Annotated in this window: 51 protein-coding genes (1 of these 51 cut by a window edge); 18 read left to right on the top strand and 33 right to left on the bottom strand. The window is 48.1% G+C overall.

Annotated features, from left to right (window positions below; genetic code table 11):
* On the top strand, window positions 1-876 hold the 3' portion of the coding sequence (gene pepT / locus L6472_RS09365; RefSeq protein ID WP_237804449.1) for a peptidase T. Its footprint begins 348 nt before the window's first position; the window shows 876 of its 1,224 coding nt (coding positions 349-1,224); the start codon falls outside the window, past its left edge; it ends in the stop codon at window positions 874-876.
* The gene (locus L6472_RS09370; RefSeq protein ID WP_237804451.1) at window positions 869-3,142 is read left to right on the top strand and encodes a cation:proton antiporter; all 2,274 of its coding nucleotides are present in this window, start codon (window positions 869-871) and stop codon (window positions 3,140-3,142) included. Before pepT ends, L6472_RS09370 begins: the two co-directional genes overlap by 8 nt.
* A gap of 122 nt (window positions 3,143-3,264) precedes the next feature.
* On the opposite strand, the gene L6472_RS09375 is transcribed toward L6472_RS09370, so the two are convergent.
* The 3 genes from L6472_RS09375 to L6472_RS09385 all read right to left on the bottom strand — a co-directional run bounded on the left by L6472_RS09375 (window position 3,265) and on the right by L6472_RS09385 (window position 8,488).
* The gene (locus tag L6472_RS09375; protein ID WP_370640840.1) at window positions 3,265-6,048 is read right to left on the bottom strand and encodes a putative LPS assembly protein LptD; all 2,784 of its coding nucleotides are present in this window, start codon (window positions 6,046-6,048) and stop codon (window positions 3,265-3,267) included.
* A 164-nt stretch (window positions 6,049-6,212) separates the two neighbouring features.
* Complete coding sequence (locus L6472_RS09380; RefSeq protein WP_237804455.1) at window positions 6,213-6,707, bottom strand: HDIG domain-containing metalloprotein; 495 nt, start codon at window positions 6,705-6,707, stop codon at window positions 6,213-6,215.
* A 2-nt stretch (window positions 6,708-6,709) separates the two neighbouring features.
* Complete coding sequence (locus L6472_RS09385) at window positions 6,710-8,488, bottom strand: biotin/lipoyl-binding protein (protein ID WP_237804457.1); 1,779 nt, start codon at window positions 8,486-8,488, stop codon at window positions 6,710-6,712.
* Window positions 8,489-8,702: 214 nt separating this feature from the next.
* On the opposite strand from L6472_RS09385, the gene L6472_RS09390 reads away from it, so the two are divergent.
* Window positions 8,703-9,464 (top strand): hypothetical protein, encoded by a 762-nt coding sequence (locus L6472_RS09390; protein WP_237804459.1) that lies wholly within the window; start codon window positions 8,703-8,705, stop codon window positions 9,462-9,464.
* Window positions 9,465-9,524: 60 nt separating this feature from the next.
* On the opposite strand, the gene queF is transcribed toward L6472_RS09390, so the two are convergent.
* The 6 genes from queF to L6472_RS09420 all read right to left on the bottom strand — a co-directional run bounded on the left by queF (window position 9,525) and on the right by L6472_RS09420 (window position 13,513).
* Window positions 9,525-9,989, bottom strand: a complete 465-nt coding sequence (gene queF / locus L6472_RS09395; RefSeq protein ID WP_237804461.1) for a preQ(1) synthase — start codon at window positions 9,987-9,989, stop codon at window positions 9,525-9,527.
* 2 nt (window positions 9,990-9,991) lie between these two features.
* Window positions 9,992-10,681 carry a queuosine precursor transporter gene (locus tag L6472_RS09400; protein ID WP_237804463.1) on the bottom strand — a complete coding sequence of 230 codons (690 nt, stop codon included), beginning with the start codon at window positions 10,679-10,681 and terminating at the stop codon, window positions 9,992-9,994.
* Between the two features lie 67 nt (window positions 10,682-10,748).
* Window positions 10,749-11,834 carry a hypothetical protein gene (locus L6472_RS09405; RefSeq protein WP_237804465.1) on the bottom strand — a complete coding sequence of 362 codons (1,086 nt, stop codon included), beginning with the start codon at window positions 11,832-11,834 and terminating at the stop codon, window positions 10,749-10,751.
* A gap of 31 nt (window positions 11,835-11,865) precedes the next feature.
* On the bottom strand, window positions 11,866-12,303 hold the full coding sequence (locus L6472_RS09410) for an RNA-binding S4 domain-containing protein (protein WP_237804467.1): 438 nt from the start codon (window positions 12,301-12,303) through the stop codon (window positions 11,866-11,868).
* Between the two features lie 11 nt (window positions 12,304-12,314).
* Entirely contained in the window at window positions 12,315-12,905 is a 591-nt protein-coding gene (pth, locus tag L6472_RS09415; RefSeq protein WP_237804469.1) for an aminoacyl-tRNA hydrolase, read from the bottom strand.
* An 11-nt stretch (window positions 12,906-12,916) separates the two neighbouring features.
* Entirely contained in the window at window positions 12,917-13,513 is a 597-nt protein-coding gene (locus L6472_RS09420) for a 50S ribosomal protein L25/general stress protein Ctc (protein ID WP_237804472.1), read from the bottom strand.
* A gap of 207 nt (window positions 13,514-13,720) precedes the next feature.
* On the opposite strand from L6472_RS09420, the gene nusB reads away from it, so the two are divergent.
* The 5 genes from nusB to L6472_RS09445 all read left to right on the top strand — a co-directional run bounded on the left by nusB (window position 13,721) and on the right by L6472_RS09445 (window position 17,006).
* Window positions 13,721-14,671, top strand: a complete 951-nt coding sequence (gene nusB, locus L6472_RS09425) for a transcription antitermination factor NusB (protein ID WP_237804474.1) — start codon at window positions 13,721-13,723, stop codon at window positions 14,669-14,671.
* A gap of 26 nt (window positions 14,672-14,697) precedes the next feature.
* Complete coding sequence (gene yajC, locus L6472_RS09430; RefSeq protein ID WP_237804476.1) at window positions 14,698-15,021, top strand: preprotein translocase subunit YajC; 324 nt, start codon at window positions 14,698-14,700, stop codon at window positions 15,019-15,021.
* A 124-nt stretch (window positions 15,022-15,145) separates the two neighbouring features.
* Window positions 15,146-16,009, top strand: coding sequence for a YbbR-like domain-containing protein (locus L6472_RS09435; RefSeq protein WP_237804478.1), 864 nt, complete (start codon window positions 15,146-15,148; stop codon window positions 16,007-16,009).
* Complete coding sequence (coaE, locus tag L6472_RS09440; RefSeq protein ID WP_237804480.1) at window positions 16,006-16,554, top strand: dephospho-CoA kinase; 549 nt, start codon at window positions 16,006-16,008, stop codon at window positions 16,552-16,554. Before L6472_RS09435 ends, coaE begins: the two co-directional genes overlap by 4 nt.
* Before the next feature lie 11 nt (window positions 16,555-16,565).
* Window positions 16,566-17,006, top strand: coding sequence for a DUF5606 domain-containing protein (locus L6472_RS09445; RefSeq protein WP_237804482.1), 441 nt, complete (start codon window positions 16,566-16,568; stop codon window positions 17,004-17,006).
* A gap of 122 nt (window positions 17,007-17,128) precedes the next feature.
* Here the strand turns inward: L6472_RS09445 and L6472_RS09450 are convergent, their stop codons facing one another.
* Window positions 17,129-20,167, bottom strand: a complete 3,039-nt coding sequence (locus L6472_RS09450) for an outer membrane beta-barrel protein (protein WP_237804484.1) — start codon at window positions 20,165-20,167, stop codon at window positions 17,129-17,131.
* Between the two features lie 117 nt (window positions 20,168-20,284).
* Between L6472_RS09450 and aroB the strand changes: the two genes are divergently transcribed.
* A complete protein-coding gene (gene aroB, locus L6472_RS09455; protein WP_237804486.1) occupies window positions 20,285-21,331 on the top strand; it encodes a 3-dehydroquinate synthase in 1,047 nt (348 codons plus the stop codon).
* Here the strand turns inward: aroB and L6472_RS09460 are convergent.
* The 8 genes from L6472_RS09460 to L6472_RS09495 form a co-directional block, all read right to left on the bottom strand.
* Window positions 21,305-22,273: an AMP-binding protein gene (locus L6472_RS09460; RefSeq protein WP_237808011.1), complete on the bottom strand. Its 969-nt coding sequence runs from the start codon at window positions 22,271-22,273 to the stop codon at window positions 21,305-21,307. The genes aroB and L6472_RS09460 overlap by 27 nt on opposite strands.
* A gap of 30 nt (window positions 22,274-22,303) precedes the next feature.
* Window positions 22,304-23,329: an o-succinylbenzoate synthase gene (gene menC, locus L6472_RS09465; protein ID WP_237804488.1), complete on the bottom strand. Its 1,026-nt coding sequence runs from the start codon at window positions 23,327-23,329 to the stop codon at window positions 22,304-22,306.
* Window positions 23,330-23,503: 174 nt separating this feature from the next.
* Window positions 23,504-23,890: a GxxExxY protein gene (locus L6472_RS09470; protein ID WP_027455751.1), complete on the bottom strand. Its 387-nt coding sequence runs from the start codon at window positions 23,888-23,890 to the stop codon at window positions 23,504-23,506.
* A gap of 169 nt (window positions 23,891-24,059) precedes the next feature.
* The gene (gene menB, locus L6472_RS09475) at window positions 24,060-24,917 is read right to left on the bottom strand and encodes a 1,4-dihydroxy-2-naphthoyl-CoA synthase (protein ID WP_237804490.1); all 858 of its coding nucleotides are present in this window, start codon (window positions 24,915-24,917) and stop codon (window positions 24,060-24,062) included.
* 91 nt (window positions 24,918-25,008) lie between these two features.
* Entirely contained in the window at window positions 25,009-25,596 is a 588-nt protein-coding gene (locus L6472_RS09480) for a superoxide dismutase (protein WP_237804492.1), read from the bottom strand.
* 119 nt (window positions 25,597-25,715) lie between these two features.
* Window positions 25,716-26,186, bottom strand: a complete 471-nt coding sequence (locus tag L6472_RS09485) for a hypothetical protein (RefSeq protein ID WP_237804494.1) — start codon at window positions 26,184-26,186, stop codon at window positions 25,716-25,718.
* A 21-nt stretch (window positions 26,187-26,207) separates the two neighbouring features.
* Window positions 26,208-26,882 (bottom strand): hypothetical protein, encoded by a 675-nt coding sequence (locus tag L6472_RS09490; protein WP_237804496.1) that lies wholly within the window; start codon window positions 26,880-26,882, stop codon window positions 26,208-26,210.
* 205 nt (window positions 26,883-27,087) lie between these two features.
* The gene (locus L6472_RS09495; RefSeq protein ID WP_237804498.1) at window positions 27,088-27,597 is read right to left on the bottom strand and encodes an STM3941 family protein; all 510 of its coding nucleotides are present in this window, start codon (window positions 27,595-27,597) and stop codon (window positions 27,088-27,090) included.
* A gap of 871 nt (window positions 27,598-28,468) precedes the next feature.
* Here L6472_RS09495 and L6472_RS09500 point away from each other — a divergent pair.
* On the top strand, window positions 28,469-29,920 hold the full coding sequence (locus tag L6472_RS09500) for an RNA-binding domain-containing protein (protein WP_237804500.1): 1,452 nt from the start codon (window positions 28,469-28,471) through the stop codon (window positions 29,918-29,920).
* A gap of 386 nt (window positions 29,921-30,306) precedes the next feature.
* Window positions 30,307-31,992: a nucleoside kinase gene (locus L6472_RS09505; protein ID WP_237804502.1), complete on the top strand. Its 1,686-nt coding sequence runs from the start codon at window positions 30,307-30,309 to the stop codon at window positions 31,990-31,992.
* A 19-nt stretch (window positions 31,993-32,011) separates the two neighbouring features.
* Here L6472_RS09505 and menD read toward each other — a convergent pair whose 3' ends face one another.
* Genes menD through L6472_RS09525 form a run of 4 tightly spaced genes read right to left on the bottom strand, consistent with a single transcriptional unit; the run spans window position 32,012 to window position 35,986 of the window.
* The gene (gene menD / locus L6472_RS09510; protein WP_237804504.1) at window positions 32,012-33,517 is read right to left on the bottom strand and encodes a 2-succinyl-5-enolpyruvyl-6-hydroxy-3-cyclohexene-1-carboxylate synthase; all 1,506 of its coding nucleotides are present in this window, start codon (window positions 33,515-33,517) and stop codon (window positions 32,012-32,014) included.
* Window positions 33,493-34,590 carry an isochorismate synthase gene (locus tag L6472_RS09515; protein ID WP_237804506.1) on the bottom strand — a complete coding sequence of 366 codons (1,098 nt, stop codon included), beginning with the start codon at window positions 34,588-34,590 and terminating at the stop codon, window positions 33,493-33,495. The genes menD and L6472_RS09515 overlap by 25 nt, the downstream gene beginning before the upstream one ends.
* Window positions 34,587-34,997, bottom strand: a complete 411-nt coding sequence (locus tag L6472_RS09520) for a PaaI family thioesterase (protein WP_237804508.1) — start codon at window positions 34,995-34,997, stop codon at window positions 34,587-34,589. The genes L6472_RS09515 and L6472_RS09520 overlap by 4 nt, the downstream gene beginning before the upstream one ends.
* A 5-nt stretch (window positions 34,998-35,002) precedes the next feature.
* Complete coding sequence (locus L6472_RS09525; protein WP_237804510.1) at window positions 35,003-35,986, bottom strand: ROK family protein; 984 nt, start codon at window positions 35,984-35,986, stop codon at window positions 35,003-35,005.
* Window positions 35,987-36,139: 153 nt separating this feature from the next.
* Between L6472_RS09525 and L6472_RS09530 the strand changes: the two genes are divergently transcribed.
* The 3 genes from L6472_RS09530 to L6472_RS09540 are packed head-to-tail and all read left to right on the top strand — an operon-like array spanning window position 36,140 to window position 39,062.
* Window positions 36,140-36,760, top strand: a complete 621-nt coding sequence (locus L6472_RS09530; RefSeq protein WP_237804512.1) for a hypothetical protein — start codon at window positions 36,140-36,142, stop codon at window positions 36,758-36,760.
* Window positions 36,761-36,775: 15 nt separating this feature from the next.
* The gene (locus L6472_RS09535; RefSeq protein WP_237804514.1) at window positions 36,776-37,768 is read left to right on the top strand and encodes a carbohydrate-binding domain-containing protein; all 993 of its coding nucleotides are present in this window, start codon (window positions 36,776-36,778) and stop codon (window positions 37,766-37,768) included.
* 31 nt (window positions 37,769-37,799) lie between these two features.
* Window positions 37,800-39,062 carry a serine dehydratase subunit alpha family protein gene (locus L6472_RS09540; RefSeq protein ID WP_237804516.1) on the top strand — a complete coding sequence of 421 codons (1,263 nt, stop codon included), beginning with the start codon at window positions 37,800-37,802 and terminating at the stop codon, window positions 39,060-39,062.
* A 10-nt stretch (window positions 39,063-39,072) separates the two neighbouring features.
* Here L6472_RS09540 and L6472_RS09545 read toward each other — a convergent pair whose 3' ends face one another.
* From L6472_RS09545 to L6472_RS09575, 7 genes are all read right to left on the bottom strand, one after another.
* Window positions 39,073-41,940, bottom strand: a complete 2,868-nt coding sequence (locus L6472_RS09545; protein ID WP_237804518.1) for a sugar-binding domain-containing protein — start codon at window positions 41,938-41,940, stop codon at window positions 39,073-39,075.
* A gap of 116 nt (window positions 41,941-42,056) precedes the next feature.
* The gene (locus L6472_RS09550) at window positions 42,057-42,485 is read right to left on the bottom strand and encodes a thioesterase family protein (protein WP_237804520.1); all 429 of its coding nucleotides are present in this window, start codon (window positions 42,483-42,485) and stop codon (window positions 42,057-42,059) included.
* A gap of 118 nt (window positions 42,486-42,603) precedes the next feature.
* Entirely contained in the window at window positions 42,604-44,646 is a 2,043-nt protein-coding gene (locus L6472_RS09555; protein WP_237804522.1) for a beta-galactosidase, read from the bottom strand.
* An 8-nt stretch (window positions 44,647-44,654) separates the two neighbouring features.
* Window positions 44,655-45,404: an exodeoxyribonuclease III gene (locus tag L6472_RS09560; protein ID WP_237804525.1), complete on the bottom strand. Its 750-nt coding sequence runs from the start codon at window positions 45,402-45,404 to the stop codon at window positions 44,655-44,657.
* Between the two features lie 30 nt (window positions 45,405-45,434).
* On the bottom strand, window positions 45,435-46,247 hold the full coding sequence (locus L6472_RS09565) for an outer membrane beta-barrel protein (RefSeq protein ID WP_237804527.1): 813 nt from the start codon (window positions 46,245-46,247) through the stop codon (window positions 45,435-45,437).
* Between the two features lie 138 nt (window positions 46,248-46,385).
* Window positions 46,386-46,862, bottom strand: coding sequence for a 6,7-dimethyl-8-ribityllumazine synthase (gene ribH / locus L6472_RS09570; RefSeq protein WP_237804529.1), 477 nt, complete (start codon window positions 46,860-46,862; stop codon window positions 46,386-46,388).
* Between the two features lie 24 nt (window positions 46,863-46,886).
* Window positions 46,887-47,579: a tetratricopeptide repeat protein gene (locus L6472_RS09575; RefSeq protein WP_237804531.1), complete on the bottom strand. Its 693-nt coding sequence runs from the start codon at window positions 47,577-47,579 to the stop codon at window positions 46,887-46,889.
* Window positions 47,580-47,725: 146 nt separating this feature from the next.
* Here L6472_RS09575 and L6472_RS09580 point away from each other — a divergent pair, with 146 nt between their 5' ends.
* Both L6472_RS09580 and L6472_RS09585 read left to right on the top strand, forming a co-directional pair.
* Window positions 47,726-48,814, top strand: a complete 1,089-nt coding sequence (locus L6472_RS09580) for a DNA replication/repair protein RecF (protein WP_237804533.1) — start codon at window positions 47,726-47,728, stop codon at window positions 48,812-48,814.
* A gap of 12 nt (window positions 48,815-48,826) precedes the next feature.
* Complete coding sequence (locus L6472_RS09585; protein WP_237804535.1) at window positions 48,827-49,117, top strand: DciA family protein; 291 nt, start codon at window positions 48,827-48,829, stop codon at window positions 49,115-49,117.
* Window positions 49,118-49,143: 26 nt separating this feature from the next.
* On the opposite strand, the gene L6472_RS09590 is transcribed toward L6472_RS09585, so the two are convergent.
* The 4 genes from L6472_RS09590 to L6472_RS09605 form a co-directional block, all read right to left on the bottom strand.
* Entirely contained in the window at window positions 49,144-51,504 is a 2,361-nt protein-coding gene (locus tag L6472_RS09590) for a hypothetical protein (RefSeq protein ID WP_237804537.1), read from the bottom strand.
* A gap of 110 nt (window positions 51,505-51,614) precedes the next feature.
* Window positions 51,615-53,231: a S41 family peptidase gene (locus L6472_RS09595; protein ID WP_237804539.1), complete on the bottom strand. Its 1,617-nt coding sequence runs from the start codon at window positions 53,229-53,231 to the stop codon at window positions 51,615-51,617.
* A 13-nt stretch (window positions 53,232-53,244) separates the two neighbouring features.
* Window positions 53,245-53,670, bottom strand: a complete 426-nt coding sequence (locus tag L6472_RS09600) for a dCMP deaminase family protein (RefSeq protein ID WP_237804541.1) — start codon at window positions 53,668-53,670, stop codon at window positions 53,245-53,247.
* Window positions 53,645-55,744 (bottom strand): M3 family metallopeptidase, encoded by a 2,100-nt coding sequence (locus L6472_RS09605; protein WP_237804543.1) that lies wholly within the window; start codon window positions 55,742-55,744, stop codon window positions 53,645-53,647. Before L6472_RS09605 ends, L6472_RS09600 begins: the two co-directional genes overlap by 26 nt.
* 772 nt (window positions 55,745-56,516) lie before the next feature.
* On the opposite strand from L6472_RS09605, the gene L6472_RS09610 reads away from it, so the two are divergent.
* Window positions 56,517-56,963: an HU family DNA-binding protein gene (locus L6472_RS09610; RefSeq protein WP_237804545.1), complete on the top strand. Its 447-nt coding sequence runs from the start codon at window positions 56,517-56,519 to the stop codon at window positions 56,961-56,963.
* 376 nt (window positions 56,964-57,339) lie between these two features.
* Window positions 57,340-57,438 carry a smalltalk protein gene (locus L6472_RS09615; protein WP_155808313.1) on the top strand — a complete coding sequence of 33 codons (99 nt, stop codon included), beginning with the start codon at window positions 57,340-57,342 and terminating at the stop codon, window positions 57,436-57,438.
* Window positions 57,439-57,671 lie beyond the last annotated feature (233 nt).

A 57,671-nucleotide genomic window follows, 5' to 3' on the forward strand; every position in this document is an offset into this window, starting at 1 on the left:
GAACTGCTGGCACACGTGGGCGAAGACCTGATCGTGACCGACGGCACCACCCTGCTGGGTGCCGACGACAAGGCCGGCATTGCTGAGATCGTGCAGGCCATGGTGTGGCTGAAGGCGCATCCGGAGGTGAAGCACGGCAAGATTCGCATAGCGTTCAACCCCGACGAGGAAATTGGCATGGGCGCCCACCACTTCGACGTAGAGAAGTTTGGCTGCGAATGGGCCTACACCATGGACGGCGGTGAAGTGGGCGAACTGGAGTTTGAGAACTTCAATGCTGCCAGCGCCAAGATTCTTTTTAGGGGGCGCAGCGTGCATCCGGGCTATGCCAAAGGCAAGATGGTGAACGCCAGTCTGCTGGCTGCGGAGTTCATTGGGATGATGCCTGCCGACGAGCGCCCCGAGACCACCGAGGGCTATCAGGGCTTCTTCCACCTGACGGGCATGCAAGGACAGACCGAGCAGGCCAAGCTGAGCTATATCATCCGCGACCATGACCGCAGTCGCTTCGAGGATCGCAAGCGACTGATGGTGCGCACGGCCGAGCAGATGAATGAGAAGTATGGCGAAGGCACTGTCAGCATAGAACTGACAGACCAATACTATAACATGAAAGAGAAGATTGACCCACAGATGCACGTGACAGACCTGGTGCTGAAGGCGATGCAGGAAGCAGGGGTGGCTCCGAAGGTGAAACCCATACGTGGGGGTACCGACGGTGCGCAACTGTCGTTCATGGGACTGCCCTGTCCTAACATCTTTGCCGGTGGCATCAACTTCCACGGTCCCTATGAGTTTGTGCCCATCCAGTCGATGGAGAAGGCTCAGAACGTGATTATCAAAATATGTGAGTTAGTAGGCGAATATAATGGCTGAGATACCTGCAATGATACAAGACCTGGCACTGATACTCATGGTGGCAGGCATCGTGACACTGGTGTTCAAGAAGCTGAAGCAACCACTGGTGCTGGGCTATATCGTGGCGGGCTTTTTGGTGTCGCCCCACATGCCATACACCGCCTCGGTGGTGGACATGTCTAACATCCACCTGTGGGCAGACATCGGTGTGATGTTCCTTTTGTTCTCGCTGGGTCTGGACTTCTCGTTCAAGAAGATACTGAAGATGGGCGCCTCGCCCATCATCTCGACCATCAGCATCATATTCTCTATGTCGCTGTTGGGTGTCGTCGCAGGCCATCTGTTCCACTGGTCGCGCATGGACTGTATTTTCCTGGGAGGTATGTTGGCCATGAGTTCGACCACCATTATATATAAGGCCTTCGATGATCTGGGGCTGAGGCAGCAGCAGTTTGCAGGCATGGTGATGTCGGTGCTGATATTGGAGGACATACTGGCCATTGTGATGATGGTGATGCTGAGCGCCATTGCCAGCGGCAACAATCCCGACAGCAGCGAGATGCTGAACTCGATCATGAAGATTGTGTTCTTCTTGGTGCTATGGCTGGTGGTGGGCATCTTTGCAGTACCACTGTTTCTACGCAAGGTGCGACGGCTGATCAACAGCGAGGTGCTGCTCATCGTGTCACTGGGACTGTGTTGCGGCATGGCCGTATTCTCGTCGAAGGTAGGCTTTTCGTCGGCCTTCGGTGCTTTCATCATGGGTAGCATCCTGGCCGAGACCATCGAGGCAGAACGCATCGAGAAACTGGTGGACCCAGTGAAAAACCTCTTTGGTGCCATTTTCTTTGTGTCGGTAGGCATGCTGGTGGACCCAAGAATACTGGTGGAATATGCCGTACCGATAGTCTGTCTGGTGCTGACCATCATCGTGGGACAGGCGGTGTTTGGCTCGTTAGCATTCCTATTGGGCGGCGAGAGTCTGAAGGCGGCTATGCGTTGCGGATTCTCTATGGCGCAGATTGGTGAGTTCTCTTTCATCATTGCCTCGCTTGGCTTGTCGCTCGGCGTGATTGGAGACTTTCTCTATCCTGTTGTAGTGGCAGTGAGCGTCATCACGACCTTCCTGACTCCCTACATGATCAGACTGGCTTTGCCCTCATACAACGTGCTGGAGAGGCATCTGCCTAAACGTCTCATCCGCATGATGAACCATCTGTCGATGAACCAGACAACCAGCAACAGCCCTAACAAATGGAAAAAGCTGTTGCTGCAGATGGCGATGAACGTGGTCATCTACTCGATACTCTCAATAGCAGTCATCATCATGATGTTCATGTTCTTCCAACCGCTGATGATGGAACTGCTGAACCCGAGATATGCCAACGTGGCAACGGGACTGATTACCATCCTACTCATAGCGCCTTTCCTGAGGGCCATGGTGATGAAAAAGAACAGAAGCGAGGAGTTTAAAGCGCTGTGGAAAGAGAGCAACCGCAACCGCCTGCCACTGCTATTCACCATCCTGTTCAGGATGATGATAGCTCTGGTGTTTGTGTTCAACATCTTACAGCACGTATCAACCTTCGGTCCTGCCATCATGCTCACCGTCGGCATGGTGGTTGTGATGGCCATCATCACCTCGCGCAGCATCAAGCGACGCAGCATCTTGCTGGAGCGACTGTTCGTCAACAATCTGCGCTCGCGCGACATCGAGGCACAGGTTCACGGCAAGAAGAAGCCCCTGTATGAGGGTAAACTGCTGGACCGCGACATCCACATTGCCGACTTCGACGTGCCCTATAACTCGTTGTGGATGGGGCACACGCTGAAACAGCTGAACTTGGGACGTAAGTTTGGTGTTCACATCAGTAGTATTCTGCGCGGTGGTCACCGTCTGAACATCCCCGATGGCGACTACATCATCTTCCCTGGCGACCGTCTGCAGGCCATCGGTAGCGACGAACAGCTGACGAAATTCGGGGCAGCAATAGAAAGTGAACTGCTGGGCGAAGACATGGAGATGGAGAAACGCGAGATGAAACTGCGCCAAATCGTCATCGGTGCCGACAGTCCTTTCATAGGAAAGACGCTACAGGAAAGTGGCATACGCAATCGCTACAGCTGCATGGTGGTGGGCATGGAAGAGGGAAAGGAGAACTTGACGCCCATGAGTCCGCAACGCAAATTCACGGAAGGTGACATCATCTGGATTGTAGGCGAAGAAGAGTCGTTGGAACAACTGCTGAAAGGCGGTGCGCCTTTGGCGCAAGATGAGAGATGAGAGATGAGAGATGAGAGTTGAGAAGTCTCCCCTCGGGGAGATTTAGAGGGGGTTGGTTTGCGCCAAATGCACACTACCTCTCACTTCTCAGTTCTCAGTTCTCAACTTGTGCCGAAGGCACACTAATACCACTGAACGCTATTGCTATAGCTGCTGCGCTTATCATACTTCAGCGCATCGGTAAGCGTTGAGGCATTACAACGGAAGGAGAAGTTATAGCTGGTATAAGGTGCCAAAACCACAGAGCATGACATGTTGAAACAGTGAAGATCGCGACTGAGCGAAGCTGTGGTCATGGATATCTTCTTGTTCTCGAAATCGTAACCCGACGAGAAACTGATGTTCCATCCCTCCGACAGGCGAACATTGCCGCTGACGTTGAGGTTCTGCGTGAACTTGTAAGGATAGCGCATGGTGTTGTAGTTGAACTTGCTGACATCGGTATTCTCACGCATGGTGACACCATAACCAAAACTGAGCGACCAAGGCAGCGAGAACTTCATATAGCCATCCTCGTCGGTCTCAGCCATATTGTCAGACCCTTTTGCGCCACGCTTGCCTTTCTCAAGGTCGCGATCGAGGTTAGTTTCAACTTCGTTCTCTTCGTCAGGTTCTTCTTCATCGTCTTCACGATTCTTCGACTTCTTATCTACACGCTCGCCACGCAACCACTTGAAGAGGTTGGCCACCTTATTATTATCAATGGTGTAAGACAGATTCTGAGACATGCCTTGGAAACGCCCCAGCTTACCTTTCTGCCAATAGGTGGTGTGTTCGCTGACACGAGGTGCACCACTTGTTGAATCAACTTCATAGACATAGCTGGCAAAAACTGCATTCATGTTGAGGGTGTAGCTCTTCGTAAGCTTCAATCGCAGACGAACAGAGAGGTCGCTCAACGGACGAACATCGGCTGCCATATTGTAAGACATGGCTGCCCCCAACTCGTCAATGAGACTTATCTTCTTGAAACCAGTGGTGTCGGCATCTGACTTGATCTTCATCTCTACATTGTTGGACATATCAAAGGAGAGACTACCGGTCTTACCTTTGCCCGGAACGCCATAGAGCGAACCCTGATAGGGAGAATACTCAACCATAGACACATTGCCATTGGCATCGGTCTTCATGTAGGTGTCGTAATAGCCATAGCGCGAAGCACTGAAGTCGGGCGCATAACTGAAGCTGACAGAAGGGGTCAGGACGTGGCGCACGGCCTGAATCTTATCGCCAAAGAGCTTGCGCGAGGGTACATAGAAACCATAGAGTTTCGTCGAGGCAGAAAGCGACAGGTTCCAGTTATAGACATTATAGAATCCATAAGTGGTGTCGCGAAGCTCCGTTTGGGCATCACTATCCCACGAACGCTTCACCTTGTTGGTATAGGTTCGGTCGGTGAAGTTGAACGAGGGGTTGATATTGATATAGTTGAACAGCGTGAAATTGGCAGAAACAGGGATGTTGTGCTGCATGCCATTGCGCCAGTCTTTCACCAAGCTGGAGTGCAGCAATTTGTCTTCCTTCGTAGAGATAGAGTTAGAGAGACGACCCGTATAGCTCAATGCAATCTTCTCGTACCAACGCTCCTTACCCACCAGATGCTTGCGCTTGAAGGGATAGAAACGCGACACGGAGATGTTCAGATCGGGCAGTGTCATAGCGATAGAAGAGTCGCGCATGTTCTGACTGAGGTTCATGGTGGTGCTCAGGCTGAGACCCAAACTGGAGAAGCCTGTGCTATAGGAAACGGAAGATGTGCGGGTGGACTGTGTCAGAGCCTGGGGATTATACATCGACGTCAGGTTGTTGCGCTCGTAACTACTGGTGGCAAAGTTGACACTGGCAGAGAGATTAGAATAAGGATTTGCCTTGGCATCCTGACGATGCGACCACTGAATCTTGAAGCTGGTCTGCTTGGCGTAGTCGGGCATGTTCTTCTCACCAGTAATCGTATTCTGGTAACTGGCAAAGAACGAGCCACTATACCTATAGCGACGACGGTAATTGCTGGCAGCGCTGATGCCCCATGAACCCTTGGTGTAGATCTCGCCAAGGAGTTTCAGGTCCATCTTATCGCTGAGGGCGAAGTAGTAGCCGCCATCACGCAGATAGAAACCACGCGAGGTCTCGTCGCCATAGGTAGGCATGATGAATCCGCTGGAATAGCTTTTCGTAAAAGGGAAGAAACCATAGGGAATGGCTAACGGCAGAGGAACATCGGCCACCACCAGATAGGCGGGACCAAAGACTACATCCTTGCCGGGACGAACCTTGGCACGCGACAGCGCCAAATAGAAATCTGGATGAGGTTCATCGCAAGTGGTATAGCGACCATGACGCAGATAGAGTTCTCCATTGGCACCACGCTTCGACAACTCGCTGGTCAGGAAACCGTCTTCTTGCTGGGTGTAAACCTGCTGGATAAGTCCTTTCTTGGTCTTGAAGTTAAACGCCATCGTGTCGCTCTCGTAGGTGTCGCTGCCCATCTTGAACACGGGTGTTCCCAGCATCTCGCCAAGACTGTCGCGGGCACCTGTGGCATGAACCAACGAGGAGTCGAGACAGAGATAGATTTTCTCACTGGTGAGGTCCATGTTTTGATAGGCAACATGGGACGAACCATAGAGATGAGCCATACCTGCACCTGCCTCATAGACCAACGAGTCTTCGGCAGAGAATTTCACTGGAGAATCGATACCGTTCTTCTTCTTGCGATTGATGCTGTCTAGAGCCAACGAGTCATCAATGGCCTTGTTGTGCTTATAGATTGCCAATTGAAGGGAGTCCATGTGAGAGGTATCACGCTTCAACGCTGCGGCTGCAGGCTTGGCATCGGGCGAAATAAAAGTGTCGTGAGGAAGTGTATCGACCAACAACGAGTCGTCCATCACCCTGGTTCGAATCATATTCTGAAGGGGTGATGAAGGTATTTCCGCCAACACAAAAATGAAAGCGGAAAGCAAAACAAATATCGCATATTTGCGTTTCACGGGTGCAAAGATACGAAAAAGTTGAGAGTTAAAGGGTAAGAGTTAGGAGATTTTTGCCGCACGACCAATTATTTTACGCTTTATTCAAACATTTTTGCCCAGGCAAGAAACTTTTCGACACCTTCATGACCAAAGCGCTCCAGGCTCTGAGCGGCCTGATCGACGGTGAGCACACGTTCGGGATGTGATTTTGAATAAAACTTATCGGCATAGCACACCAGCTGTTCTTCTAAGGTCTCAGGCTCAAAACCTGGCAGTCCGGTGCCGGTATGCCGCTCGCAGACACGGGCATGGCGTTCGAAGCCCATCTGGCGCAACAAGCGACCGCCAATCTGTCCATGCTCGATATAGGGAGATTCACCCATACAGAAGATGGAGGGGGCATGGCACCAACGGATGCCGATATCGTGGAGCATGGCTGCCTCTTCGACAAATTGCTGATCGAGCGGCAACTCTGGATGCTGGCGACAGATAGCCAGGCTGCGGTCGGCAACCTGACGGGAATGAAAAAGCAGAAGACGACGCAACTGGTCATCTTCTGCATAATACTGATCTATAATGGATTGATAGTTCACGATTACTTTGCATCACGCTCTATCCAAGCCAGCACATCGCCCTTGCGGACCTTGGCACCCTGCTTGACACCAACCTCTACGAGCTTACCGCCAAGGGCTGCGGGAATGGGGACAATCTCGCCCCACTTCTCAACAAGGTAACAGAAGGTCTGACCTTCCTCGTACTTCTGACCGATGAATGGTTCCAGACAAGGTGCACACTCGCCCTCGCCATTGAACTCGTAGAAGATCTGACCAGCTGAAGGACTTACCAATGCGTCGGCCTTGGCATGCTTGAAGGCAGCCAGTTCTTCGACACTCAGCTTAGAACCGAGTTTTGCATCCTTGGCTTTCTGGAGGTCTGCCAGGAACTGTTTCTTGGCCTGACCGCTCTTGAAGGCACGGTACTGCTCGGGGTGCATAGCCAACTCGAAAAGTTCTTCGTTGTCCTTACCGTAGTCCCAACCGTTCTCGTCCATTTCCTTCTTGAAGCCATCGAGAGCGTTCTCGAGCAAGGTGTGTGGATCGACATCGGTAAACTCACGCTTCTGCTGCTTGGCAAGCTCAACAAGCTCAGGATCAATCGTGCCAGGAATCTTACCACTCTTACCGAGAATCATGCCCCACATAGCGTCGTCCATCATCACGAAGCGACCCTTGCCCTGCTCGATGGTGAGAAGATTCATCAAGGCAATGTTCTTGGTGTATTGAGAGAAAGGTGTCACCAATGGGGGATAACCGACACGAGGCCATACATACTCTACCTCGTTGAAGAGCTTCACAAGCATGTCGTCCATGGTCAGTTCGGGCTCGCCCTTCTGGGCACGCAACTTGTTGATCATGGTCTGGATGCCTCCAAGGTCGGCCATCATCGAACCCATCATGCCGCCAGGCAGTCCGCAACCCAAGAGGAGAGAAGACATGTGCTTGTTGGCAGGATTGATGAAGTAGCCCAGCCACTCGTCGATGAACTCCTGAGTAAGCGTACGGGCCTGCATATAGGCATTCATGTTGATTTCGGGAACATCGAAGCCCTCGTTCTTCAGCATAGACTGAACAGAGATGATATCGGGATGAACCTTACCCCATGACAGAGGCTCGATAGCTGTATCGATGATGTCTGCACCATTGTTACATACCTCAAGGATAGATGCCATAGACAGACCAGGACCAGAATGGCCATGATACTGAATGATGATATCAGGATGCTTGGTCTTGATAGCCTTGGTCAAAGCGCCCAGCATGGCGGGCTGGCCAATACCGGCCATATCCTTCAGACAGATTTCCTCGGCACCGGCAGCAATCACTTCGTCGGCAATATTTGAATAGTACTCAACGGTGTGGACTGGTGAATTGGTGATACAAAGGGTGGCCTGAGGAATCATGCCTGCAGCCTTGGCCCATTTGATAGAAGGAATGATATTACGTGTGTCGTTCAGACCACAGAAAATACGGGGGATGTCAACACCCTGAGCCTTCTTAACCTTATACATCAACTCGCGAACATCGTCGGGCACAGGATACATGCGCAACGCATTCAAACCACGATCCAACATGTGGGTCTGAATGCCTGCCTCGTTGAAAGGCTTACAGAAGGCACGTACGGCATCATTAGGATTCTCACCTGCCATGAGGTTCACCTGTTCGAAAGCACCACCATTGGTCTCAACACGAGCAAAACACCCCATCTCGATAATGACGGGAGCGATGCGCTCCAACTGATCCTTGCGTGGCTGGAACTTACCAGATGACTGCCACATGTCACGGTAAACAAGACTGAACTTGATTTTCTTTTTTCCCATAGATTTATCAAATAGATTTTATCAAAAATTTCTCTACTAAAAACAAAATTGCTGCAAAGGTACTAAAGAGTTGGGAGTTAAGGACCACGCAGATGAAGTAATTTGAACCATTTAACGTTTTTTTAATGAAAACATCGCAAAAAATATCATCAGACCTAGTCTGTAACTCCCAACTTTTCATTAACTTTGCCAGCAAAACAAGAATCAATAAATAATGAAACAGAAAGCCCTATTATTCGCATTACTGCTGACCATCGGATGTTTCGTGGCCTGCAACACTAGTAAAGAGGTAAAGGACAACGAGGAAGAAAACGTGGTGTTCAACAGAATAGAAGGCGACTCAACCATCTATGGCATGGCATGCGATGGGTGTAACGACACCATCATCGTATATCTTAAAACACCCTATTCAGGAACGGATCCTGACACACTGAATATTCTGCAGGCCTCGAGACTGCATAAGATATTTGGAAAACCACGTATTGGTGATAAACTTGCCATCGTTCGCAATGCCGTTGATACGACTAAAGCAGACATGGTGATCGTTACAGAGGACCTTCAAGGCGACTGGTGCTACAAAGTACTCCCTACCCTGCGCATGCGTGCAGACATGGAAGGGCACACCATTAAGCAGAAGATAAACAAGCTGCCTGACTCTATTGCAGACTTGCTGAAAGTGGAACGTGAGTATGGCATCAGCATCAAAGCCGAGAATGTGGCATTCCCCATCGGCATGAACAGACAGAGGGCCACTAGCGACGAGGAGTCGCCTGTGGAGTATCCCAAGCTGAAGTTCTACAACGAGTGGTTTATCTATAATGGCAAGATCGTGTTGCGCAGCGTCAGACCAGACTCTTTGGGACAGCAGCAGGTTTTGCTGAGCGACACGGCCGATTTGGAGATGCTGACACCCGACACCTTGGTATTCCGCTTCGCCGAGGGTTCGAGAGGTTATTACAGGAAGACTGAGAAATAAAAGCTAAACAAGAAGTATAAAAAAGCGTGGCTTTCTGATGAAGTCACGCTTTTTTATGTATTAAATGCACTGATGCTGCATGAGACGCTGCTCTGCCAACTTTTCATACTTCGTACCGGGTTTGCCGTAGTTAGCATACGGATAGATACTGATGCCACCACGAGGGGTAAACAGTCCAATAACCTCTATATATTTAGGTTCCATCAACTTCACTAAATCCTTCATAATGACATTCACGCAGTCTTCATGAAAATCACCATGATTACGAAAAGAGAAGAGATAGAGTTTCAAGCTCTTTGACTCTACCATTCTTTCTGCAGGGATATACATAATCTTGATTTCAGCGAAGTCAGGCTGACCGGTTATAGGACACAAAGATGTAAACTCCGGGCAGTTAAACTGAACCCAATAGTCGTTGACGGGATGCTTGTTTACAAAGGTCTCAAGCACCTCGGGTGCATAGTCGCTGCGATATTCGGTCTTTTTGCCAAGAGCATGAAGACCTTCTGACTCTCTTGTTGCCATGCTTATTCTTTTATTTTAAAGATGTTGTAATTGATATCACGATCGAAGACATCCTCATGATCGTGAAGCTTTGTAAATCGAACCACACGGATAGTCACAGGAAGAACAAGAATCTCGTAAACAGTCTTCAATGACACCTGGGTGATGACAAGTGAGGGCATCTCTTCCCATGGAATAACGCCTCCCAATGCTAACGGGAAAAAGATGATGGAATCGGTCAACTCACCAAACACCGTACTGAGGACAGCACGAGCTGAAAAGTTTTTCCCATTAGACGATAGTTTCATGCGGCTCATCACATAAGCATTAACAAACGAGCCACAGAGGAATGCCAAGAAAGAAGCTGCAGCAATGCGAGGTGCTAAACCAAAAACCTGATGGAAGCCCTCCTGACCTTCCCAATATGGAGCTCCAGGAATCCAATCGGCAATAGCACCAAAGAGCACAAAGAGGAAGTTCATGGCGAAACCCATCCATATGAGCAGACGCGTACGACCATATCCCCAAACTTCACACACGACATCATTGATAATATAACTGACAGGGAATACAATAAGTCCTGCCGTCATATTCATCGGACCAAACGATATCTGCTTGGTCTCCAAGACGTTTGCCGTTATCAGGCAAACGCAGAACAGTATGCCATAGAACATAAACAGCACACTGATTCGCTGATTCTTATTATTTTCCATAATCTTGTTTTGTTTGTCGCGAGCCAAAGCTCAGCGAAAGGGGGTTGAGCAAGTACCCCTATATAAATTAATATTCGAAGTCGTAAACAATCGTGTCGCCACCAGTGGTGCTCACCGTCATTCGACTGATGCTCTTATCGGCGTTCAGCTGTACCTCGACGGTCTGATGACGCTTGCCCGAAGTAAGCTCGCTGAGAACACTCGTATGACGAGCATAGCGGAAGAGCGACATCAGCAAATAAGGGTCGCAATGGTCGATACCATCCACCAACTGGTTGACATCTACCGTCTGGCAGCGGTTGTCCACATTGCTATATTTAGGCATCACCTTTTCAATAATCTCACCATTAGCATACTGATATACGCTGTCGGCCACATGCATGCTGTCGGCAGCAAGCGAACGTCCGTTGAGGTAGTATGTAGCAGCACTGGCCACCTTGCCACCCTTGTGGTGTTCATAGCTGAAGGCGATGATTTTTATTGGAGGATAATAATTGTTCAGAACCATATTATAATAGCCGATAGTATCCGTAGATGACTTCAGCGAATAGGGCTGATAATCGGGCGAATAGGTACACATATACTTCTCATCGCCATCATAAACCACCAGCGAACTGTCTCTGTCGTTATAGATCAGCGCCAGGCTACGAAGCGATGTGCCGTTCTTTGACATCGTGAGATTAACCGGACGAAAGATGTTGTCGTAGCTGAACTCAAAGAGGCTGCCATCACTACCCGTAATTTTCTTCACAGCAGGTGCGTTTCCCAAAGAGCCATCACCACGTGTGGCATGCTGAATATAGTAGAATATGTTGGCCACATCAGGATGCTCTACGTCGTAGAAACGAACCATACACTGGCGACTCTTACCTGTGGTATTCTGATCAAAGGATACGGGAATGCGATATATCACGTTGCCCTTTCCCTCCGTCAGTCCCAGACGAGTCCAACTGCCATCAGAAAGTGAGACGTTCCATTTACCATAACTAAACATCACCACTGAGTCAACAGTAGTGTTGGCATAGACGCCATTATCCAGATAACAAGGACGATAAAAGTAGATGCCCGCACTATACGGATCTTTGTCATCGAAACACGAAGTCATCGTCATCAAGATGACCATTGCTCCAAGAATTAGCTTTTCTATTTTCATTGTTTTAATGATTAATTAATTGGTAAATTTATCAGACTTCATCATCATCTTCATCGTCCCAACTGTCGAAGTCGAAGGCGCCATAGCCCTCGAGCGATGGAGTTACAAAAGCATCCATAGCACGACGATCCTTCTTTGTTGGGCGTCCAGTACCACGAGCTCTGTCAACGAAACCACTGATGCGGTTCATCTCCAGCAGTTCATATTGGTCTTGCGGTGTAATATTCTCGTATATACCAGGTATAAGTTTAGCTCCGACACGCTGTTCGATGGTCTTTAAGATTCTGAAAGAATAGGTAACAGGAGGCTTACGCACACTGATCACATCACCCTCTTTCACCATTCTGGAGGGCTTAACCAGTACATTATTAACCCCAACACGCCCATTCTTGCAGGCATCTGCAGCTATACTTCTCGTCTTAAAGATACGTGCAGCCCAAAGCCATTTATCAATTCTTGCCTCCCCCATGTATTGACAAATTATTCACGTTTTGTTTTTGTTCTCTTTCCCAGTTTGTTATACTGGTTCATGGTGATATCAATACCAGCTAAAACAAAGCTCTTGATAATGTCCACAGCAATGTCGATGCTGGGCTGAAGTTCCTTCTGTTCTTCCTCCGAATAGCGACCCAACACCCAGTCAATCTGTCCGCCACGGGCATACTCGTTGCCAATACCCATACGCAGGCGAGCGTAGTTTTGACCAATGAGCTGCTGAATATGTCCCAATCCATTGTGACCACCGTTAGAACCGCTTCCCTTCAAACGGAAGTCGCCCAAAGGCAAAGCCACATCATCACTGATCACGAGCAGACGCTTTTGGTCAATGTTCTCCTTAGTAAGCCAATAGCGAACGGCATTACCACTGAGATTCATATATGTGGAAGGTTTCAGAAGAATCACCTTACGCCCCTTGAGAGTTGTCTCTGCTATGAAACCATAGCGTTTGTCTTCAAAACAGATATTGGATGCTTTCGCAAAAGCATCCAATACCATAAAGCCAGTATTGTGGCGGGTCTGGTCGTATTCATCACCGACATTACCCAAGCCAACAATTAAGTACTTGTCCATTTCTCCTGATTTTATTCAGCAGCAGCGGCAGCAGCAGCCTTAGAAGCACGAGTCTCCTTCACTGAGCATACAACCACCTGTGCAGGAGTAGCCAACTTGAGACCGTCGAAGCTCAGCTCGCCAACCTTGATTGCCTTACCCAAGCCGAGGTTTGTAACGTCAACATTGAGAATCTCAGGAATCTGCTTATAAGGAGCGGTTACGTCAATCTTACGGATGCTGAGGTTCAGCTTACCACCGTCACGTACACCCTGAGCCAGTCCGTTCAGCTTAACAGGAATACCAACAGTGATATCCTTCTGGTCGTTAACCTCGTAGAAGTCGGCATGCAGAAGAGCGTCTGTTGTGGGGTGGAACTGCAACTCCTTAATGATTGCCTTGCGCTCCTTACCATCGATGTTGATGTTTACAACATAAACGTGAGGAGTGTAAACAACCTTACGAAGCTCAGACATGGGAGCTGTGAAAGACAGTGCTACGGGCTGACCATTCTCACCCTTTGTTTCACCGTAGAGATTGCAGGGAACGAGACCCTCCTTGCGCAACATCTTTGAGGCTTTCTTGCCTAAGGCCTCGCGCACCTGGCCATTGATTGAAATTTCTTTCATAACAATAAATGTGTTACTCTAAATTAAGTTGTTAAATAAAAATTAATAATACCTAATTCGCCATCACACGAAAAAAGCGGTGCAAAGGTACAAATAAATTATGAAATACAATTCAACGTGCATGTTTTTTTTCAAAAAAAGCCTGTTTTACTTGTATAATAGAGGAAAAATATCTAAATTTGCATCCGATAAAATGACAATATAAAGATGATTAACAGAGAAATCATACGTATTAAGATTGTTCAGTTAACCTACGCGTACTATCAAAACGGTAACAAGAACATTGACAGTGCAGAAAAAGAACTATTCTTCAGTCTTTCGAAGGCCTATGATTTATATAACCATTTGCTGTCGCTGATGGTGGCCATCACGAAGGAGTCACGTCGCCGACTGGAGATCTTACAAGCCAAAGCAGAGCGAGAAGGAACAGAGGCTCCTTCACAGAAGTTCGCCTACAACCGTTTTGCCATTCAACTGGAAAACAACCATCAGCTGAACGAATTTCAGGAAACGCAGAAGCACACATGGGCTGATTACCCAGAATTTATTGGAAAAATGTACGAGAAGATAGAGCAGAGCCAAATCTATCAGGAGTACATGGAAAGCACAGAAGACAGCTATGCCGCCGACCGTGAGTTATGGCGTCGCCTGTATCGTGCCTTGATTGAAGACAATGAAGATTTGGATGCCATTTTCGAAGAGCAGAGTCTCTACTGGAACGACGACAAGAACGTTGTTGATACCTTTGTACTGAAGACCATCAAACGCTTCGATGAGAAAAATGGCGATGCCCAAGACCTACTGCCCGAGTACGATTCGGAAGAAGAGAAAGATTATGCACGGAAATTGTTCCGCGCCACAATACTGAACGCCGACGAATATCAGCGTTTCATGAGCGAGGCATCACGCAATTGGGATTTCTCTCGATTAGCGTATATGGACGTTATCATCATGCAGATAGCTATTGCCGAGATGATAACATTCCCCAGCATTCCCATATCCGTCACCATCAATGAGTATGTAGAGTTGGCCAAGTTCTACTCTACCCCACGCAGTGCTGGCTACATCAACGGCATGCTAGACGCCATTGCACATCATCTGGTGAGCACAGGTCGCATGATGAAGCCCATCGAGAAGAGAGAGCCGAACAATGACTAACCATTTTTTATTATTACCATAAGATTATGACCAATATCATTTTAGTTGCACAAGCCGGTGCACAGCAGGGGGGCATGATGATGCCTATCCTGATGATTGTGGCTATGTTTGCCATCATGTACTTCTTCATGTTCCGTCCTCAGCAGAAGAGACAGAAAGAGATTCAGAAGTTCCAAAACGAGCTGACCGAAGGAACGGCCGTTGTGACTGGTGGTGGTATCTACGGCACAGTGAAGAGCATTGACCTGGCAAAAAACACTGTTGAGGTTAAAATTGCGCGCGACGTTGTTATCACAGTCGATAAGAGCCTCGTGTTCAAAGATATGGCAAACCTGCCTTTGCAGAAGTAAAACAAGCACATTGAGCCTGACTCGTTTTTTCCGTACAGCCAGTCATTTCCTGTTCAGCAAGGCCAACAGGGAATTTCTGGTTTTTCTTGCTTTCTTTGCGTTAGCAGGTATATTTTGGTTGCTCATGACGCTCGATGTTCAGTACGAGCAGGAGATTAAGATACCTGTTCGCTATGTGAACGTGCCCCAAAATGCCGTTATTACCTCCAACGAGGTTGACACCTTGAGGGTTGTCGTGGGCGACAAGGGCATCACACTGCTTGGACTCCTTTATGGCAACAGCAACAATAGTATCGATATAGACTTCGAGAATTTTGCCCGAAGCAATGGTACTGGCGTCATTTCCAACATCGACCTTCAGAAACTCATTGGCAAGACGCTCCCCGCTTCTTCAAGGATTGTCAGTGTGAAACCCGAGAAGCTGGTTTTCTATTATAATTATGGTGAGAAGAAGAAGGTGCCAGTCCGCATCCAAGGACAAGTAATCCCAGAGCCACTTTATTTTATTTCCGAGACTAAGTACCTGCCAGACTCAGTCACCATCTATGCATCCAGGAAGAAATTGGAGAATATCTCTGTGGTTTATACCGAAGAACTGCATTACGAGAACTTCCACGACACGCTCACAATCGAAACGAATCTGGCTCGACTGTCGGGCGTAAAGATGGTGCCCAATAAGGTTTCTGTCTGCTTTATCACCGATGTCCTGACTGAAGAAAGCATCGATAACATTCCCATCGTAGGCATAAACATGCCCGAAGGCAAAGTGTTGCGCACCTTTCCTGCAAAGGTCTCGATTACATTTGTGACCGGTATGAAGGAGTTTCAATCGTTGACTCCCGACGATTTCCTTGTGGTGGCCGACTACGAGGAGTTCAGTCATAGCGAATCAACCAAGTGTAACATTTACCTAAAGAAGGTGCCAACAGCTATCCAACAGGCCAAGCTGAGCGTTAACCTTGTGGACTATCTGATTGAAGACCAATGAGAATAGGAATCACAGGAGGCATCGGGAGCGGCAAGAGTTTTGTTTGCCAACTGCTGAAGCAGAGGGGTATCGAGGTTTACGACTGTGACAGTGCTGCCAAACGGCTGATGCACACCTCTGCCCAACTCCGTCAACAGCTCTCAGCGCTGATAGGTCCAGACACCTATCTGCAAGATGGCAGGCTCAACAAAGCCGCCGTAGCACAGTTTCTGCTAACTTCCGAGGAAAATGCGAAGGCCATAGACAACATTGTTCATCCCGCCGTCTTTGACGACTATGAGAAGAGTGGCATTGACTGGGTTGAAAGTGCCATACTCTATGAGTCGGGACTTGACAGGCTCTTGGATAAGGTTATCGTTGTGACAGCCCCTGAAGATGTCCGCATCAAGCGCGTCATGCAGCGCGATCACATCAGCGAGGCCAAAGCCAAGGAATGGATAACCCGACAACTACCACAAGAAATCGTGAGAAGCAAAGCCGATTATGAAATTATCAACGATGGGGAGACGCCCCTCGAACCACAAATAGACAACTTATTTAAATAAACAAGAAGAATATGCAACAGACCATTTTAGCAATTGCCGGCAAACCCGGACTCTACAAATTAGTATCACGTGCCAAGAACAGTCTGATCGTTGAAGCACTCGATGCCACACACCGTCGTCAGCCTGCCTTCGGCACCGACCGCATCACCTCGCTGGCCGATATCGCCATGTACACCGAGACAGACGATGTTCCCCTGATGGATGTGCTGGACAACATGAAGAAATTGGAAGAAGGAAAGAAATCTTCCGTAGATTATAAGAAAGCCAGTGGCGACGAGCTGCGCGAGTATTTCGCAAAGGTACTGCCCGAGTTCGACCGTGAGCGCGTGCAGACCAGCCACATCAAAAAACTGATTCAGTGGTACAACATCCTTATCGAGAACGGCATCTCTGACTTCAAAGAAGAGATGAAGCCAACAGAGGGTGACAACATTGACGACAGGAAAGCATAACTTTACGCTCCGTAAAGTACCACTTTAAACGAACAAAAGCTGCACTATTCTCTGCTAATAGTACAGCTTTTGTTATTTACATTAATAAAGGCACGGATTGGAGTCCGTGCCTTTATTGTATGTTAGAACATTCGTGGTCCGCCAAACCCGCCACCAGGGCGACCGCTGCCTCCACCAAATCCACCACGGTTTCCGCGACGGCCTTCGCCGCCAGGTCCGTTCGGCCCGCCTACAGCATTACGCATGCCCTGTCGAGCTTCTTTTGTTCCGAAAAGGTTCAGACGGTAGTTGACGCGCAACATCACATAGCTATTGATAGCGTTGGTCTCCGTATCCGAACGCATCATCGCATTCAGTGTACGCGAGAAGCTAGACAACTGTCCCAGTATGTCATAGAACTCCAGGCGCACAGACAGCGGGTTGCCTTTCAGGAAGCTCTGTGAGATCTGTGCATTCCATATCAGTTCGTTGGTATTCATCGACGCATCACTATAACCACGACGTGAACTCATGTTCAGGTTGGTAGTGAGCTGCATGCCCCAAGGCAACTGCGCTGTAGTGTTGAAACCGTAGCTAAAGCTCCACGTATCCTGATTGCCCTGCTCCTGCAACTTGTTGCGACCGAAAGTATAGTTCACCGAACCGTTAGGTTCAAACTCAAACCAGTCGTTACGATAGCTGAACCCTAGTCGTTGTCCCAGGGAAGTTTGATTGACAGCATTCTTCTGAATATTTCCATCTTGATTGACATCCAGATAGCTGACACTGTGCGTATAGCTTGCAGTAGAACGTGTGTTCATGTTGAAACGACCCAGCGTATCAAGGGCGGTATTGAACATAAACTCGGCGCGTGTGTTCCAGTTGCCATTGATATTGTCGCGCGTAGAGGTACGACCACCCGTTTGAGGATTATATTCTACTTTACTAGTAATCGCATTACTTGTAGTTGAAAAGTTTAGATTAGCAAATACGAAACGCTGATGTTTCTGATAATAGTTATTGAAACGCCAACTAAAGTTTTGAGAAAATGATGGTTTCAAGCCTTTATTACCCTTCGATACATTAAGAGGATCACTATCATCCGTTATCTCTAATAGATCAGCCATCGATGGCTGACTGGTTGTACCACGATACTGGAAGCGCATCTGTCCCTGGTCCGAAATCTTCCAACGGAAGTTAGCTGTAGGACTCCAGTTTACGACAGTTCGTGTGGTTGTTCCGTAGTCAACGCCCAAATAGCGGTATGAGAATTTGGAGGTCTGAGGCACAAATTGCAATCCCACATTATAATTATAATCCTTACGAACCACACGCAACATCACCTCACCCGTATGAATAAAGTTCTTATACTCGGAGAAACGACTCAGGTCATTGCTCAAATAATCGTCCATAGTCTTTCCATTCTCCAGCAAGAGAGCAAGATTATTATCCCATTGGCGATACTGCAGACTGAAATCATCAATTGAGAATGGCTGTCCTGTAGCCTTAGCTATCGTGGGCCATTCACTAAAATCGTATGTAGAACGATCGCTCTTTGTATAGCGATACTGGAAGTTATAGCTAAACTGCAGATAGGTCCTGTCAGCTATCGGCTCATTATAAGAAAGACGAACAGAATAATCGTAGTTCTTAGAAGGAGTGAGGTTATAGCGATTTTTCATATAGACCGAGTCACCTCCGTAAACACTACTTACGACTTGATAAAGATGTACATCCTGCAACGAGAGTGACTTCGAGTCTCCATCAGAATAGTTACCTGCCAAGCGCAAAGAAATGTTTCTACCTAAGGAGTTTAACTTACGAGTCATCTGCAACTCACCACCAAAACGGGTATTATCACTATACGACAAAGAAGCATTGTCGCGACTGTTCACCAGAAGATCTTCTGCAGAATAGTTAGTCTGGAGGTAGTTGATAGCATTCCACAACTGAGCTCTACTATTCAGCGCATAGTCCACATAGCTATAAGGATCCTGCGCAAAGGCAGCAGAGAAAGACTGCGATCTGCTATCATTTCTGCTGATGCTGAACGAGGGACGGAAGTGAATGTTGGTCATCGTGTCGGGCGTCCATTCCACACGGAAGTTGCCACTCCACGAGTTGCTGCGCGAGAAGTTCTGGTTGACGCTGTTTGAGAAGGCGCCCGTCTTCGACACGAAGTTCTCCGTTGCTGTACGGCTCCAGGTGTCGCCGTCGTTGTGATTCCAGCGCACGCCGCCATCCAACTTCAATAAGTTTTTCTTCTCGTAGTTCATATTCACAGCAAACATCTTGGGTGCCTGCAAGCCTTGACCACCACCGCCAAAGCGTCCGCCAGGACCACCGCCGCCAAAACCGCGGTCGCCCACATTATTAGCATTTGTGAAACCCATGATGCGGAAGTCATCTTTGAATGTCATGCCCATCAGTCTGCCCGTGTATCGCTCCTTGGTGCCAATGCCAAAGTCTGCATTAGCAAACGTGCCTCGGTTCATGCCGCGCTTCAATCCGAAGTCCAGCACCATCTCCTCATTGCCGTCGTCAACACCCGTGATACGTGTCTGGTCACTCTTCTCATCGTATGCCTTCACACGCTCAACGATAGATGTAGGCAGGTTTTTCATGGCAGTCTGCGTGTCGCCAGTCATAAACTCCTTACCGTCCACCTTGATTTTCTTCACCTCCTTACCATTGATCGTGATCTTTCCATCATCGCCCAGTTCGGCACCAGGTAGGCGCTTTACCAATTCTTCGAGCACAGAGCCCTCGGGCGTCTTATACGCGCCCGCGTTATATATAATGGTGTCTTCTTTCGAATACACACGCGCCATGTTCTTCACAATTTCAGTACCTTTCAACATGATGGCGTCCACCTGTATCTGCAGTGTCCCCATGTCGATGGGTTTCCCCGCCATGGTGATGGAGCGAAACAGCGACTTATAGCCCACATACGTGATGCGGAGCAAGTACTTACCATCCTTAGGGGCTGTCACCGAGAACTGTCCCATAGCGTCAGTCACCGTGTTGCCCACCAGCGTACTGTCGGTTTTCAACAAAGCCACAGTGGCCTGTATCACGGGTTCCTTCACGTCGTCGATGACTTGTCCGCTTACAGTGCGCTGTGCCTGAACAGAGAGGGCCGTGGTCAAGAGTACGGCCATCAAAAGTATCAATTTTTTCATTTGGGGAATATTTATCCGTAAAACTTTAGTCTTTTGATGTTGCCGGGGCAAAAAAGTTTAATCGACAAAGAAAAAATTTGGATGTTTCGCAGAATTACCTTAACTTTGCAGACACTTATGGACAAGCAGAAAGTTATCATTTCCAATCATCTGGAACAAGTTTTAAGCGAAGCTATCCTTGCATGCAAGGCCGACCGCACCTTTATTCTCACCGACGAAACCACCCATCGTCTTTGTCTGCCACTTGTCAAGGACTTCAGTTGTCTGAAGGATGCTCAAGAGATTGTCATTGCCGCAGGCGACATCAACAAGTCGCTCGAGGCCGTCTCCCACGTATGGAGCAGTCTTCAACAGGGTGGTGCCTCGCGCCATTCACTGATGGTCAACCTGGGTGGCGGCATGGTGACAGACCTTGGTGGCTTTGCTGCTTCCACCTTTAAACGCGGCATCCATTTCATCAACATACCCACCACGCTGCTTGCCATGGTCGATGCCTCTGTGGGTGGCAAGACGGGCATCAACTTCGGTGGTCTGAAAAACGAGATTGGCGTTTTCAACAATGCCGACTGCGTGATTCTGGATACCAGCTTTCTGAAGACGCTCAATACCGAGAACTTGCTTTCCGGCTATGCCGAAATGCTGAAGCACGGTCTGATTTCTACCGAGAAGCACTGGGCCGACCTGCTCAACTTCGACCTTGACGACGTCGAAAAGTTAGGAGCCATTGTGGGCGAAAGTGTCGAAGTAAAGCAGCACATCGTGACCGAAGACCCCACCGAGAAAGGCATCCGCAAGGCGCTGAACCTGGGCCACACCGTGGGCCATGCGTTCGAGTCGCTAGCCTTGCAACGCCAGCCTGTTCTCCATGGCTATGCCGTGGCATGGGGATTGGTGTGCGAGCTCTACCTCAGCGTCGCCAAAACGGGCTTCCCTGTCGATAAGATGCGCCAGACGGTGAAGTTCATCTTCGACAACTACGGCCGTATGCCCATCACCTGCGACGACTATCCCACGCTCCTCGAGCTGATGACTCACGACAAGAAGAACGTGGGTGGACAGATCAACTTCACCCTGCTGGGAGGCATTGGCGACATCCGTATCAACCAGACAGCCACCAAGGCCGAGATAGAAGAAGCCTTAGACTTTTTCCGCGAGGGCTGCTAAGCGCTCTGCTTCCTTTCGGGCCGGCTTACCTGTTTCCGTCATCGGTACCTTTTCTACATACTGATAGTGTCGTGGTTGCCAGTATTTTGGCAACACCTTTTGGCACACCTGGCGCTGTGCATCCAATTGTGCATCTTCTGTCATCAGAACCAGTGCTTCGCCGAACTTCTCGTCTTTCCGTTTTGTCACGATAAACGGTGCATGAAGATGCGGCCTCAACAGCCGTTCCACTTCCTCTATCTGTATTTTGATGCCGCCCGAACACACCACATTGTCTTTTCGTCCCAGTACGCGGAACTGCGAACCACGAAGTTCTACAATGTCATTAGTGACCAGTGTCCCCTCGTGAACAGCAGGAGCATCTATCATCAAGCAGCCTTCGGCCGTCTGCGCAACGTGGACACCGTCGAAGGGTGTGTACCATTCGCTGGCGTCAGGACCGCTCAATCGGCGCAAGGCGATATGCGAGAGTGTCTCTGTCATGCCATAAGTGCTCCAGACGGCACGAGGAAAAGACCTCAGCTCTTGCGCAAGCCCATCATCGATGGCGCCGCCTCCAATAATCAGATGCGACACGCTTCTGAGTCGTGCTCGTCCGTCAGCCGTTCGAAGAAGGTTATAAACCTGCATAGGCACCATAGCCGCAAAATCTATTGGTCCTTCCCACGATGGTGCTCCTGTTGGCTTTACGGAGACGAGCTTAAGCCCACAGGTCTGTGCTCGCACCACCATCATCTTGCCTGCAATATAGTCGAGCGACATGCAGAGCAGTGCTCTGTCACCAGCTTTCAGTCCTAAGAAATCGCATGTGATACGTGCCGAAGCCATCATGCGTTTCTTTTCAATCCACATGGGCTTCGGTTTTCCTGTTGAACCACTGGTATGCACCAGAACCGTCGGACTATCATTGTGCCACTCAGCTAAAAATTCATCTAAGGTCATCATCATCTGTTGTTGTATATGAGACTGGCTCTATCTAAGCCAGAGTTGGTCACCACGAATCTCTAACGACATCGGTATATTGTCTGTAAACAACATGCCTGTGCCGAGTCCCTGTGGCATCGTCAACGGATAAGTGCTGGCAAACTGAGCGATCGCATTCAGCCCGATATTACTTTCCAGGGCAGAGGTGATCCACCAGCCTATGCCTTCGTTTTTGGCTATATCGATCCATTCACGGCATCCCATCATACCTCCGTGCAGCGATGGTTTCAGTATGATATAGGCAGGTTTGATGATGCGCAACATCTGGCGCTTCACGTCGCGGTCGTTCAAGCCTATCAGCTCCTCGTCGAGTGCTATAGGCAGTGGTGCATCCCGACAAAGCTCTGCCATCATGGCCCACTGCTTCTGCTTGATGGGTTGTTCAATAGAGTGGATGGCATACTGCGACAACAATTCCAGTTGATAGAGGGCATCATCAGGACGGAAGCCACCATTAGCATCCAGACGCAACTCTACCTCGCGATGTGAGAAACGCTCACGAATACGTTTCACCAAGTCCAGCTCTTTCTCAAAATCAATGGCTCCCACTTTCAGTTTCACGCAGCGGAAACCTTGTTTCAGTTTCGCTTCCATGCGACTGAGCATCTCTTCGTAGGTTCCCATCCAAACTAACCCGTTGATGGTAATACCTTTCTCACCTCTTGAGAAAGGTGTGTCAAACAACTGACCGTCTCTGTCTTTCTTCTTTGCTTCCAGATCGAGCAGGGCTGTCTCCATGCCGAATAGCATCGAGGGATAGTCACGCATAGCCTCGTAAGGAATCTCACCACTGTTCATGAGCTCATCGCAGAAGTGCTGCAACGTCTCTTCGTACTTGTCATCAGGCAGAGCATCGCAACTAAGGTCGGGCAGCGGTGCGCACTCGCCCACACCACACTGTTCGCCATCAGCGATGGTCACCAGCCACGACTTGCGCTCGGTATAGACACCACGCGATGTACCTGCCGGCTGTTTGAAGTGGAATATGCGTTTTGCAATACTTATCTTGTACATATTAACTATTTGTTTTTAAGACATAATAACTGGTATTAAAGACATAATAACTTTTTTTAAAGACATAATAACAAACGAACAAACTTTTTTTAAAGACATAATCGCTCGGCTCTGCCGCTTTCACCAAGCGAAGCGACTGAAAGAACAAACGAACATACTTTTTTTACGAACATACTATTTTTCAAAGCGTTTACGATAGACGCGGAATTTGCGTTTGAATTGTATTTCTTCTGAGCCAAAGTTGATGAGCAGTCCATTGTCGATGCCTGTTGCAGTCAGGTAGTTTACGAGCTGTAGTTCGTGGGCCACATGTAATGAATTGACTGCCTTTAGTTCCAATATCAATTGCTTTTCCACAACGATATCAGCTTTATAATCTCCCACTACAATTCCGTCGTAATACACAGAGATTGGACGTTCTACCTCATAGCCCAGATTATTCTTACGCAACTCTATCAACATAGCATTTTTATAGACAGCCTCTAGATATCCAGGACCTAACTGCCTACGCACCTTTCCAGCGCAGTCCATCACCCGTTTTATCAGTAATTCACCGTCCATCATCGTATATCAATATATATATACATAAAACAATATTCGTAAAAGAAAGTTTGTTCGTAAAAAGAAAGTTTGTTCGTAAAAAGAAAGTTTGTTCGTAAAAAAAGTATGTTCGTTTGTTATTATGTCTTTAATACCAGTTATTATGTCTTTAAAACCCGTTATTCTGTCTTCAAGGAATTTTGGGATATTTATCGAAGTCTGGCTTACGTTTCTCCAGGAAAGCCTTGCCTCCTTCCTGAGCCTCGTCAAGGAAATAATAAAGCATGGTACAGTCGCCAGCCAATTGCTGGATACCAGCCTGTCCGTCGAGTTCAGCATTCAATCCTGCCTTAATCATTCGCAGAGCGATAGGCGAACGCTCCATCATCGTCTCAGCCCAGCTGACGCACTCGTCTTCCAGCTGTTCGATGGGCACGACCTTGTTTACCATACCCATCTCTTCAGCTTCCTTAGCAGAGTACTGTCGACACATAAACCAAATCTCACGTGCTTTTTTCTGACCAACGATGCGAGCCAGATAGCTGGAACCAAAGCCTGCATCGAAAGAACCCACCTTAGGACCTGTCTGTCCAAAGATGGCGTTCTCAGAAGCAATCGTCAAATCGCACACCAAGTGAAGAACATGTCCTCCACCAATGGCATAGCCATTCACCATTGCAATGACGGGCTTAGGCAGTCGGCGTATCTGCATCTGCACATCGAGCACGCTCAGACGAGGCACACCTTCATCATCAATATAGCCACCACGCCCTTTCACGTGCATGTCACCTCCTGAGCAAAAAGCATGCTTCACGTCGGCCAGCGTCTTTCCCTCTGGCACCTCGCTCATGGCGCCTGTCAGCAGCACCACGCGAATGTTCTGCATCTCTCGGCAGGCAGCAAACGCCTGACTCAGTTCCAAAGTCGTCTTTGGTGTGAACGCATTACGATAGCGCGGACGGTTTATGGTAATCTTTGCGATACCATTAAACTCTTCGAACAGTATCTCGTCGAATTTCCTAATCTCTTTCCATTCTCTCTGTGTCATATCTCTTGTTTTCGTTTAATGTTCAACGAGCAAAATTACAAAGAAAAAATGAGCAAACCATCAGGTTTGCCCACTTTCTTTTATTATTATACTAGAGATTATAACGACTCTCTATGACTTTCCAATCTATTATCTGCCAAAGAGCAGACAAATGATCGGGACGACGATTCTGATAATCAAGATAATAAGCATGTTCCCATACATCGAAAGTCAACAGTGGTTTTAGTCCTTTCTGAATGGGGTTGCCTGCATTCGTCTCCTGTGTGATAATGAGTTTGCCATCCTTATCGGCAGATAGCCATACCCATCCACTGCCAAAAAGGGTAGCACCTTTTTTCTGAAATTCGTCCTTAAATGACTCAAACGAACCAAAGTCACGCTTAATCGCCTCTGCTAAGGCACCAGCAGGTGCAGGCTTTGACTGGTTACCAGTAAACTGAGCGAAATACATTTCGTGATTCATAATCTGTCCGGCATTATTCTGCATACCACCACTTGACTTGCATACAATATCCTCTAAGGATGCCTCTTCAAATCCGCTGCCATCTAACAGACCATTCAGATTATTCACATAAGCAGCCAGGTGTTTGCCATGATGAAATTCCAAAGTCTGCTTACTAATCACTGTTCCCAGTGCATCCATTGCATAAGGCAATGCCATTAATTGAAATTTGCCCATAATCGTTTAATTTTTAGGTTTAACGTAATATTTGGTTAATAGCGTATTTTCCCAAGTTCATGTTGCAAAGATACAAGAAAAACTTTATTTCACCAAACATTCCTTTATTAATATCAAACCTATTTTTTGATGTGCGAATCTATCTGTGCCGTAATCTCGCAGGCCAACCCGTAGTCATAGCCCACACGCAGACGAATGGTGGGATAGTCGGTATCTTTTGTGCTGAGAATAACTGCACACTCATCTACCGTATAAGGCGTAGCCATGTTCTTTGGCATCACACCCACAAGGTCGCTAAGTTTCAACTCCATGCCAGAGATGATCATCACATCGATAGCATCATAAAACAAGATAAGCGATGGTATTTCATTGGCACGCGAGGCATTCAGCACCACCACGTCATCGGGTGCTCCATACTTCCGCTCCACTTCCTCCATTGTTGTATAGGTCACCCTCTGCACTTCCATGTTCTCCTTTCTGCTACCAATGAAATATGCAATTGGGAGCACCAGCAGCAACAACACATATGGTCCCAGATACATAGCCAGACAGAGAATTGCAACGACAGCAAGAATAATGTTTCGTTTCATACTACTTCGTTTATAATATATTCAATTATTAATCGATAATATCTCGTCGAGCTTCTTCAACACACAGAAGGGATTTCCCTTTACCTCTTCCTTTGTCAAAGTTTTAATATAGGCCTCCATTTCCGGATACATATAGAAGGTATCCAACAATGTCTTTCTACGTCGCTCGTTGAACTTCTGAAATGGTTTCATAAAAGCCATTGCATAAGGCATATCATCTAACATAAAGAAATATTTAAACCCATATAATGGATGAGAAGACAAATATCCCCTCACCTTTTTCCCTTTATATAGCAACAATAGCATAACGGGATGCTCCATAACAAAGGGTTTGCTTCCACCAAAAGCAAAATTCGCAGGACGAGACTCCCATTTGAATTTCAAATCAGGTTTGTCATCATACCATGTTACCATACTATCAATCTCACTATTGGGTATTCTGGTAGTCCGTTCAAACAGTTTATTGCCTTTTGTGAAAATCATCGTCGAGTCTGACGCATCCGGTAGATGATATGAGCCATACAAGGCAGGAGTGATATTTTTCAGATAGCCCTCGAACGTAGTTCCGTCTTTCTTATAAGCCACAGCATGCATCCAATCCTTTATTTCTTTTTTCTTCTCGGTTTCCTGGGCCATTAATGAAAAGGAGCCCATCATGCATATAGCTACAATTAAAAGGAAAACATTTTTTTTCATTATTTTTTAGTTTATTGGTTGAGCTGCAAAGGTACAAAGAAACAAGAACAATACAAAACAAATTGGTATTTATTTTGTGGAAAAACGAGACCCCCTCCTAGCCTCCCCCTGTGATGGGGAGGAATAAATAGAAAACGGGGATTGAGGTGTAACACAAAATGTGTAGTCGCGATATAATTCACGAAGATGATTACATTTTTTTGTGTCAACGCGCGGAATTCCGCAGTCGCTCATTCAGTATGTTGAGCAGTTCTTGAGGCTTCATGCCGAGGCCCGTGGTGGAGATATGCTCCTGGGCGCCCGTCAGCTTGTTGTTGAACCGGCGAAGCAGGCGCAAGAAGAAATTGCCTTCCTCTATTTTGGCCAGTTCCACGTTGGGTTTAAAGTGTATGGATATGAACGTCTGAGAGTTCATCTTAATCAATTGAAAAGCCTCAACATCGCAGAAATGAACCACAAAAGGACGGACACCCCTGACGATGACCTGCTGGTCCGACACCGAAATATAGGGACTACCCATCAGGCGCTCCATGATGAGCATATAAGAAAAGGCAAAGAAGCCAAAGCCGAAAAACAAAACAGCGAGCACACCGCAAATCATACGCGGGATGCGATCATCACCACACATCAGTATTGCAACATATACAAAGGTTACACATCCTGTCATCATCAAGAGCATTCGCCACAAAGAGTGATAGATACGGATTTCTTTCATAATGATTATAGTTTTACGATTGGTGCGACAAAGATAATACTAAAAACTGAAACTGACAAAAGAAAGCAGGAAATTTAACGACACGGCATCGTGATAGTGGCACTATTGCAACGCAACAGTGCCACTATTATCATGCAACAGTGCCACTTTTGACATGCAATACTAACGCTTTTGGTTGCGTTCTAGACTCTAGAATGAAGTAATCTAGCCCCTAGAATGAAGTAATCTAGCCCCTAGAATCAGGTAATCTAGCCCCTAGAATCAAGTAATCTAGCCCCTAGAATGCGTGCAAGAGTTTAACTATGGCAAGCCGAAAACGTTAAAACCACGAAATAAAAGAAGAACTTTTGTAGCATAATAGAATAAAAACTGTATCTTTGGCTTGCAGCCGAAGGTACTTGCGCTCGACAATAAAAACAAAAAAAAGCATTTTTATTTTGCATTGTCCTCGCTTATTCGTACCTTTGCAATCATACAACAACCGGTTATCCTTATGCTTCAAATTCGCTGTAAAAACAACAATGTGACAATAGATCCAATGGCTCCACCTAGAATACCAGGATACTAGTTATTGTATATTAACGGGCGAAATTATTATTTACAGAATTTAACTATAAGGAGTGGAAATCTTAATAATATGTTTGGAACTTTTATAGATAGAAATGATTATCTTTGCAAACGAGATGCCAGAACAAGCATTACAACAATATCTCATCAAGCAATACCCCAAAGAGGACGAGGGGTGTGAGTGGAAGGAATTCTTTGCATAGCAAAGCGGCAAAGCCGAGCGCAAGAACCTGAAGAATGACTTCAGCGGTCATGAGAATAACCCGGGATTACTTACGTTCTGACAATAAGAATTTTACAATATATGGAATATACAGATTTCAAAAGGCTTATAGATAGCCTGTTGGTTAAGAATAAGGAAACGGAATGGATTGAGTTCAAGGAGAACTTCCATTCCAAGGAAGAAATTGGGGAGCGGATTTCAGCCCTTTCCAATAGTGCTTTCCTTTGCAATATGCCTTATGGCTATATAATATATGGAGTTAATGACGATACGCTGAAGGTTGTTGGGACGGACTTCTACGCAACACGGAAGAAGGTTGGTAATGAAGAACTGGAGTCATGGCTGTCAACTCGCCTTAGTCCTCGTATTGACTTTGAGATTATCGATGATTTCGATTATGAGGACAAAGGGCATGTCTGCGTATTCAGGATTCCTGCAGCCACGAATCAGCCTGTTTCTTTTCTTCATGAGGAATATGTCAGAGTTGGCTCAACAACGAGGAAGTTGAGGGACTTTCCGCAGAAGGAGGCGAAAATATGGAAAGGTGGACAGAAGGCATTAGAGAAAATCGTGGTCAAGGAAAAATTGACAGCGACACAAGTGTTGTCTTTGCTGAGTGCAGAGACGTATTTTGATATGATGAAACTTCCTTTGCCTTCAGATACGATGGGTATCATAGACCGTATGCTTGCGGAAAAGATTGTGATTCAAGACGAGGTGGGATACAGCATCACTGAACTTGGTGCCCTGTTGTTTGCAAAGCGCCTGTCTGATTTTGACGACTTACGGAGGAAGATGGTACGGGTTATTGTGTATAAGGGGAAAAGCAAACTTGACATAGTTCGTGAGCAATCCTTTGATGCCGGCTATGCTATTAGTTTCAAGACGATGGTTGAGTGGATTAACAGCCAACTCCCTGCCAATGAAGAGATTGGTCAGGCACTCCGTTCTACGGTTACTATGTATCCTGAGATTGCTGTCAGAGAGATTGTTGCCAACATGCTGGTACATCAGGATTTTAGCGAGAAAGGGTTCCCCATGGTAGAAATATATACTGACCGAATAGATGTATCCAACCCAGGACAGCCTATTATCAGTGTAGAAAGGTTTATTGACGAATACAATTCACGCAACTCATCATTAGCAGACCTCATGCGTCGGTTGGGCATTTGTGAAGAATTAGGTAGTGGTCTTGACAAGGCTGTGGCGGCTATTGAGTTGTTTCAACTTCCACCACTTCGTTTTACAGTTCAAGAGGCCCGAACAACTGTAACATTGTTTGCTTATCGCAAATATGCAGACCTTGACAGACAAGAGCGTATATATGCTTGCTATCAGCATGCTTGTCTGAAGTATGTCACTAATGACAAAATGACCAACCTCACACTTAGGGAACGTCTTGGAATAGACAAACAGAACTACCCGATGGCATCACGTATTATAAGGGACACTTTGGTTGCAGGAAAGATCAAGGAGGAGAAGACGGAGAACCAAAGCCGGAACAATAAAGGGTATGTGCCATTTTGGGCTTAGGGTATGTAACTGGTATGTAACTGGAGGCCTGTTTTTATACTTAACATACATTGAAGTCTCCCATAAATAAAGGGCATCTTGAATGTCTTCGGTATGTAACTGGTATGTAACTCACATGTAACTAAACGGCCAGTAGTGAACTCAAAATTAACAAATGGTACAAATAAAAACACGCCCCCAAAATGCCACAGAGACTGCGAGCTATGGAAATTTGACTATTGCTGGATTAAAATTGTGACTTAGAGCATGAAAATGATTAGGAATGAGCGTATGTGAGCCTTGATTTGTAACTTTTCGGGGCAATTTGTTCACATTTTTATCTCGACTGGCTTAAAATCTCGAAAATTTTATCTAAATTTGCAATCATACAACAACCGGTTATCCTTATGCTTCAAATTCGCTGTAAAAACAACAATGTGACCAAGAGCTTTCCCGAAGGGACCTCGCTGCTCGACGTCTATCAGGAGTTTGCCGATGACATCAAGCTCCCCTATCCAGTGGTCTCTGCCAAGGTGAACAATGCCTCGCAAGGGCTGAAATTCCGCCTGTATCAGAACCGCGACGTGGAGTTTCTCGACGCTCGGGCTGGCTCGGGCCACCGTGCCTATGTGCGCTCGTTGTGCTTTCTGCTCTATAAATCCACTCAGGATTTGTTTCCCGGGTCAAAGCTGTTTATCGAGCATGCCATCTCGCGCGGCTTCTATTGCAACTTCAAGAAGCGCACCAACGAGCCACTGACCGAAGCGGATGTGGCCAACATCAAAAAGCGGATGCAGGAGATCGTGGGCCTCGACATGCCCTTCCGCCGCAACGAAGCAACGATAGAAGAGGCTGTACGCGTGTTTTCTGAACGGGGCTTCAGCGACAAGGTGAAACTGCTGGAGACCAGCGGACAGCTTTACAGCGACTACTACACGCTGGGCGACACGCCCGACTACTACTACGGACCGCTGGTGCCTTCGGCTGGTTATCTGAAGGTGTGGGACCTGCAAAGCTATGAAGACGGCATGCTGCTGCGTGTGCCCGACTGGAACGATCCCACCAAGGTGGCGGAGTATGTGGACATGCCCAAGACCTACAGCATGTTTGCCGAGAAGACGCGTTGGGACATCATCATGCGACTGTCGAATGCGGGCGATGTGAACAAAGCTATCTTGAAGGGACATGCCTCGGACCTGATACAGGTGTCGGAAGCACTACAAGAGAAGAAGATTGTGCAGATAGCCGAAGAGATAGACCGCCGCTTCCATCGCGAGGAGAAGCCCGTCAGACTGGTGCTCATCACCGGACCATCGAGCTCAGGCAAGACCACGTTCTGCAAGCGACTCAGCATTCAACTGCAGGCCTGCGGACTGCGCCCCATCTCTTTCTCTACCGACGACTACTTCGTGAACCGTCTGGACACGCCCAAACTTCCCAATGGCGATTATGATTTCGACAACATCGAAACCGTTGACTACCACTTGCTGGAAGACCATCTGATCAGACTGATGAAGGGCGAACGCGTGGAAGTGCCTGAATACAACTTCGTGACAGGCATGCGCGAATGGAACGGCAAGAAGCTGAAACTGTCCAACGATACGGTATTGATCATCGAGGGCATCCACGCTCTGAACCCACTGCTCACCAAGAGCATCGACGACTCGGCTAAATTCAAGATCTACATCTCGGCACTGACCAGCATCTCACTGGATGATCACAACTGGATTCCGACGCAAGACAACCGACTGCTGCGCCGCATCATTCGCGATTACAACAAGGGTGCCTTTACGGCGCAGGAAACCATTGCTCAGTGGAAGAACGTGTGCGAGGCTGAAGACAAGTGGATATTCCCCTACCAAGAGACTGCCGACGTGATGTTCAACTCGGCCCTCAACATCGAGTTTGCTGTGCTGCGCACGCATGCAGAAATCATTTTGGCCTCAGTACCCAGAAATTGTCCGGAGTATGCCGAGGCCCACAGGCTGATGAAGTTCATCCATCTGTTCCTGCCCATCAGCGACAAAGAAATACCACCCACATCAATCATGCGAGAGTTCGTGGGTGGATCGAGCTTCAAATATGTACGATAAAAATAGGGGCTTCTGACTGTTAAAGACAGACCTCTAACAACATAGGGCATTGACTTTCGGCACCAACCAGCCAGTCGATGCCTTTTTTCATGTCTTCCATTGTGCAGGCTTGACGATAGGCAACATGGTTCTGACGACAGATGCCCTCGGCCGAAGTCTGGTGCTGAGCAGCCACAAGACGGTCGCGAGCCGGACTTTGGTCGAGCCCCGGCAGATGGTCGAAGATGACACCCTTGCCATTGTTCAGCAGCAAGATGCGGAAATTGCCACTGAGATTCTGGTTCCACAGGGCATTCTGATCGTAGAAGAAACTGAGGTCGCCAATGACGCAGAAGACGCTATCGTCAGTGACACACGAGAAACCTGCCGCTGTTGACAGCGACCCCTCGATGCCATTCACGCCACGATTGCAATAGACCTGCGAACTGGAATAGATGTTTGCCAGGCGGATGGCCATACTGTTGGCATAATGAACGATGGGCTGAGAGCCTGCCTTTGCATGCGCCATGGAGCACTGTTCCTCGAAATATTTCACCGTTGCTGCCTGCGAATAGGGCAACACCTCGGCTGCTTTCTGCTGTCGAACCTGCGCCAAGAGTGTTTCCCACTTCTGCACGAAGGGATGCGACACCTCTTCGAGATTGAAACGAATGAGGTCGGCCACCACCTCTGGGTCGCCCTGAACGACGTGGGTCAGGTTCATGAAGGTGTCGTTCACCTCGCCTGTCGGGTTGACAGCCCACGTTTCTTTGGCTCGACGCAGGAAGCGCTTCACGTGCTTGCTGACAATCGAGCCACCAGTATAGAGCACAAAGTCGGGCACATAGGCTTCGTCGTCTTTCACCATCAGCACGGCTTCTTCCAGCAACGGGTTCATGGGTTGACCGGCTATCAGCATGGGGCGCTTGGCCTGCAGAAACATGCGGCAGACGTGGGTCAGCGTGATATTGCTGGCTTCGGCAGGGGTGAAATCAATCTTCCGCTCGTCGGGAAGCGACGGTGTGGTGAAACGGAACAGGGGCTCGGAGATAGGCACATTGATATGTACGGGTGCCTGCCTCTCCATCAAAGCCTCGTTGATCAGGCGGTTACAATACCATCGCTCCTCGTCATCGTGGGGTTCCACCAGCGTCACGGCCTTCTTGACAAAGCGCCCGAGGGCGTCGGACTGAGGCAATGTCTGTCCGTCGAGCTGGTCTATCCACTGCTGCGGACGATCGGCCGAGATAACCACCACGGGGCGATGCTGATAGTAGGCTTCGGCAACGGCGGGTGCCAGGTTGAGCAGTGCGGTGCCACTGGTGACGCATACCGCCACAGGCTGCTTCAGTGCCTGCGTCATGCCCAGTGCATAAAAGCCTGCCGAACGCTCGTCGGTGACGGGGTAACATTGTATTTCGGGACACTCGTTCAGATTGTGTACGATGGCTGCATTGCGACTGCCAGGACACACGACGGCATGACAAATGCCATGTTTCACGAGCAAGGCCGTGAGGATATTTACATTTTCTTTGTTGCAATACATTGTCTCATTGTTTCGAGTTTAGCCTCAGTCTCTTGCCACTCTTGCTCCTCAACGCTGTCTTTCAGCAGTCCACCGCCGGCATAGAGGCGGTATTTGCCCTCGGCAATCTGCATGCAGCGAAGGGTGACGTAGAGATGAGTGGCGGACTGCAGGTGCAGTGGGCCCATGAAACCGCTGTAATAGCGGCGTGGCGTGTGCTCATGTTCCTGGATGAAGCGATAGGTCTCTGCCTTGGGGAGTCCGCAGACTGCTGGTGTGGGGTGCAGCTGACTGATCAGATTGCCCACACAGGCGTCGTCTAACAGGTTGAACGTGAAATCGCTGCGCAGGTGAACCAGATTGGCAGCACGGACCGTTCGGGGACCTTCTTCGCGTATATCGGTGGCCAGATGAGTCAGGCAGTCCATGATATAGCTGGCCACATAGCGCTGTTCCTGAATGTTCTTGTCTGACCACTGCACACGCTCGCCCTCGCCATTCAGGTCGTCGCCCTCCAGCGTCATGGTGCCTGCCAGCGCCATGGTGTGCCACCGGCCGTTCTGACCTTCAAGCAACACCTCGGGGGTTGCCGTGAGCCAATAGCCACTTTGGGGCGTATAGACCAGCGAGATAAACAGGCGTGGGTAGTACTCGCAGGCACGGCCGAACAGCTGTAGCGGGTCAGCATCATCGTCGAAGAGCTGCTCGGCACAACGGCTGAGCACAATCTTGCGAAAGCGTCCTTCGCGCAACTGTTGATGAAAACGAGCAAAGTCTGAGGCATAATCGGCACGCTCACAAGACGGAAGCGGCGCTTTACGGGCAGTAAAGTGGCACTTTACGGGTAGAAAAGCGGCACCATTCTCTGAGAGAAGTGGCACTATTCCAAGGGCATAGTTGCGGAAGGTCTGAACACGATCGGGACGAATGAGCAACACGGGACATTCGGCAGAGGTCTGAAATGGCGCCACAACAAATCCCTGACGCCCATTTAGCTCCTGCAAAGATGTGATTTCTGTAGGATTGCCAGTTGTTTGCTCCACCAACGTGACTTCTTGTTGATGAGGCAATCTATAGAGTGCGAATGCTGTCATTTGGCCTTTATCACATAGTTTGTGACACGAACATTCGAAATGAGGTCGCCTGCCGTATCCGTGATATCAACATTCCACACATGAAGTGTATGGCCTTTATGCAACAAACGAGCACTGGCGGTGACGGTGTCGCCCTCGGCAACGGCCTTGACATGACTGCCACTGACCTCGATGCCCACACAGGCACAACCAGGACAGAGCGACGACGACGCCACGCCTGCCACATTCTCGGCTAATGCCAACGAGGCGCCGCCACTGAGGAAACCAAAGGGCTGTCGGTTGCGCTCGTCAACTTTCATACGGGCCATACACGTATCGTCCTCGGGTGTGGAGAGGAACTCCATCCCGAGGGCGGTACTCAAATTGGGTTTTGAATGAATTATCTGATTAATTTTATCAACGTTCATCGAATTTACTTAAACAGCGAATACTCCTTCACATTCCACGCTAAAGCGCTGGCGCCCAGCAAGTCGCGATCGTTTTCGTCAAGATTTGACAGAAGTATCTTCACCTTTCCTCTAAGATTGTGGAAGACATGCTCTTCGAAGGACTCGTCTGTGGGTTCAAGCAACCAGCGACCTGCATGAGCCACACCGCCACAAAGGATGATGGCTTCGGGGTTCAACACGGTGGCATAGTTGGCCAAACTGATACCAAGCAGATGACCAGTACGACGATAAACCTCAATAGACAGTTCGTCGCCCTGCTCGCAAAATTCAAAAATCATCTTGGGATCCAGCACGTCAACCTTATCGCGCATCAACGAGGGACGCTTGTCCTCTTCCATCAGTTCTCTGGCTGTCTGTACGATACCCCTTGAGCCAACATAGGCTTCAAGACATCCCAAATTGCCGCAACCGCAACGACGTCCTCCGTCAACGACACAAGAGTGACCGACCTCGCCAGCAAAACCTTCGATACCTAAATAAGGTTTCCCCTTCAGGGTGATGCAACTGCCCACACCGTGGCCCAGGTTGACAACCAAGAAATCACTATAGCCGTGAGCACTACCATAGACATATTCGCCCAAAGCACGAGCATGGACATCGTTGCCAAGGGCAACTGCCAAGCCCAAACGGTCGCGCAGCATGGCTGCCATCGGAATTTGTCCCTTCCACTCGAGGTTGGGTGGATTCTCAATACAACCCGTCAGGAAATTGCCACTGGGCGAACTGACGCCAACAGAACGGATACTTTCATATCCTCCGTTGGTCTCTACCAATTCTATAATGCTATTACTCAAGTAAGTGACATACTCATTAACATTAGGATAGCTTTTGGTCGGGAAGTCACCACGCGCAATAAGATTTCCACGCACGTCAACAATAGCAAAGACAGTCTTATCAATGCTGATGTCCACTCCGACAACTCTGGTTTTGATAGATTCTTGTGTCATCGTTAAATATCGTAAGGATTGACAGGGCAAAAATAACAATTAAATTACATATCGCCAAAGGATTTCTGCATTTTTTTTGTCCATTTAAATAATAATATGTAATTTTGCGGCAATTAAGACTTAAAATTAATAACCCAAAAACTCAAATAAACGATGAAGAAGTATTCTGTAATGGTCATGATGGCTCTTGCCATTGGTTTCGCTTCATGCGACAGTAAGAAAGCTGAGGTTCAAGAAGACCCGACATCTGCATTGGTAGAAGAGCTCAAGAATCAAGTGGAGAACCAAGACACTGCTGCCGTGAAGGCTTCACTTGAAGCTGTGCAGGCAGAAATTGCCGAACTGGCTGCAGAGAATCCTGATGCTGCAAAGGATTATATTAATAAGGTACAGACATATCTGAAGGAGAACACGGAGAAGATTAATGCCTTGATTGGCGAGAACGAGAAAGCTGAAAACATCGTCAACACATTGGTCAACGCACCTGCCGAGACCGTCGTAGATGTCATCACTGCCGGACAGTCGGTTGTTGACAATGCTGAGGCAACTGCCGACGAGGCTGCCAAGACAGCCGAGGAGGCTCTGCAGAACAAGGCCAATGAAGTCGTGAACGAAGCCAACAAAAAGGCGGAGGAGCAGAAAGCCGAAGCCAACAAAAAGGTGAACGAGGCTAAGCAGAAGGCTAACGAGGAAGTGAACAAGGCTGCCCAGAAAGCCAATCAGGAGGTGAACAAGGCTGCCGAGAAACTACTGAAAGAAGCTGGTTTGAAATAACAATTACGATTCAAAATGAAGAAATTTTTCTTATCAATAGTAGCATTACTGCTGAGCACAACCACGACACTGGCCGTGAGCAACAACACGGTTGAGATTATCTTCAACGGAACGACGGCTACGGTCAACATTGCAGAAAACATCAGCAGCTATGTGACACTGCAGAGTGGCACCTCATCACACGTGAAACTGATTCAGGACGCGAACTTTGCCGGTGTCGATGCCACCAGCAACAACACGGACGGTGAGATTATCTATGTTCTCTCGGGAACTTCGACCGATGGCAGTTTCTACATGGAAGGCAGTTATAAGGCGACAGTCAACCTGAACGGTCTGACGCTGACAAATCCTAACGGACCTGCCATGATGCTGATGGATGGCAAGCGCATTGAGGTGAGCATCAAGAGTGCAACGACAAACACGCTCACGGATGGTGCCAACGAGGACTATAACGGTTGCTTCCACTGCAAAGGACACACGAAGTTCAAAGGCAAGGGAACGCTGAACGTGAAAAGCAACAGCCGACATGCTATCTACAGCAAAGAGTATATCGAGATTAAGAACTGTACGATCAACGTCACTGGAGCCGTGAAAGATGGCATCCACTGTAAGGAGTACTTCATGATGGAAAGTGGCACTGTGAGCATCAGTGGCACAGGCGATGATGGTATTCAGGTGGAACAGAGCAGCGATCCCGTGACAAATCAAACCACTGAACATGAGGATGAGAACACGGGTAACTTCTATCTCGACGGAGGAACGCTGAGCATTCAGAACGTCACAGGTAAGGCTGTCAAAGCCGATGGTGCTATCTATTATAATGGTGGAACCAAGAATTTCGACACCAGCAATACTGAAATCAGTGCCGATATTCAGGGTGTCAGGACGCCCATCGCACAGAGTTCGGTTTACGATCTGCTGGGTCGCAGATTGACCGATGCTTCTAAGACAAAAGGCATCGTGATCGTGAAGAGCAACGGAAAGGTTGTGAAAGTCGTTCGACGCTGACACAACATTCATAAGTTAATTTCCATAAACAATGATCGACAAACAAACACGTGAACAAATTATTGCTCTGATACACAAAGAAGTAGTGCCTGCCATTGGTTGTACCGAACCAATGGCAGTGGCTCTTTGTACGGCACGAGCAACAGAACTACTAGGACAAAAGCCTGAACGCATTGAGGTGTTTCTCAGTGCAAACATCCTGAAAAACGCGATGGGCGTAGGTATTCCCGGCACCGGCATGATTGGACTTCCCATCGCCATCGCCTTGGGCGCACTGATAGGCAAAAGCGAATACGAACTGGAGGTGCTGAAAGACCTGACGCCACAAGCGATAGAGGAAGGTAAACAGTTTATTGCCGAGGATCGCATCTGCATCCACTTGAAAGAAGGAATCAGCGAGAAACTATACATCGAAGTGATTGCCAGCGCTAACCACACGGTGAAGAAGGCTATCATTGCCGGCAGTCACACCAACTTCGTGGAGGAATTCAAGGAGGAACAGAAGGAGCAAAGCAGCTCAGACGACATACAACTGAACATGCAACTGGTATATGACTTTGCCACGACGGCACCGCTTGACGAAATACGCTTCATCGAGGCAACACGCGAATACAACATGAATGCTGCTCGCGAAGCACTGAAAGGCAACTATGGACACAATCTCGGAAAGACCATCGACCGTCCGTTGGCAAAAGGCATTTTTGGCGGCAGCATCTTCTCGCACATCATTGCCCGCACCGCCTCTGCCTGCGATGCTCGCATGGGCGGAGCCATGATTCCCGTGATGTCGAACTCAGGCTCGGGCAATCAGGGCATCTGCGCCACCAACCCCGTATGTGTCTATGCCAAGGAGAACGAGAACACCGAAGAGGAACTGATACGTGCATTGATGCTGAGTCACTTGACTGCAATCTATATCAAACAGTCGTTAGGCAAGCTATCGGCACTCTGCGGTTGCGTGGTAGCATCAATTGGGTCCAGCGTTGGCATCACTTACCTGATGGGCGGCGACTATGAACATGTATGTCGGAGCGTGAAAAACATGATTGCCAACCTGACCGGCATGATTTGCGACGGCGCGAAACCTTCTTGTTCGCTGAAGATCACATCGGGGGTATCTACGGCAGTGCTCTCTGCCCTACTCTCCATGGAAGGCAAATGCGTCACCTCTGAAGAAGGTATTGTGGACGACTGTGTGGACAAGAGCATTCACAACCTAACAGCCATTGGTGCCAACGGCATGGGAGTGACTGACGAGATGGTGCTCCGCATCATGACGACCAAGGGCTGTTAGGTTGCAACTGCTATTTCAACTTTGGCTTCAGTTCGTCGGGTGAGTCGTTGGTGAACATGTTGACTGCCGGAGCCTGCTTGCAATAGAAGTTGAGAATGGTTTGCATGTCGAGTTCCATCGCTGGATGGAAATCATCACTTTGCATATAAGAAAGAATCGCTTGGCGCATCTGACGAGCCACAGGACGATTCTCCAGACGATTGCTGATGTCCATGGTTGTCATCAGCAATCGTCCTTTTCCGACCTTTGCTTCGACAAGCATGCCCAGTTTTCGCGACACATGCCACGTGTCGATGGGCTGTATGGGCGACTGATAGCTGCTGGGCAACTCCATCAGATTCATCACCTGTGCCTTATTGATAAGGTCCCACCAGTTGAGGTTTGACCAGTTATCAGTCGGGAAGCCATACTTAAACAACGGATGAGCGGTGTCGATATAGGCGCCAGTGGTATGCGGCGGACGCATCTTAAACCACGAGGTGTTCCAAAAGACTGGCAGATAGCTCTGCTTCACATCGCTACCCAGCGTCACCTTGCCGGCTGCCGTCAACAGTACGGTACCGCCTTTGCGCAGCACCTTCTGTGCTTTAGCATCTAAAGAATCGGAAATATAGACTGATCCACTTTCGGCTTCGCTCTTCTCGGGATAGACCCAGAAATCCCAATGGTTCTTATAGGAAGGAGAGAGCTGCACCTCGAGCGTCAGCTTGGCAGGTGCCTGCACATGGGCAAGAGACATGGTCACGGTGCCCAAAGAGTGATTTTTTCCTACAGGCAGTGACTGCTGGTTCTGCAATAGTCCGCTGGCTACGACGCTGGCACTGTCATGATTGTAGATACGATAGCTGGGAGAGACGCCGGTCAATGTGGCAAATGTCGCATTGTAAGCCTCAACTGGCACACAGAGTGTGTCGGCCGTGGTATATACAAACTGGGGGAATCGGGCCAAAGGAACAATGGCATTGCAGAACTGTGTCCAATCGCGAGCGTTACAATAGCCTTTCTCGCGCCAGAAGACATTCAGCACACCCACAAGTGCCGTGCCTTGTCCACTGTAGTCGTTGAGGCCTAAAAGTTGGAAGCCGGCATAGTCTTTCGTACGGAGATTGCGTTCGATCTCATACTTATAGCAGAGTGTCTGCAGGTGTCCGCTGGCCATCAGAAACTTTCTATCCATCTGTGCCATCCCGTTGTCGCGCAACAGGTCACGGAAGATTTCGAAATTGCGAGCGCGATAAACACCTGTGTACTGAGACATCTCTCCAAAGTCGGGGAAAGCGCACCACTGTCCTTTCTCGTGGGTCACGACCGGACTTTCATTGGGCTTCTCGCCCTTGTAGTTGCGGGGATAGAGGATTCCATCATAGTAGTCATCGGCAGACTGTGGTGCCTTTTTGTCCCAATTCAGACCGCGTGCGCCACCTTTCACATGATAATCGGACTCTGAATCCCAAGCCCAACCGCCACCGACCGAAGCGCCTGCATAGAGTTTGGTGGGGTCGTACTTCCTCATTTCACGTACCCAGTCGTTGCAATAGCTCACCCAGTCGCCTGCTGGCTCGTTGCCTGCTGCCATCATGACGAACGAGGGATGATGACCATACTCGTCAATGATGCGCTTTGACTCGTCCATCAGGTACTTGTCAATGGCCATACCTCGACGCAACTTCACACCGTGATTGGGCCACGTAGGACCTTCTGGCTGAAGATAGACACCTAACTTATCGGCAGCAGCAAAGGCTGCCTCTGGAGGACAATAGGAATGGAAACGTACATGGTTGAGGCCATACTCCTTACATTTCTTGAAGATGCGCAACCATTCGGCCTCGTCGGTGGGAGGATAGCCGGTCTCGGGGAAACAGCAGTTCTCAACCGTGCCACGCAGGAATAGCGGACGACCGTTGATATATAGTTGACGCTGGCGGGCCGAAATCTCACGCAATCCGAAGGTGGTCTGATAGACATCCTCGCCAGCCTCGATGGTGAGCTGATACAGATGAGGATGAAATTCATCCCACAGCTGGGCATCGCTGCCTAAGTTTACCTTAAATATTTTCTTGTTTCCCAAGGCTTCTTTGCTCATAGTGGTGTGATAATGCTGCCCCGTCATGCTGCTCACCTCCACATTGACATCATACTCCCATTTAGGCAACACGCGGACGCCATCGGTGTGGTTCTCTAACTCTACCTCGATCTGTGCCGAACGCTCAGCCACATGCGGGATAATACGCACGTGTTTGATGTTTAGTTTCTTCCACTGTGCCTGCAACTCAATCCTACCGACGATACCGTTCCAGTTGCCTTGCGTCTGGTCGGTCACGGAATGGGAGTCTTGACCTACACACACATTCTCGATGCCATTATACACCTTGACAGCAATTTCGTTTCTGCCACCGAAGGTGATAAACTTGGTTACATCATAGCGATGAGGCACTGACAGCGACATTTGATGTCCCACCTCCTTTCCGTTTACATACACCGTGGTCTCAATATGAGGACGCTCGAGAAACAGGGTGACGCGCTGATTGCTCCACGAATGGGGCACATACACCTGTTTACGGTACCAAGCATTGCCCACATAGTGACGACTGGGAGTCAGAAAAAACGGGAACTTCATATCACCTTCGTGGCGATATTTCTCCATATAAGGATTGAAGTAATAGGAAGAGTCATAGAGAGAGCCTGTCCATTGGGTTTCTACCGACACACGATGCCCTTTTTCGTTGGACAGCATAGAGCCAGGCAACATCACATAATCGTCATATTGAGGTGTTTCACCCATTGCAAAATCCCATGCGCCTGCCAGCGAGATAACCTGTTGGGCATGAATGGTTAAAGTAGCAATAGCTGCCATCAACAGGAAACTGATTCGTTTCATAATTATTGATTAGTTTTAGTTTGACGCGCCAAAGTTACAAAGAAATAAACAAAAAACAAAAAAAATGGCCCGAAAAGACTTTAAATCCTTTTGGGCCAAAGATATCTTAGAGGTTTCTATTCGAGACCTTCATATTGATAGATGTCATGCCGCCAGTTGTCGGGGAAAGCCATGGACTGATGATTCACCAGATCATAGAGTACCATAATGGAGAAACAGCGGCATTTCACCTCGTGCGTATCAACATCGATAATGTCCTGTTCAAGATGCAGACTCTTATTGCCCACCTTCACTGCTCGTGTACGTGCGGCAATGTGATCGTCACCTTTTATCTGCGAGAAGAACTCCGACTCTATCTTCACCACGACAATAGCTACACGTTCCCAATCTACATTCTGACATACATTGGCGAAATACTCTGTCTTTGCCGTATCGTAGAACTGAAAGTAAATGGTGTTATTGACATGACCGAACTTATCTACATCATTGAATCGGATCTGGATGGGCAACACATGCCGATAGTCTTTGTTTACTTCTTGTGTCATTCCTGAATTTTCTAAAGTTACTATTTTCAATGTGCAAAATTACAAATAATTTGCAAGATAAGCCCATGATTTGCAAAATTATTTCAATTAGTCAAATGGGAAACAGAAAAAGTCAGCCCTACAGAGGACTGACTTTAACAGACTTCACACTTTCGCCTGGAGTTTGATCTGCTTCACGTGGAAGATAGATTGGGGCTCCACTCTGAAGAGGCTGTATGCGAAGTTCCAACGTGGTGCAACCTTTAGGCAAACGCCATAAGCCATACAGGAACGGACGACCATATTGGAAATGGTCTGCAATCAACTTGCCATCGGCATAAAGACGGGCACAATCGCCTTGATAGTCAACTGCCAACAACAGTTCTCCTGTCGGGCGCTCACCTTGCATGAAAGGCAGATTGATCCGATAGACGGCTGCCTGCTGCCAGTCGGCTTCTGTGGGAGCCTCTGCAACCTTTTGTGCACCAATAGTGATTGTTCGCAAGGGGCCTGCCTCATGTATTTTCTCACAAGTGGCTAGATAGAGCATATCGGTATGAGGGCGCACTTCGAGGAACAAACGTTCGGCCTCTTTCTTACTCAACAGATACATATTATTATAAATAGGTGTGTCCTTCCCCTGGGGCTTCACGTTCTTCAGCAGCTTACCACTCTGCAGGCAGATTGTTGTGGGAATGCCAGGTATCTGCATGAAGTAGATCTTGCCATTGCGCTTAGCCACCAGTTGCGCCGTAGCATACCGTATGCCGTCGATGTTGATGGGGAAGATAGCCATTGCACCAGCAGGAATGGTAAGCTTTGGCAAGCAAACGCCACATGCTTTCAGGCTTACGCGACGTTTTGCAGAGAGGTGCTGCAGACGTTCATAATTGTTCACAAAGATGAAACCACTGCCATTCTGACTTCTCACCGACCAGCGCAACTGTCTGTCGTCGCCTTTCTTCAGGTCTTGACTCACGGGAAACGAGGGTTCCATCGTTGCTAGCTGCTGACCATAGTCGTGCATAAACAAATGCAGTGGACGCAATGCGTAGAAGTGAGGGTTGGTCTGTCCAAACTCTCCTATAGGCGCTTGGAAGTCATAGTTCTTCACTGGCATATCATTATAGTTGGTAGCCGGCGTTCGCTGGTTCTCATTCAACGTCATAATACCTTCTGGGTTGGTTCCTCCATGATACATATAGTAGCCCAACAGGTTGGACCCAGAACCCAACTTCACCAATGCCATGGAATAGGCATCCTCGGAATAGACATAAGGACGACGATGATAGGCCGTAGCCATACCACCACCCAGCTCACAGGTGAAATAAGGATAGACACCACTGTCGGCTGCAGAAGATGAAACCTCAGCACCATCGGATGCTGCCGATGGTGACTCGCCCATCGCAGTAGCGGGCTTGACACCCTCCTTAAAGTTGAATGCCTTATAATAGTTGCCAACAGTCTCCTGAAGTGAACGCTCCCAGAAGCCGTCGGCATAGTCGCCATAGAGGGGTATCATCTCGCCAAAGGGCACAGGAGTAGCCAGTTCTGGCCAACCGGTACGCGTATAGAATGGCAGGTCGTAGCCAATCTGAAGGGCTATCTTTTTCAGTGCCATCAAATACTCACCACGTCCGCGATACTCATTATCAAATTGTGCGGCAACAACGGGGCCACCATCTTTCCATTGCAATCCTTGTACCTGAGTAAAAATCTGACGATAGAGACGCTCCACATAATTTAAAAAGACAGGATCCTGTTGGCGCACTTTGCAGCCCTTTGTGAAGATCCAGTCGGGAATGCCACCATTGCGAACCTCGCCATGACAGAACGGGCCGAGGCGAAGTACCACTGGTATCTCTTCCTTTTTGCATACCTCGAGAAAACGACGCAGGTTGCGTTGACCGTCCCAACGGAAAATACCCTCCTGCTCTTCTACATGGTTCCAAAACACATAGGTGGCTATCATAGTAACCCCACCCTCTTTCATCAACCGCACCTCTCGTGTCCACTCTTCGGCTGGCACACGTGAATAGTGTATCTCGCCCATCACCGGACAGATGCGATGCCCATCGATAATGAGACTATGACGATCCCAGGTCACTGGTTTCCCGAAATCAGAAGCATAACAGCCTGCAGCCATCAGCCACAAGCAAGCAGATAGAAGTAGTTTGTTCATGATGATGATTATTTTAGTATCAGTTCTACCGGACAATGGTCGCTGCCCATGATATCAACATGTATCTTTGCATCCTCAATCCTTGACATCAAGCGTTCTGAAGCTACGAAATAGTCAATACGCCAGCCAACATTCTTTTGACGGGCTTGGAAGCGATAAGACCACCATGAGTACACAACCTCGTCGGGATACTTCCAGCGGAAGGTATCTATGAAGCCTGAACCCAACAATTCGCTGAACTTGCCCCGTTCTTCGTCGGTAAACCCAGGATTCATGTGATTGGTCTTGGGATTCTTCAGGTCTATTTCCTGATGAGCTACATTTAGATCACCACAGAGAATGACAGGTTTCTGTTCGTCTAAGTGCTTCAGATAGCAACGGAACTGGTCTTCCCACGACATGCGATAGTCTAAACGTTTCAATCCATCTTGTGAGTTTGGCGTGTAGCAGCACACCAGATAAAACTCTGGCATCTCCAATGTGATAACGCGTCCCTCGTGATCATGCTCATCAACACCAATACCCATTGTCACACTCTGCGGCTGATGCTTAGTGTAAATAGCTGTACCAGAATAGCCCTTCTTATCGGCATAGTTCCAAAAGGACTGATAACCATCGAACTGCAGGTCCAACTGTCCTGCCTGCATCTTTGTCTCCTGCAGGCAGAAAAAGTCGGCATCCAACTCACGAAAGACATCACTGAACCCCTTGCCTGCGCAAGCCCTCAATCCGTTAACGTTCCAACTTACAAATTTCATGTTTAAAGAAAGCAATACCTAATATTATTATTAGAAAGCAATACCTATCGTAAACTGATGCATCTTGGGAGCACCACTCTTCTTGAAGAAATCCATGGGTGAATACTTACAATAGATGGCCGGCAGATAAGGGGCGTGAACCTGCATGAATGCATCGATGGTGACAGGACGCTGACCAATGGATTTTGTATTGATATCATACGTTTCCTCGCCAAGTTCAAATTGCCGATTGGCGTGCGCCCAGAAATTGAAGTTCACAAGGCCGCCCAAGGTGACATAGCACTTTTGTTCACTATCAAAATAGTGGGTATAAAGCAACGGTACCTGAACACTGGTGACATGCAATGCCACTTTCTTGTCGGCTGCATTGATAGGGAAGGCTGACAGCCCCATAATGCCGTCTGCATCTTTCATCCAGAAACCGTCGTTGGCCGACATGCGATAGTTGCGCCAGTCGATGCCCACACCGATACTCCAGGCATTCTTAGCACCATAGGGATACCAATTGGTTCTTACACCCAGAGCCACATCAAAAGAGGGCCACAGGTTAAATGATCCCATATCGGCATCGAGCATCGTGTTAAGACCTATCTGGATATAAGGGACGCTTTTCACATCGCCCGCATCCAACCTTTTGTTTTTCGAACGCTTCACCTGGATGCCGCACCACGACTTTTTGTCTTTCGCAACACTGTCGTTGAGAATGATTTTGGGTGCTTTGTCGCGAGTCACGACAGTTACTTTCTCAACATTGTCCACAACGATAGTATCAGCAGTCTCGGCAGCCATTGACCACGATGAGGCAGCAATAAGTAGAGCCGCAAGAATAGTTTTAGCTTTCATTATTTGATTGGTTTATTTGATTGGTTTATTACATATTGCTTGCAAAGGTAAGCATTATTTATGAAAACCACAATGAAAGAAACAAAAAAATGGCAGTTCCATCGATATGAAACTGCCATTATAGAAACCACTAAAGAATTAAAACTTTGCCATCTTTATGGCAACTACAGCACACTCATCACCCTTGTTGCCAAGTTTGCCGCCAGCACGATCCAACGCCTGTTGCAGGTCATTGGTGGTCAGCAGGCCATAGACAACCGGTATATTGCTTGTGGCATTCAAGCGAGCAATACCAGCGGTCACCCCCTGACAGATATAGTCAAAGTGGGGCGTCTCACCACGAATCACACTACCCAAGATGATGATGGCATCATAACCATCATTGAGCGTCATCTGGTGTGCACCATAAATCAGCTCAAAAGAACCGGGCACAGTCTTCACGTGGATATTTTCAGTCAGCGCGCCATGCTTCTCCAGTGTTTTCACACAACCTTCGAGAAGGGCCCCAGTAATCTCGGGATTCCACTCTGCCACCACAATGCCAAAAGTCATATTTGAGGCATCGGGAACGGCATTGAAGTCGTAGTCGCTCAAATTATGCAGGGCTGTAGCCATCGTTATTATTCAATTAATGTAAACTTACTCTTTTACACGCTCGATGTAAGCATCGATAGTGTTATACTTCACCCACTGATAGTAGTTGTCCTTGATGCGCTGATAAAGCTTCAGGGCATCGGCCTTCTTACCCTGGCTCTCCAAAATCTCACCAGCCTGAATCAGGAATCCGGGAGACAGTGTACTGTTATCAGCCATGTCGGCAGCCTTCACCAGTGTCTTCACAGCATCATCAAGTTTATTCTGACTTGCCTCGATGTTTCCCTCGGCAGCCTTTGCTGAAGGTGAAATCATCTGATCGTCTTCTGTATCAAACTCGTCGAAATACTCTGCAGCTTCATCCAACTGACCCAGACGGGCGCAGCAGATACCGGCATAGAGGTTGGCCAGGTTACCAGCCTTCGTTGAGCTGTACTCATCAGCAATAGTCTTGAAACCAGCATGACCCAGGCTATCGCCCTCAAGAGCCATCTTGAACAACTCAGGCATATCGCCCTGAACTGCCATTCCGTAATACTCCTGAGCCTTTGCCATTTCGGTGCTGGCCTTCACTTGCTGCTTGCTGCTGTAGTTACTCCAGAACAGGCAAGCCAATACAGCTACAACAGCCACACTAACACCGCAAATAATTGCTTTCTTGTACTTGAGGATGAAAGCCTCACTCTGATTCAGTGCCTCCTTGATTTCGGGAGCACCGTTGTTGTTGTTTTCTGCCATTTTATTTGTTATTTTATTTTATGTTCACACAACTTTTGCGGGCGCAAAGATAATGAAAATATTGCACATAGTGAAATTTATTCCTTGTTTTTTTCTTTTTTAAGTCTGAAAAGCAGTAACTTTGCACTGAAAAAGACAGAAAAAGCATGATCCTGGAGCGTTTATCCATTATTAATTATAAGAACATAGAGGGAGCAGACTTGAAGCTCTCGCCTAAATTCAATTGTTTCATTGGTCACAACGGTGCAGGCAAAACCAATGTACTCGATGCTATCTATTTTCTGTCGTTCTGTCACTCGGCACAGACGGTTCAAGACTCGCTGGCCATTCAGCATGACAAGGACTTTTTCCTGTTAGAGGGACGCTATTCAGACTTCAGCATATCCTGTGGTATGAAAAGAGGTACCAAAAAGGTGTTCAAGCGAGACAAAAAGACCTACCAACGGCTCTCCGAGCACATCGGCCTGATACCTATTGTATTAGTATCGCCAGCCGACGCGCTGCTGATTGAAGGTGGCAGCGAAGAACGACGCCGACTCATGGATCAGGTGATAGCCCAATTAGATCGAACATATATAGAATCACTGAATCGCTATAACAAGGCACTCATGCAGCGCAATGCGATGCTGAAGATTGAAGACCACGAGCCCGACCCTGCCCTACTCTCACTGTGGGAAGAACAGATGGCGCACGAAGGAGAGACCATCTACCGAAAGCGACGGACATTTGTAGAACAGTTGGTTCCGATGTTTCAGCAGTTCTACGCCATGATTTCTGATGGACGCGAACAGGTGTCGCTCAGCTATACATCCCACTGTCAACGAGGACCACTGCTCGAAGTGATTCAGCGCGACCGCATGAAAGACAGAGCTGTGGGCTATTCGCTTCACGGCATTCACCGCGACGACCTCGAGATCATGCTGGATGGACACCCCATGCGTCGTGAAGGTTCACAGGGGCAACTCAAGACGTTTGTCATTGCGCTGAAGTTGGCACAATTCAACTTTCTGAAACAGACCAATGCCCACACCACTCCAATCTTGCTCTTGGACGACATCTTCGACAAACTGGATGCGCAGCGTGTGGAACAAATCATCAAGCTGGTGTCTGGAGAACAGTTTGGACAGATTTTTATCACCGATACCAACCGCGACCACTTAGACCAAATCCTGGCACAAGGGCAATTCGACTATCAGTTGTTCACGGTTGAAAACGGTAGTATCACTACAAAATAACATTCTTCAACTATGTTTAAACGCGACGTACAAGAACTTAAAAAACTGGTATTACGCAACATACGACAGCAAGGATTGGAAACACCTCTACTACAAAAGCGACTGATAGAGGCATGGCCTATCGTGGCTGGCGAGGTCATAGCTCGCTATACCACCGATGTGCGTATCTACAATCAGACATTGCACGTGCGACTGAGCATCCCTGCCCTCCGTGCCGATCTCTCTATGCGCCGCCAAGAATACGTACGCCGTTTAAACGAATATGTCGGCAACCAGGTGATTGCCGACATACAGTTTCGTTGATTTCTATTTTATTGCAAGTTAACCTGCTATTTTCTCTGACACAGATAGACGATTGGTTTAAGGTCGGCGCTGCATGAATCATTGCCCAACACGACAACTTCTATCTCTTGATTCTCCATCTCGGGAGTCAACATAATATAATAGGTATAGTTACGGTCTCTGCGCTCCACGTTGCTCTCAAACGTGTTCGAAGGATAGCTGGGAGCGCGATCGCCTGCTGCTATGATGCGCTGTCCGATGCGGGCCACGGCATAAGCGCCCTCCACCCCATGCTGGCCTTCGAGCGCAACACAAAGTTTCGTTTCGCCCTCTACCTTGGGCACCTTCACACGCAATGTCCAAGCACGCACAGCATGAAACGACGGGGCAAAGAGGTTGTTGGCCTTAAAACCGGTAGCAGTCAGTTTCTTGCCACCGGCATAGACCTCCACTTCACTCAACTGCTGAGGTGCATTAAAGATCTTGAGATAGCGCATCTTACCATGTACGGGCAGCATGGTCAACGTGTCGGCCAGAAACATCTGCTCTTGCCATTGGCACAGGTCTGATGACACGACAGCCATTTGTCCTTCAAAGGGCTGCATGGGTCGCAATCCGAAATAGCTGGGGGTGTAGAGTCGGATGCTATCTACATAGATCTCATCACCTAAATCCACACGCAGGCAACCGCCTGCGATGCGTTGATCGCCCTGACAACTGCTGGGGAAGAAACCTGTCGATGGGTTTCCGTCGAAAAGATAGCCATCCCAAATGCCACGCTCTACGAATGTTGGCTGATGGAAGAAGGCATCACGGGCAGCCTGCACTTGTGGCACAGTCGTCTGTCCGGCACGTTGAAGAGAACGTATCTCCAGGGCATTATTATCCAACGCAAACATCAATGACTCGTACAGACGATCGGCGTCGGCAGGCACCTCTACGGGCTTCATCTCACCACATCTCTCCGCGTTAACATCTGAGCGATAATTCTTCTTCACAGGCAACAAATCAGAAGCCTTGGTGGTAGCCACTAATAAGAGAGCACGGAAGGGTTGAACAGTGACATTGACCGTACTGCCATAAGCATAAGAACCAAGCTTATGCTCGCTGGGGTGATATTCCATCAGTGTCACTCTACCACGTTTGGTCAGTCCCACCTCGTGATCAAGTTTTAGTTGTATGCTACGCGGTGTCCATTCCAGGTTACGCAACACAATGATGCGCAACTGATCGTTACCGCGAGCCACGGCAAAGTCGCCATAAGAAGGAGGAAGAACCAGTCCTGTATTCATCAACGGTGCATAGTGGCGATGAACATTGAACAGACGCGCCATGCGAGCCTGTTCTTCATCGCGTAGCAACCAAGGGTTTCCATATATCTGAGGTGCCAACACAAGGTTGCGGCCAAAAGCGCTGAGCACCAACTCGTCATCCCAACCATCAAGACACGACGACAGACAGACGCCGTGATCCTCTACCGTGCGTCGCAGTTCCGGGACCAACGTGCGGCTCATGGCTCCTGCACGATGATGCGGTGCCGTCTGCCAGTTGGTAGAGTTGACATCGGTATAGCTCTCGCGTCCCTCCCACAGCTGTGTGGTGGCATAGCTATCGGCCTCTGCAAGTCCGAGTCGATGGTTCAACAGTATAAGATCGGGGGAATAGCTGCGACAACGACCCAGCATATCGGCAAAGTCGCCTGCATGTGAGGGCTGCAGAGGACCACAGACAGCATCAAACTTAAACAGGGCCCAGCCGTATTTACGACACAAGTCTGCTAACATCTGCTTACGTGCTTCAGCTGTAGCGGATGTCTGTCCGAAACCGTCAGGACCGCCCCAGAGTCCCAGACGGGTACCCATGTTCTTGGCTTTTTCATTGATTGCATCAAAGCTATGAGGAAAATGAGTCTTAAAACGCTCACTGTCCATTGTTCCATACCATCGACTACCATCTACGGCACCGGCATCGAAGGCATAGATATCCAACTGCATGCCATAGGTATCCTTCAACCATTGGAAGTAGTCAAGGTTGACCAGCGTCTGGTGCTCATCGGCACCTTCATTAGTATTGTTGATCCATGAGAAATACTCAGCACGCGCAGGCATATAGTCATACAACCTTAGCGTTTGTCTCTCACCTGTGAAATAGACAGAAGCCTCTGCTGGCAGTCCTTTCCAACGAATGGAAAAGCGAACAGGAACTACAGTTGTAGTTGTCTTCTCAATGGTCAGCAACGAACGTGCATGGTCCCATTTAAAGGACACGGCAGGATTGCTGCCCACACAGAACGACGAGTCACGCTGGGGTGTTATTTGAATGTTCTCAATCCGCAACGTCTTTCGAGCATGGGTCGGGACGAATTGTGCCAAGCTGAAAAGCAAGCACAACATGAATGTTTTTTTCATTTTTAAACTATTACTTGTAATTAGTGAAACGTATTTCCATTTAAGAGAGAATTAAAAAACAGGGAGTTAAGATGGGCTATCACGTCCGTCTTAACTCCCTATTCATTTCCCTATTCTGCCTTTGGAAAGGCACGACCCTCCTTGAACACACGAAGTGTCTCGCGGATGGCGGGATCGTTCTGGTTGAGATATTTCAACCACGATTCTTCATCAAGCATATTATAGATGATGCGGCTCTCCACAAACTGTTCTAACAGTTTAAACGAGCGCTGAATCATCAGATTGCGACGTTTCAGTCCGTGCTTGTCAGCATAGGTCGCAAACTTATCTACGATGTTCTGTCGGCGCAGGAACTTGGCAAGCGACAACACATCATCGTACTCGCTCAACTTAGCGCGGTTCTCATCGGTATAGTCATATCCAAACTGCAGGATAAGTCCCGACATGGTTGCCTCCTTATAATATGAGGTATAGTTGGTTGTGTCCTCAGGCACGAAGATATCGGGTGTAATACCGCCGCCACCATAGACCACACGTCCATTCTTAGTATGATATTCAGGCCCATCGTGCTTGATACTGTCTTGCGAGAAGAATTCGCCGTGCTGATAGCGAATCATGAGATCTTCCTCGTAGTTCCTATCCATACCACTGGTATAAGGTTTCTGTATGCATCGTCCCGATGGTGAGTAGTAGCGAGCTATGGTGAGTCGCATCATCGAACCATCATTGAACTCAACTGGTTGCTGCACCAATCCTTTTCCAAACGAGCGCCGACCAATAATGGTACCACGATCGTTGTCTTGGATAGCACCTGCAAGAATCTCACTAGCCGAAGCCGACCCCTCGTCGATGAGAACGACCAACGGCATGCTCTGATAACTGCCGCGGCCATCGCTACGATAATCCTGACGGGGCGAGCGGCGACCCTGTGTATAGACGATGAGTCGGTTCTTGGGCAGGAACTCGTTGGCTATCTGAACAGCCGACTGCAGGTATCCACCAGTGTTACCGCGCAAGTCGATCACCAGCTGTTGAAAACCTTCCTGCGACAGTTCGGCCAGTGCCACGAGCATCTCGGGATAAGTATTCTCACCAAAGTTCTTGATCTTAATGTAGCCCGTCTCATCGCTGAGCATATAAGCAGCCGTAACGCTCTTCATGGGTATTTCACCACGGGTCACAGTGATTTGTCGCAGACGACTTTCACCATAGCGCATAATGCCCAGTTTCACTTTCGTGCCCTTAGGACCTTTCAAGCGGTGCATGGCTTCTTCGTTGGTCAGAATACTGCCTGTGAAAGCCTCATCATCGACCATGACGATCTTATCGCCTGCCAGCACGCCAGCCTGCTCCGATGGTCCATCCTTCACAACATTCTGGACACGAAGTGTATCGTTGCGAATGGTGAACTCGATGCCAACCCCCGAGAACGAGCCACGCAAATCATCGTTGGCCGTCATCACATCTTTAGCCGAAATATAGACCGAGTGAGGATCTAGTTCGCTAAGGATGATAGGCATGGCTTTCTCCACAAGGTCAGCCATATCGACCGTGTCCACATACTGATCATCAATGATGTAGAGCAGATTGCTCAGCTTATTGCTCCCCGAGTTGATAATGTTCAGTCGGTTGCCCGAAAAGTGGTTGGCATAGAATGTGCCGATGAAAATACCCACCACGGCACTCAGCGCCAGCCATAAGGGCGAAAAACGATTTTTGCTGTTCATTGTCTTGTTTATTCTATTCGCCAAGATATACTACCTCGATACCTGCACGTTCAAGCAGTTCGATGCCGTCGGTCAGACGGTATTTCTCACCATAAACCACACGTTTAATGCCAGCCTGGATGATGAGCTTGGCACACTCGATACAGGGCGATGCGGTGATGTAGATGGTGGCTCCATCGCTGTTGTTCGACGAGCGAGCCAGCTTAGTGATGGCATTGGCTTCGGCATGCAGCACATAGGGCTTCGAAACGTTGTTCTCATCCTCACACACATTTTCAAATCCTGTAGGTGTGCCGTTATAGCCATCACTGATGATCATCTTGTTTTTCACGACCAGTGCCCCCACCTGTCGGCGGGTACAATAGCTATTCTCTGCCCAGATGCGGGCCATGCGCAAATAGCGCGAGTCCAGTTTACTTTGTTTGTCGTTTGATTCCATTTCTCTTTAATAGTGCGTTAATGGTTGGTTCGCCTCCACGAAAGCGCTTGTATAGCGTCATCGGGTCTTCCGTGCCCCCCTTCGAGAGCACATTGTCGCGGAAGCTCTGCGCCGTTTTCTGATCAAAGATGCCATGGCGCTTGAACACGGCGAAGGCATCGGCATCCAGCACTTCGGCCCATTTATAGCTGTAGTATCCAGCAGCATAGCCGCCAGCCATGATGTGTGAGAACTGCACCGTCATGCACGTATCTGTGCGCTGGCGACCAATGATTGCTTTCTTCCAAGCTTTCTTCTCGAAGGGAATGATATCCTCGTCGAAGGCATCCTTCTTCGTGTAATAAGCCATATCCAGCAGTCCGAAGCTGACCTGTCGCAGACAAGCCGTAGCAGCCATAAAGTTGCGACTCTTCACAATGCGGCGAATCAATTCATCGGGCAGAGGTTCACCTGTCTGATAGTGACGGGCAAAGGTGCTGAGGAAGTCTTTTTCCACCGCATAGTTCTCCATAAACTGTGAAGGCAACTCGACAAAATCCCACCACACATTAGTACCACTGAGGCTCTCAAATCGGGTGTTGGCAAACATGCCGTGCAACGAGTGTCCAAACTCGTGCAAGAAGGTTTCCACCTCACCCAGTGTCAACAGTGCAGGTTTCTCGGCTGTAGGCTTGGTGAGATTCATCACAACAGACACATGGGGACGCACGTTGACACCCTTGCGGTCGATATACTGTCCTTGATATTCTGTCATCCAAGCGCCGCCCTGCTTACCCTTGCGGGGATGGAAGTCGGCATAGAACACGGCGAGATAAGAGCCATCTTTATCAAACACCTCATAGGCTTTCACATCGGGGTGATATACAGGGATATCCTTATTTTCCTTGAAAGTGATGCCATAGAGGCGGTTGGCCAGGCCAAAGACACCATCTATCACCTTGTCTAACTGGAAATACGGACGAAGCATCTCGGCATCGAGGTTATACTTCTTCAACTTCAACTTGTGCGAATAGAAGGCTGCATCCCAGGGTTCCATCGTCAGCTTCTGTCCTTTTAACTTTGCTGTCTGACGTTCGAAGAGTTTTTTCAGCTCATCACGTTCCTCCAAGGCGGTTGGCTTATAGGCATCCACCAGATCGTTCAACAGTTTATATACACTTTTTACATTCCCTGCCATACGATGCTTCAACACATAGTCAGCATACGTCTTATAGCCCAACAGCTGTGCAATCTCACGACGCAAGTTAACCAGTCGTTTACAGATATCCAGATTGTTTTGCTCATTGTCGTGAATACACTTCGTATTGTAAGCCATATACATCTGCTGACGCAGCTCGCGTTGTGTGCTATAGGTCATAAACGGCTGGTACGAAGGTCCATCCAACGTAAAGAGCCAACCCTCGCCCGTTGCCTGAGGGTTATCCTCTTTCCACGCCAATGCAGCTGCATCGATGGCCGACTGTGGCAGTCCTTCCAGCTGGGCGGGATCGGTGATAACAAGTTTGAAGGCTTTGTTTTCCTTCAACAGGTTCTGTGAGAACTGGAGCGACAACAGCGAGGCTTCCTCGGTCAATTGACGCAGACGTTCTTTACCAGCCTTGTCAAGCAGTGCACCACTACGCACGAAGCCATCATACGTAGAGTCCAGCAATCTTTTTTCCTCAGGTGTCAGTTTTCGGTGATGGCGATGCACATATTTTATACGTTCAAACAATCGCTCATTCAGTCGCACATCGTTGGCATGCTGTGTCAATATGGGCTGCATCTTCTGTGCCAGCGCATCCATCTCGTCGTTGGTCTCAGCGCTCAGCAGGTTGAAGAACACGGTCGATACCCTATCCAACAGGTCGTAATAGCCTTCGCGCTCTTCTTCGGCATTGATAATCGTATTGTCAAAGGTTGGCTTGGCAGGGTTGTTGATGGTCTTGTCTATCTGCTCGTTGTCACGTCGTATTCCCTCCATAAAGGCCTCTTCATAATCCTCCAGACGGATACGATCGAAAGGCACCGCATCGTGAGGCGTCTTATAGTCCTCAAAAAACGGATTCACCCTCTTCTCTATATTTTCGCTCATACTTTCTCTTTCTCTATATAATTACGGCATGCAAAGATACAAAATAAATCCGAGAAAAGCTATAATCCAGTCAACTATTTTATCATTATTTAATCATAATTTCGCATACATTAAAAAGTCCACTATCCTCACGGGCGGTAGATAATAAAGCGCAATGCCACAAACGTGCCATCGTGCCATCGTGCCATTTTGTTTTTTCAAAGTTGGGGAGTCTTCGTGGAAAAGGTGTTTAAATATTTATATATAATATTATATATTATAATATATAATATTATATATAAATATCAATAGGCTGATTTAACGCAAAAAATGATTTTCGAAATGGCACGATGGCACGATGGCACGAAACAAGGACACCCCTCAGGTTACTCACTTACCCACTTACTCACTTTGGACATTTGGGATTTTCCAATTTCGAAGGTTGAAATGTAGTTGGGAAGGTTGGATTGGATAGATGTTGGAATAGTATAATTTAAAGTATATAATTATACTATTATATAATATATATATTATATAATAGTATAAAATTCTTATTTCAGAAAATCTCAGAATGCAAATGTCCAAAGTGAGTAAGTTGTAAGTGAGTAAGTGAACAACAATTCAATTTCTCTGAAAATAATTACCAAAATATTTGCGCATCTCATATATTTTTAGTACCTTTGCTGGTGCATTCGAGAAATAGCAAATCATGAGTTTTCTAGGGGCAAATGAGCGCTTTTCTGAGGGCAAATGAATCATTAACTTTCTAACCATTAAAAACACACGAAAAATTATGGCAAAACTTAGAATCAAAAAGTATGTGAACCAGGTGAAGAACTCGAAGATGTTCGGTAAGTGGTACGGACGCGTGAACTACAACGAGACGCTCTCTACCGACGACCTGTGCCGCCACATCTCCAAGCACGGTACCATCTACACCTCCGATGTGGTGAAGGGTGTCATCGAGCGCTTCGTGCTCTGCTTCGAGGAACTGCTGCACGAGGGCTACAAGATCAAGCTCGACGGTCTGGGCACGTTCTCGCTGAAGATGAGTACCACGGGTGCTGGATCGGCGGAGGAATTCGGAGTGCAGAACATCAGGCACCTGCAGGTGAAGTTCAACGGCGACAAGAAGAAGTTCTCGGAGTACGCTAGTCCTACGTTCATGAAGAACGCTCGCTTCGAGATTGAGCCTGACGCGAGTGAAAAGGAAAAGGAGCAGGGGGAGAATGAGGACTAACCCCTCAAACCCCTCCCCGACCCTCCCGAGGGAGGTTTAGCCTGCTTCGCAGGGAAGGTATAGCTCGACGGCCGACAGGGAAAGTCAAATTTTTCAAAATTGAAAACAAAATTTTTCATTTATTTTTTTGTCCTCACAAGCCGAATGGATATAAAATACTGTTTAATTTTGAATCAAATTTTGAAGAATTTCCCGCCGTTAGGCGGCCCAACCAATGAAAACTTTATTTTACCTACGGATTTTACGAATTTTACGAATTTTTATTCCGTTAAAACCCAATCTGTAAAATCCGTATCGCTCGGCTTTGCCGCTTTTACAAAGGCGGAACGCCGACTAAAAGAATCCGTAGGCCTTTAAAAACAAACAATTAACCGATATGAAGAAACTGGAAACTTGGAAGTTTGTATTGCAAACTGTTATCGCCATACTTACGGCGATTGCCACTAGCCTCGGCGTGGCTAGTTGTATGAATTAACCCCTCCCTTCAAGGGGAGGGGCAGGGGTGGGGTCTGTATCTCCATTGGCAGTTAGAACAATACTGACCCCACCCCCGACCCCTCCCCTACATGGGAGGGGAGCGCCTACGGAGTCCTCGGATTTTCAACCGCATAGTATGAAAGATTCCTTTTTAGGGTATGTTCTATAAATTGCATATAGCATCCGCGAACTCCCCTCCCTTCAAGGGGAGGGGCTGGGGGTGGGGTCTGT

The sequence above is a fragment of the Prevotella sp. E13-17 genome (assembly GCF_022024035.1).
GTDB lineage: Bacteria > Bacteroidota > Bacteroidia > Bacteroidales > Bacteroidaceae > Prevotella.

Bases quoted from the DNA above. Each gene is read 5' to 3' on its own strand.
- L6472_RS09370 (WP_237804451.1), top strand. From the start codon at position 869: ATGGCTGAGATACCTGCAATGATACAAGACCTGGCACTGATACTCATG.
- L6472_RS09375 (WP_370640840.1), bottom strand. From the start codon at position 6,048: ATGATTCGAACCAGGGTGATGGACGACTCGTTGTTGGTCGATACACTT.
- L6472_RS09385 (WP_237804457.1), bottom strand. From the start codon at position 8,488: ATGGGAAAAAAGAAAATCAAGTTCAGTCTTGTTTACCGTGACATGTGG.
- L6472_RS09390 (WP_237804459.1), top strand. From the start codon at position 8,703: ATGAAACAGAAAGCCCTATTATTCGCATTACTGCTGACCATCGGATGT.
- queF (WP_237804461.1), bottom strand. From the start codon at position 9,989: ATGGCAACAAGAGAGTCAGAAGGTCTTCATGCTCTTGGCAAAAAGACC.
- L6472_RS09400 (WP_237804463.1), bottom strand. From the start codon at position 10,681: ATGGAAAATAATAAGAATCAGCGAATCAGTGTGCTGTTTATGTTCTAT.
- L6472_RS09405 (WP_237804465.1), bottom strand. From the start codon at position 11,834: ATGAAAATAGAAAAGCTAATTCTTGGAGCAATGGTCATCTTGATGACG.
- L6472_RS09410 (WP_237804467.1), bottom strand. From the start codon at position 12,303: ATGGGGGAGGCAAGAATTGATAAATGGCTTTGGGCTGCACGTATCTTT.
- pth (WP_237804469.1), bottom strand. From the start codon at position 12,905: ATGGACAAGTACTTAATTGTTGGCTTGGGTAATGTCGGTGATGAATAC.
- L6472_RS09420 (WP_237804472.1), bottom strand. From the start codon at position 13,513: ATGAAAGAAATTTCAATCAATGGCCAGGTGCGCGAGGCCTTAGGCAAG.
- nusB (WP_237804474.1), top strand. From the start codon at position 13,721: ATGATTAACAGAGAAATCATACGTATTAAGATTGTTCAGTTAACCTAC.
- yajC (WP_237804476.1), top strand. From the start codon at position 14,698: ATGACCAATATCATTTTAGTTGCACAAGCCGGTGCACAGCAGGGGGGC.
- L6472_RS09435 (WP_237804478.1), top strand. From the start codon at position 15,146: ATGACGCTCGATGTTCAGTACGAGCAGGAGATTAAGATACCTGTTCGC.
- coaE (WP_237804480.1), top strand. From the start codon at position 16,006: ATGAGAATAGGAATCACAGGAGGCATCGGGAGCGGCAAGAGTTTTGTT.
- L6472_RS09445 (WP_237804482.1), top strand. From the start codon at position 16,566: ATGCAACAGACCATTTTAGCAATTGCCGGCAAACCCGGACTCTACAAA.
- L6472_RS09450 (WP_237804484.1), bottom strand. From the start codon at position 20,167: ATGAAAAAATTGATACTTTTGATGGCCGTACTCTTGACCACGGCCCTC.
- aroB (WP_237804486.1), top strand. From the start codon at position 20,285: ATGGACAAGCAGAAAGTTATCATTTCCAATCATCTGGAACAAGTTTTA.
- L6472_RS09460 (WP_237808011.1), bottom strand. From the start codon at position 22,273: ATGACCTTAGATGAATTTTTAGCTGAGTGGCACAATGATAGTCCGACG.
- menC (WP_237804488.1), bottom strand. From the start codon at position 23,329: ATGTACAAGATAAGTATTGCAAAACGCATATTCCACTTCAAACAGCCG.
- L6472_RS09470 (WP_027455751.1), bottom strand. From the start codon at position 23,890: ATGGACGGTGAATTACTGATAAAACGGGTGATGGACTGCGCTGGAAAG.
- menB (WP_237804490.1), bottom strand. From the start codon at position 24,917: ATGACACAGAGAGAATGGAAAGAGATTAGGAAATTCGACGAGATACTG.
- L6472_RS09480 (WP_237804492.1), bottom strand. From the start codon at position 25,596: ATGGGCAAATTTCAATTAATGGCATTGCCTTATGCAATGGATGCACTG.
- L6472_RS09485 (WP_237804494.1), bottom strand. From the start codon at position 26,186: ATGAAACGAAACATTATTCTTGCTGTCGTTGCAATTCTCTGTCTGGCT.
- L6472_RS09490 (WP_237804496.1), bottom strand. From the start codon at position 26,882: ATGAAAAAAAATGTTTTCCTTTTAATTGTAGCTATATGCATGATGGGC.
- L6472_RS09495 (WP_237804498.1), bottom strand. From the start codon at position 27,597: ATGAAAGAAATCCGTATCTATCACTCTTTGTGGCGAATGCTCTTGATG.
- L6472_RS09500 (WP_237804500.1), top strand. From the start codon at position 28,469: ATGGAATATACAGATTTCAAAAGGCTTATAGATAGCCTGTTGGTTAAG.
- L6472_RS09505 (WP_237804502.1), top strand. From the start codon at position 30,307: ATGCTTCAAATTCGCTGTAAAAACAACAATGTGACCAAGAGCTTTCCC.
- menD (WP_237804504.1), bottom strand. From the start codon at position 33,517: ATGTATTGCAACAAAGAAAATGTAAATATCCTCACGGCCTTGCTCGTG.
- L6472_RS09515 (WP_237804506.1), bottom strand. From the start codon at position 34,590: ATGACAGCATTCGCACTCTATAGATTGCCTCATCAACAAGAAGTCACG.
- L6472_RS09520 (WP_237804508.1), bottom strand. From the start codon at position 34,997: ATGAACGTTGATAAAATTAATCAGATAATTCATTCAAAACCCAATTTG.
- L6472_RS09525 (WP_237804510.1), bottom strand. From the start codon at position 35,986: ATGACACAAGAATCTATCAAAACCAGAGTTGTCGGAGTGGACATCAGC.
- L6472_RS09530 (WP_237804512.1), top strand. From the start codon at position 36,140: ATGAAGAAGTATTCTGTAATGGTCATGATGGCTCTTGCCATTGGTTTC.
- L6472_RS09535 (WP_237804514.1), top strand. From the start codon at position 36,776: ATGAAGAAATTTTTCTTATCAATAGTAGCATTACTGCTGAGCACAACC.
- L6472_RS09540 (WP_237804516.1), top strand. From the start codon at position 37,800: ATGATCGACAAACAAACACGTGAACAAATTATTGCTCTGATACACAAA.
- L6472_RS09545 (WP_237804518.1), bottom strand. From the start codon at position 41,940: ATGAAACGAATCAGTTTCCTGTTGATGGCAGCTATTGCTACTTTAACC.
- L6472_RS09550 (WP_237804520.1), bottom strand. From the start codon at position 42,485: ATGACACAAGAAGTAAACAAAGACTATCGGCATGTGTTGCCCATCCAG.
- L6472_RS09555 (WP_237804522.1), bottom strand. From the start codon at position 44,646: ATGAACAAACTACTTCTATCTGCTTGCTTGTGGCTGATGGCTGCAGGC.
- L6472_RS09560 (WP_237804525.1), bottom strand. From the start codon at position 45,404: ATGAAATTTGTAAGTTGGAACGTTAACGGATTGAGGGCTTGCGCAGGC.
- L6472_RS09565 (WP_237804527.1), bottom strand. From the start codon at position 46,247: ATGAAAGCTAAAACTATTCTTGCGGCTCTACTTATTGCTGCCTCATCG.
- ribH (WP_237804529.1), bottom strand. From the start codon at position 46,862: ATGGCTACAGCCCTGCATAATTTGAGCGACTACGACTTCAATGCCGTT.
- L6472_RS09575 (WP_237804531.1), bottom strand. From the start codon at position 47,579: ATGGCAGAAAACAACAACAACGGTGCTCCCGAAATCAAGGAGGCACTG.
- L6472_RS09580 (WP_237804533.1), top strand. From the start codon at position 47,726: ATGATCCTGGAGCGTTTATCCATTATTAATTATAAGAACATAGAGGGA.
- L6472_RS09585 (WP_237804535.1), top strand. From the start codon at position 48,827: ATGTTTAAACGCGACGTACAAGAACTTAAAAAACTGGTATTACGCAAC.
- L6472_RS09590 (WP_237804537.1), bottom strand. From the start codon at position 51,504: ATGAAAAAAACATTCATGTTGTGCTTGCTTTTCAGCTTGGCACAATTC.
- L6472_RS09595 (WP_237804539.1), bottom strand. From the start codon at position 53,231: ATGAACAGCAAAAATCGTTTTTCGCCCTTATGGCTGGCGCTGAGTGCC.
- L6472_RS09600 (WP_237804541.1), bottom strand. From the start codon at position 53,670: ATGGAATCAAACGACAAACAAAGTAAACTGGACTCGCGCTATTTGCGC.
- L6472_RS09605 (WP_237804543.1), bottom strand. From the start codon at position 55,744: ATGAGCGAAAATATAGAGAAGAGGGTGAATCCGTTTTTTGAGGACTAT.
- L6472_RS09610 (WP_237804545.1), top strand. From the start codon at position 56,517: ATGGCAAAACTTAGAATCAAAAAGTATGTGAACCAGGTGAAGAACTCG.
- L6472_RS09615 (WP_155808313.1), top strand. From the start codon at position 57,340: ATGAAGAAACTGGAAACTTGGAAGTTTGTATTGCAAACTGTTATCGCC.